The following is a 53,985-nucleotide window of genomic DNA, read 5'->3' on the forward strand; positions in this document are numbered from 1 at the left end:
GGGCTCATTGGTAATGCAATTCTGGCGGGTGGCGTTCTGCTGATGATTCAGCTGGTGTCGGCGGGTCATCGGGTCAGCGCTTTACGGGCAATTGGCGCCAGCGCGCCGGTCTTACCTAAGCTGTTTATCCTGATCTTTTTAACCACCATGCTGGTGCAGATGGGGATTATGCTGGTCGTAGTGCCGGGTGTGTTACTGGCTATTGTGCTCGCGTTTGCCCCCGTGATGGTCGTGCAGGATAAAATGGGCATTTTTACCGCGATGCGCAGCAGCATCAGGCTGGCATGGACGAACATGCGTCTGGTGGCTCCTGCCGTGATCGGCTGGCTGCTGGCTAAAACGCTCCTGCTCCTGTTTGCACCCAATTTTGCAGTCTTAACGCCTAATGTTGGCGCGGTGGTAGCGAATACGCTGAGCAACCTGATTTCTGCGGTACTGCTTGTCTATCTGTTCCGCCTGTATATGTTAATTCGTCAGTAACCCTGATGCCGGGTGCATGACCGGGCCCGGCTCAACACAGAAGATGGAATCACAGAATGAAGCAGTTTCTTGATTTTTTACCGCTGGTGGTCTTTTTCGCGTTTTACAAACTGTATGACATTTACGCTGCCACCACCGCGCTGATTATTGCGACAGCGGTTGTGCTGATCTACAGCTGGGTGCGTTACCGTAAAGTTGAGAAAATGGCGCTGGTGACGTTCGTGCTGGTGGCCGTATTCGGCGGTCTCACCCTGTTCTTCCACAATGATGAATTTATTAAGTGGAAAGTGACGGTGATCTACGCGCTGTTTGCGGGGGCGCTGCTCATCAGCCAGTGGGTGATGAAAAAACCGCTGATTCAGCGCATGCTCGGTAAAGAGCTGACGTTGCCTCAGGAAGTCTGGTCGCGCCTGAATATCGCGTGGGCGGTGTTCTTTATTCTTTGCGGTCTCGCCAATATCTATATCGCCTTCTGGCTGCCGCAGAATATCTGGGTCAACTTTAAGGTCTTCGGCCTGACGGCCCTGACGCTGATTTTCACTCTGTTAAGCGGCGTTTATATCTACCGCCACATGCCGCAGGACGACAAGCACTGATTGTTGACTGACCAGAACGTGTTCGACAGACGTTCTGGTCTATTCTCTCCGCTGTGAAATCATAGTAGCATCCCGCCTGAAGTCTTCCGTTACGAGTTAAAACAATGACAACAAATAACGCCCCTCAGGGCGAACTGGTTTTACGCACACTGGCAATGCCCGCTGACACCAATGCCAATGGCGATATTTTTGGCGGCTGGCTGATGTCGCAAATGGATATGGGCGGCGCAATTCTGGCGAAAGAGATTGCCCACGGACGCGTGGTGACCGTGCGGGTGGATGGGATGACCTTCCTGCGCCCGGTTGCGGTAGGAGATGTGGTCTGCTGTTACGCCCGCTGCGTAAAGCGCGGCAATACCTCCATCTCTATCAACATTGAAGTCTGGGTGAAGAAAGTCTCTTCTGAACCCATTGGACAGCGCTATAAAGCGACAGAAGCGCTGTTTATCTATGTTGCGGTAGATAGCGAGGGTAAACCTCGTCAGCTTCCGCCAGCCTGAATACGGGCAAAAAAAAAGCCTCCATCCGGAGGCTTTTTGTTATTCCATCTGCGCCCCGCCATTCAGGCGGAAAACAATGTTCACGATTAGCCCGCTACCCGGTTTACCGGCTTCGTAGCGCCATCTGCGCATTGCGGATTTGACTTCACGCTCAAACATGTTCGAAGGTTGTGCAGACAGTATCTCTACGTTATCTACGCGGCCATCCGCAGTGACGTCAAATTTCACCCGCACGCGGCCTTCAATGCGCAAGGCCTGTGCACGAGCAGGATACTGCGGCTGGTTACGGCTCAGCGCGCGCGGGCCCGCCGGTGCGGCAACCGTCGGTTTAGCTGCCGGCGCGTTGTTATTCATAACCGGACGCGAAGGCGCTGCATTCTCCACCGGCTGGGTCGTGCGCGGTTCAACAGGGCGTTCTTCACGTTTCGGACGCTCCTCGACCTTTTTCACCGGCTTTGGCTTCGGCTTGGGTTTCGGCTTCGGCTCAGGTTTGTGGATCACCACCGGTGCCTCCTTCGGTGGCTCCGGAACTGGCTCCGGTTCCGGTTCCGGCTCAGCAACCGGCTGTGGCGGTGGTGGCGCAACCTGCGGCGGTTCGAGATCCGCTGGCGATACCATGGTCACCGAAATCGGCTGCGCGGGTGCGGGCATTTCAATAACCTGATGAACCGAGGTGTAGAGCAAACCCGCCACGACGGCACCGTGAATCACGACGGACAGCAGCGTCGGCCAGGGAAAGCGGCGAGGTAAATCAAGGGTCATCGAAGTCATAATCATCAACATTAAAAAATCGAACCCTGATTTTAAATGCAAATAGCAATCATATTCAATAAGACACTTTGTTCTGGCGCAATTTAAGCGGCAAGGTGGTCAAAAAAGGGGCATCCAGATCAGGGTATTAACATTGTTTTTATCTTTACATTGCAGTCAATTGCCCTTTCACATAACGTAACTGACACTTTTAACGGTTAAGGAGCTTCACCGTGCTTTACGTGATTTACTCTGAAGATGTCGCTGATTCCCTCGAAAAACGCCTCTCTGTTCGCCCTGCCCATCTGGCTCGTTTGCAGCTGCTGCAGGATGAAGGCCGTTTGCTGACCGCGGGCCCAATGCCAGCAGTCGACAGCAATGACCCGGGCGCTGCCGGTTTTTCTGGCTCCACGGTTATTGCGGAGTTTGAGTCTCTTGAAACGGCGCAGGCCTGGGCTGACGCAGACCCTTATGTTGCAGCGGGTGTGTATGCGAAAGTAACAGTTCGGCCGTATAAGAAAGTGTTCTGATGTAAAAAAGGCTCCGGAAGGAGCCTTTTTTACATCAATGCAGCGACGCCAACCTTGCCGCAAATCCAACAAACAGCAGCCCTATCAGCCCGTTTCCCAGCTTTGCCAGTTTCTTTTTGGTTTTCAGATAACGCGTGACAAACGCGCCTGAGAAGATCAGGAAGCTCATATACATAAAGCTAATTAGCTCAAGCGTGGTTGCGAGGATCAGGAAAGACGTGCCGGTGCTCTGTGCATTCACGTCAATAAACTGCACGAAGAACGAGACGTAGAACAGGATCGCTTTGGGATTCGTCAGGCTTAACACCAGCGAGCGCTTCATGATCGTGCTGGCAGGTTCGGGACCGCTCTCCTGAGCATTTTTTTGGCGGTTCACCACTGACCAGAGCATTTTGCCGCCCAGCCACAGCAGATAGAAAGCCCCCAGATAACGCACGATATTAAACAGTACCGGCGTGGTCTGGATTAATGCCGCGACGCCCGCCCAGGCCAGAAACATCAGTACTGCATCACCGATAAACACACCGGTCGCGGCAAGATAACCTTTTTTAACGCCGTGCCCGATCCCGGTTTTCAGCACAAACAGGGTGTTCGGCCCGGGTACCAGCACGATAAAAAATGCGCCAACAACATACGTCCAGAAATTCAGTACGCCAAACTCCGCAAACACTTCTCCCTCCTTTTGCTAAACACAACAGGAACAACGCTGCAAATACGCTATTCCTAAAAAATCAGACGCTAAAAAATCAGCGGGCACCTTTACGGTGCCCTCATGGCTTCAGATATCCTGGACGGCGAACAGCAGCGCGTTGCGGTGCCGGGTCAGTCCACATTTTCTGATGGCGTGTATACGCATATTGCGGCGGGATTGTGCTTCCAGCCAACGAGCCTTGCGACGACTCACCTGTCGCAACATGCGCCAGCGCCCTACTTCTGTTCTACTGCGCTTCATGTCTACAACTCTTTCTGTTACAGAGGCGCCATTATAAACCCAACCCGACAGCAAACCAGCGCTTTTACCTGGCGTTTTTATTTGCCAGATGAATCCTGATGCGTACACTCATAACAATACGCTTTCAAAAGGATTTTTTTTACCTATGACAACCTTCTACACCGTGGTGAGTTGGCTGGTCATTCTGGGATACTGGCTGTTAATCGCGGGTGTGACGTTACGCATCCTGATGAAGCGCAGAGCCGTACCCTCTGCCATGGCCTGGCTTCTGATCATTTACATCCTCCCACTGGTGGGAATTATTGCTTATCTCTCCTTCGGTGAGCTTCATCTGGGTAAACGACGCGCCGAACGCGCGCGCGCCATGTGGCCTTCCACCGCGAAGTGGCTTAACGATCTCAAAGCCTGCAAGCATATCTTTGCCGAGGAGAACAGCAGCGTCGCCTCCTCGCTGTTCAAACTCTGCGAGCGCCGCCAGGGGATTGGCGGCGTTAAGGGCAATCAGCTCCAGCTACTGACATCATCCGATGATGTCATGCAGGCGTTAATCCGCGATATTCAGCTGGCTCGTCATAATATTGAGATGGTGTTTTATATCTGGCAGCCTGGCGGCATGGCTGACCAGGTAGCGGAATCCCTGATGGCGGCCGCACGCCGGGGCATTCACTGTCGCCTGATGCTTGACTCTGCGGGCAGCGTGGCATTTTTCCGTAGCCCCTGGGCGGGTATGATGCGCAATGCCGGTATTGAGGTGGTTGAGGCGCTGAAGGTTAATCTTCTGCGTGTGTTTCTGCGCAGGATGGACCTTCGCCAGCACCGTAAAATGGTCATGATCGATAACTATATTGCCTACACCGGCAGTATGAACATGGTTGACCCGCGCTTCTTTAAACAGGACTCCGGCGTTGGACAATGGGTTGATCTGATGGCACGCATGGAGGGGCCGATTGCCACCTCGATGGGGATTGTCTACTCCTGCGACTGGGAGATAGAAACCGGCAAGCGTATCCTTCCGCCACCGCCGGACGGCAATATTATGCCGTTTGAAGAGGCCAGCGGTCATACGATCCACACCATTGCTTCCGGGCCGGGCTTCCCGGAGGACTTGATTCATCAGGCGCTGCTCACCGCAACCTACTCCGCGCGTGAATGCCTGATCATGACCACGCCCTACTTTGTCCCCAGCGATGATCTGCTGCACGCCATTTGTACCGCAGCGCAGCGCGGCGTCGATGTCAGTATCATTCTGCCACGCAAAAATGACTCACTTCTGGTGGGCTGGGCCAGCCGCGCCTTCTTTAGCGAACTGCTGGCCGCCGGGGTTAAAATTTACCAGTTTGAAGGCGGGCTGCTGCACACCAAGAGCGTCCTTGTCGACGGCGAATTAAGCCTGGTGGGCACGGTTAACCTCGATATGCGCAGCCTGTGGCTAAACTTTGAAATCACCCTGGTGATTGACGACGCCGGCTTTGGCGGCGACCTGGCGGCGGTTCAGGATGATTATATCTCCCGCTCGCGGCTGCTGGATGCCAGACTGTGGGTAAAACGTCCGTTATGGCAGCGAATAGCTGAACGACTGTTTTACTTCTTTAGTCCGTTGCTGTAAAACGTGCCCAACGATGTTAAACAGGTAGTCATCATGGAAATGGATCTGAACAATCGCCTGACCGAAGACGAAACGCTCGAGCAGGCCTACGACATTTTTCTCGAACTGGCGGTTGATAACCTCGATCCTGCAGACGTGATCCTCTTTAATCTGCAGTTCGAAGAGCGTGGCGGCGCCGAATTGTTTGACCCGTCAGAAGACTGGGCTGAGCATGTGGACTTCGACCTGAATCCGGACTTCTTCGCCGAAGTGGTGATTGGCCTGGCTGATGAAGATGGCGGCGAAATTAACGATATTTTCGCCCGCGTCCTGCTGTGTCGCGAAAAGGACCACAAGCTGTGCCATATTCTCTGGCGCGAATAATAAAAAAGGCTGCAATGGCAGCCTTTTTTATTTAATCCGGTAACGCGCTTCCGCAGCGGTTACAAAACCGCGCGCTGTGTTCATGATCGCCCTGGTGGCAGTTCGGACATTTGCGCTGCAGCTTCCGGCTCTGAAAAGCGCTGCTCATGTGCGTGGTAATCAGCCCCGTTGGGATCGCAATTACCGAATACCCAATCAGAATCAGCACGGATGCCACTATCCGCCCCAGCGGCGTATGGGGCGTGATATCGCCATACCCCACGGTCGTCACTGTCACTATCGCCCAGTAAACGGAGGCATTGAGTGTCGTGAAGCCATATTTCGGCCCTTCTATCAAATACATCAGCGCGCCAAAAACAATCATGACGATGGCAATAAACGAATAGAAGAGAATAAGCTGATGGCGTGCGCTGACGATCGCGCTCCAGAATACGCGCAGCGACGGCATAAAGCGCAGTAATTTCAGAATTCGTAATACCCGAATAACGCGCATCGCTCGCCAGGCGAAAACATAGTTAAGGCTGATTTCCGGCCATAGCCACATCACGTAGAGCGGCAGGATCGTCGCTAAATCAATAAAGCCCCAGAAGCTGAATACGTATTTCGCCGGATTGGGCCAGCAGATCACCCGCAGAATATACTCAGCGGTAAAGACCAGGGTAATGATCAACTCCAGCCAGACAAACGCATGCCATTCCTCAAATGTCAGGTGATATTGCGTACCGACACCCGATTCAATAAAGATGACCACCACGCTGAGTAGCGCAAACAGCGCACAAAGACCTTCGAAACGGCGTCCCGATGCCGTTTGAGGATCGAATAAAAGATGATATAGCCGCCGACGGGCTGAGGTGAATAAACGCGACACAGTGACCTCGCAAAAAATAAGGGCTGACATCATGTCAGCCCTTGCGATTATAGCGGGTCTACTTTCAGGCAGGAAACCGCATGTCGGAAGCTGCCTTCCAGAACCGGCCGCGTTTTCGCGCATTCCGGTCCGGCTATCGGGCATCGTGTACGGAAAACGCACCCTGATGGCGGGTTGATCGGTGACGGTAATTCCCCTTCCAGAAGCTGAATCGTCTTATTCTTCTCCAGATCGGGATCGGGGATCGGCACCGCCGACATCAGCGCTTTGGTATAAGGGTGCAGCGGATTGTGGTACACCTCGTCATAGGTCCCCAGTTCCACGGCATGACCAAGGTACATCACCAGCACGCGGTCAGAGATGTGTTTTACCACCGCCAGGTCGTGAGCAATGAAGATCAGCGACAGCCCCATTTCGCGCTGTAGTTTCTGCAGCAGGTTCACCACCTGCGCCTGAATGGATACGTCCAGCGCGGAAACCGGTTCATCACAGATAATCAGTTTCGGCTCAAGAATAAGCGCACGCGCGATGCCAATACGCTGACACTGGCCGCCTGAAAATTCATGCGGGTAGCGGTTAATCAGGTTAGGCAGCAGCCCGACTTTCAGCATCATCGCCTTCACGCGGTCACGCACTTCCTGACGCGGCATCTTCGGATGATAGGTGCGCAGCGGCTCGGCAATAATTTCACCGATAGTCATACGTGGGTTTAATGACGCCAGCGGATCCTGGAAAATCATCTGGATGTCGCTACGCACGTCGCGCCACTCGTCGGGTTTCATGCCCAGCAGATCTTTACCCAGCCAGGCCACTTTGCCGCCGGTGGCTTTGACAAGACCAATAATGGCGCGCGCAAAGGTGGATTTACCGCAGCCGGATTCACCCACCACGCCCAGGGTTTCCCCCTCATACAGACGCAGGGTGACGCCATCTACCGCTTTCAGGGTCTTTGGCGGCTGCCAGAACCACTGTTTGCCGTCTTTGATATCGAAATGCACCTTTAGGTCAGCGATTTCGAGCAGTACGTTGCGTTTTTCATCTACTGCGTTCATACCAGCTCCTCCTGCGGCTTAAAGCAGGCGCGCAGACGGCCTGGGGCAAATGCTTCCAGTGGCGGCGCGCTGTTACAGATTTCCATCGCGTGCGGGCAGCGCGGCTGGAACGGACAGCCTTTCGGCAGACGCAGCAGGTTTGGCGGGTTGCCCGGAATGGTGAGCAGGGATTCCCCTTCCGCATCAAGACGCGGCACCGCATTCAGCAGACCAATCGAGTACGGGTGGGCAGGCTGATAGAACACGTCACGCGCTTTGCCGTATTCCATAGTACGGCCAGCATACATCACCAGCACTTTGTCACAGATGCCGGCCACCACGCCCAGGTCGTGGGTGATCATGATAATCGCCGTGTTGAACTCACGCTTCAGCTCGTTCAACAGGGTCATAATTTGCGCCTGCACGGTGACGTCCAGTGCGGTGGTCGGTTCATCGGCAATCAGCAGCTTTGGCCGGCACAGCAGCGCCATCGCAATCATCACGCGCTGACGCATACCGCCAGAAAACTCGTGCGGGAACATGCGCATGCGCTTACGCGCTTCCGGCATTTTCACCGCATCCAGCATTTTGACCGACTCTTCAAAGGCTTCCGCTTTGCCCAGGCCTTTATGCAGCATCAGGACTTCCATCAGCTGCTCGCCGACGCGCATATACGGGTTCAGCGAGGTCATCGGATCCTGGAAAATCATTGAGATCTGCTCGGCGCGCAGCTTGTTCAGCTCGTGCTCCGGCAGGTTGAGGATTTCACGACCGTTAAACTTCGCGGAACCACCAATCACACCGTTAGCGGCCAGCAGGCCCATTAACGCAAATGCCGTCTGGGATTTTCCGGAGCCGGATTCACCCACGATCCCCAACGTTTCCCCTTTGCTCAGGTTAAAGTTGAGATCGTTGACCGCAGTAACATCGCCGTCCGGGGTTTTAAAGGTCACGCGGAGGTCTTTCACATCCAGCAGAAGATTGCTCTGCTGCTGCGCCTGTGGCGCGGTGGCCGTTTCAATAATTGTCATGACGGCGCTCCTTAACGGTCTTTCGGGTCGAGGGCATCACGCAGGCCATCGCCGATAAAGTTAAAACAAAACAGGGTGACGACCAGGAAACCTGCCGGATAGAGCAGTAACCACGGTGATACTTCCATTGAGTTTGCCCCATCGCTTAGCAGCGCGCCCCAGCTGCTGAGTGGCTCCTGCGTGCCCAGCCCCAGGAAGCTGAGGAAGGATTCAAACAGGATCATGCTTGGCACCAGCAGTGAGGCATAAACCACTACCACCCCCAGCACGTTAGGCACGATATGGCGAACCACGATATTACTGGTTGATACGCCCCCGACCTGCGCCGCTTCGATAAACTCTTTGCGCTTGAGGCTCAGGGTCTGGCCGCGCACGATACGCGCCATATCCAGCCACGACACCATCCCGATGGCCACGAAGATCAACAGGATGTTCTGGCCGAAGAAGGTCACCAGCAAAATAACGAAGAACATAAACGGGAAGGAGTTCAGGATTTCCAGCAAACGCATCATCACTGAGTCTACTTTGCCGCCAAGGTAGCCGGAGAGCGCGCCGTAAAGCGTCCCCACGATCACCGCCACCAGCGCGGCGGCGATACCGACCATCAGGGAAATACGACCACCAATCGCCACGCGCACCAGCAAATCACGGCCGGATGAATCGGTACCGAAATAGTGGCCGGACTCCATATCCGGCGCGCTGGACATCATGCCCCAGTCTGTATCGAAATAGGTAAATTGCGACAGCATCGGCGCCAGGGTCACAAACAGCGCGATGATCACCAGCACAACCAGGCTGGCGACCGCGGCACGGTTGTGCATAAAGCGACGGCGCGCGTCCTGCCAGAGGCTACGACCTTCTACTTCCAGTTTTTCACTGAAGTTTTCCAGCGCCTCGCTGTTTTTCTTACTCAACATCATGGCGTGCTCCAGCGTTAGTAACGGATTTTCGGGTCGATAACGGCATACAGCACATCGACAACGGCATTAAAGAGAATGGTCAGCGCGCCCACGAGGATCGTGAGGCTCAGAACAAGCGAGTAGTCACGGTTAAGCGCCCCGTTAACGAACAGCTGACCAATACCCGGCAGGCCGTAGATTGTTTCGATAACCATTGAACCCGTAATGATGCCGACAAACGCTGGCCCCATATAGGAGAGCACAGGCAGCAGCGCTGGCTTGAGCGCGTGGCGGAAGATAATCCGGCGCATCGGCAGCCCTTTCGCGCGCGCGGTACGAATGAAGTTTGAGTGCAGCACTTCGATCATTGAACCACGGGTAATACGCGCAATACTGGCGATGTACGCCAGCGATAATGCCACCATGGGCAAAATCATAAACTTCAGTGCCCCGCCGTTCCAGCCGCCGCCGGGCAGCCATTTCAGCGTGATGGCAAATATCATCACCAGTAATGGCGCGACAACGAAGCTGGGTATGACTACCCCGGTCATTGCCACCCCCATTACGGCATAATCCCATTTGGTATTTTGTCTGAGCGCGGCGATAACGCCTGCGGTGACCCCGAGAACGACGGCCAGAATGAATGCTGCAGCACCCAGTTTTGCCGAGACCGGGAAGCTGGAGGCCACCAGATCGTTAACGGAATAGTCTTTATATTTAAATGACGGTCCAAAATCACCGTGCGCCAGCTGCTTCAGATAATTGAAGTATTGGGTGGTGATGGGATCGTTCAGGTGATACTTCGCTTCGATGTTGGCCATGACTTCTGGCGGCAACGTACGTTCACCGGTAAATGGACTTCCCGGTGCGAGACGCATCATAAAGAAGGAAATCGTAATTAGAATAAATAACGTTGGTATCGCTTCTAGACAGCGACGCAGGATAAATTTCAACATTGCCCGTACCTTCTGGCGTGTGCCTGATGAATGTTACAAAGTAGACACAGTGGGGCAAGCCAGGCCCGCCCCACGTATTGCCATTAATGCTTGATAATATAAAGATTCTTAACGGAAATATTATCCAACGGGTCTTTACCGGTGTAACCCCCTACCCACGGTTTCACCAGGCGGGCGTTAACGTAGTAGTAAACCGGTACAATTGCAGAGTCTTTATCGAGCTGTTCTTCTGATTTCGCGTACAGTTCTGCGCGTTGTGCATCGTCAGACACTTTCAGCGTTTCAGCGATGATTTTGTCGAACGCCGGGCTCTTATAGTGCGCCGTGTTGTTCGAGCTGTCGCTGAGCATGGTGTTCAGGAAGGATGTCGGTTCGTTATAGTCTGCACACCAGCCCGCACGCGCCACGTCGAAGGTCCCCTGATGACGCGTATCGAGGAAGGTTTTCCACTCCTGGTTTTCCAGCTTAACGTTCACGCCCAGGTTTTTCTTCCAGATAGACGCAACGGCAATCGCCAGTTTTTTATGCAGATCTGACGTGTTGTAAAGCAGGTTGAAAGTCAGAGGCTTGTCTGCGGTATATCCAGCTTCAGCCAGCAGTTTTTTCGCTTCTTCGTTACGTTTTTCCTGTGACCACTTGAACCACTCAGGCTCAACCAGTTTCATTCCATCGGTATAAGGAGGCGTATAGCTGTACGCCGGCAGATCGCCCTGGTTTTTCACTTTGTTCACGATGATATCGCGATCCAGTGCCAGCTTCAGCGCAGTACGAACGCGTACGTCGGTGAACGGTGCTTTCTGGTTGTTGATTTCGTAGTAATAGGTACACAGGTACGGATCGACGTGAACTTCTTTCGGGATCTCTTTTTTCAGCTTCTGGAACAGTTCAATCGGCATGTTGTTATAGGTCATGTCGATTTCACCGCTGCGGTAGCGGTTAACGTCGGTCACTTCAGAAGAAATTGGCAGGTAGGTAACCTGGTTAATCACGGTCTTCGCGTTATCCCAGTACTGCGGGTTACGCTCCAGCACCATGCGTTCGTTGACTACCCAGTCTTTCAGCTTATAGGCGCCGTTAGTCACGATATTGGCAGGCTGCGTCCATTTTTCACCAAATTTTTCCACGGCGGATTTTGGTACCGGAGAAACGGACGGGTGAACCAGCAGCTTATAGAAGTACGGAACAGGTTCGCTCAACGTCACTTCAAAGGTATTGGCATCGATCGCTTTCACGCCCAGGTCGGTGACCGGTTTTTTACCGGCGATGATGTCATCGATATTGGCGATATGGCCATACTGCAGATAGCTCGCATACGGAGAGGCGGTATTGGGATTCGCCAGGCGCTGCCAGCTATACACGAAATCTTCGGCGGTAACCGGTGTACCGTCGGACCATTTGGCATCTTTACGCAGATGGAAGGTCCAGACTTTGAAATCTTTGTTTTCCCACTTTTCTGCCACACCCGGTGCCGGGTGGCCGTCTACGTCAGTGACCAGCAGACCTTCGAACAGATCGCGGTTAACGTTTGACTCAGGAACACCTTCAATTTTGTGCGGGTCGAGAGACTGCACTTCCGCACCGTTGTTACGCACCAGCGTCTGCTTCTCAGCCAGTTGCACACCTGCAGGAACGTCCGCAGCCATTGCAGCGTTGCCCGCGATTAGCGCAGTTAAAATCCCCGCCGCTACCAGATTTTTTTTTGTGATGATGGACATTGTGTTGGTACTCCACTCATTATAATTACTGGCTTTCGCCAGCTGTCTAATCCCCTGTTGGGGCCCGTACAGCGCAGGAGTTTTTTTTGCTGCTGTCAGGTTCTTTTTTTACTTCTTGCTATCACCGACTTTTTTATTACTGACCGCTCGTATGGCCGTCTTGCGTCGATTCTTTACAGGCCTCCCCTGTTTGAGACCTGTGCCGGATATCTGAGAAGAGGACTATATGAAAATAATTCTCATCTGATTGTTTTATGCTGCAAAATAGTAGGCCGGAAAGTATCAAATGGCGTAATCACGCGCCAATACATTTTGCAAATTTGTTAAGCAATTCTCTTTTACAGTGAGTGCCTTCGCATTGGTGGCAGCCCTGCCAGACGTTGAATGCCATCAAAAATACATGACATTCAATAAGATAGAGAAAATCATCTCTACAAGCGCGTCGCTGCGCTATCATCGAGTGGTTTTGTACAATAATTTAACAATTGATTATTATTTAGCACATTCGTCTAACGGAATGTTGAAATTACTAATATCATTTCGGTTATCTCTCAGCAAGCCCCAGAGTATCATGTGAGTAAAATAACAGATCGTTCGAGGATTTTCTGTGCAGGTGGGTCGTAGAGGAATGCATAACTCTATGAAATATAAGAGATGAACATTATTAGTAGAATTTATTATGATATGTAAGCATTTCAACTTTAGTTATATGATTTGCTGATAATTACGTAAAAAAAACGGCGACGCAGCGCCGTTCTTTCATATGAAATATTAGTGTAATAAACCGGGGAAAATGCTTTTAATACCCGTGACGATAAACTCGATCCCTAATGCCATCAGCAACAGACCCATAATACGCGTAATAACGTTAATGCCGGTCTGTCCCAGCCAGCGCACCAGCCACGGCGCCATGCGGAACACTCCCCAGCAGCAGAGCGCGAAAACGGCAATGGCAACTGAAAAACCAATCAGGTGCATGAGACTATGGTAGCGCGTGCCCCAGACAATGGTTGAACTGATGGCACCCGGGCCCGCCATCAGAGGTAGCGCCAGCGGAACCACGCCGATACTTTCGCGGATAGCGGTTTCCGACTTCTCCTGCTTATTCTGTTTGTCCTCACCCAGCTTACCGCTGATCATCGACATGGCAATGGTCACCACCAGGATGCCGCCGGCAATGCGGAAGGAATCGATCGAGATGCCGAAGAGCTGAAGAATAGCGTCACCAAGAAACAGCGACGTGAGCAAAATGATCGCCACAGACAGGTTAGCGGTGAGATTGGTTTTGTTCCGGGCCGCCGCCGTCTGGTAACTGGTCATACTAATGAAGACAGGAATGATTCCCACCGGATTGACCAGGGCAAACAAACCAATAAAAAATTTGAAATACGTTGGAAAATCAAAGAGCGATTGGATCACGTTTTGCTCCGCTATTGCGCATGCCCGGGACTGATACGTTGTCATGAAAAATCGCGCTGAAGATACGCTTTTTACGAGCATACTTCACCAGAAATCTGTGCCAAAACGTTAGCATTTCAGAATGTTAAACATATGTTGATTCAATGATAGCGCCGCTTCCAATAGTTACTTAATTAATTAACAGTGGAAAAATATCCATGAAATAACCCTGCTGAAAGGTATCAGCTTGGTAGAAAATTGACGCAGATCATGATTTTCGTACTCAGAAGTGAGTAATCTTGATTACGCCCCCAGGGAGGTCACCTGACAAAAAGGGATGATGCTAAGGTAAGGCTCTTTTAGTAAATTAGTGTACCGGAGCATAAAGTAACTCTTTGTTTTACTTTATGTAACGCAAGTCGTATTGGCACTGACTATACTGTCTGACGTATCGAGCGCTGGTTTACTAAAAGAGTTTAAACATTATCAGGAGAGCATTATGGCTGTTACTAATATCGCTGAACTGAACGCCCTCGTCGAGCGCGTTAAAAAAGCCCAGCGTGAATATGCCAATTTCACCCAAGAACAGGTTGATAAAATCTTCCGCGCGGCCGCTCTGGCTGCTGCAGATGCTCGAATCCCTCTCGCTAAAATGGCCGTTGCCGAATCTGGCATGGGTATCGTTGAAGATAAAGTGATCAAAAACCACTTTGCTTCAGAGTATATCTACAACGCCTATAAAGATGAGAAAACCTGTGGCGTTCTGTCTGAAGACGACACCTTCGGGACTATCACCATCGCCGAACCTATCGGCATCATTTGCGGTATTGTTCCAACCACTAACCCGACTTCAACGGCTATCTTCAAATCACTGATCAGTCTGAAAACCCGTAACGCAATCATCTTCTCTCCACATCCACGTGCGAAAGACGCGACAAATAAAGCCGCAGACATCGTTCTGCAGGCAGCAATTGCTGCGGGCGCGCCAAAAGATCTGATTGGCTGGATCGACCAACCTTCTGTTGAACTGTCCAACGCGCTGATGCATCACCCGGACATTAACCTGATTCTGGCGACGGGTGGTCCTGGTATGGTTAAAGCAGCATACAGCTCCGGTAAACCAGCAATCGGTGTAGGCGCAGGTAACACCCCAGTTGTTATCGATGAAACCGCTGACATCAAACGTGCAGTTGCGTCTGTACTGATGTCTAAAACCTTCGATAACGGCGTTATCTGTGCATCTGAACAGTCTGTAGTCGTTGTTGATTCCGTGTACGACGCAGTACGCGAACGTTTCGCCAGCCACGGCGGCTACCTGCTGCAGGGTAAAGAGCTGAAAGCGGTTCAGGACATCATCCTGAAAAATGGCGCGCTCAACGCCGCTATCGTGGGTCAGCCAGCCTATAAGATCGCTGAACTCGCAGGCTTTACCGTTCCGGCAACCACCAAAATCCTGATCGGTGAAGTTAAAGTTGTCGACGAAAGCGAGCCGTTTGCTCACGAAAAACTGTCTCCAACGCTTGCGATGTACCGTGCGAAAGATTTCGAAGACGCGGTAGAGAAAGCTGAGAAACTGGTTGCCATGGGCGGTATCGGTCATACCTCATGTCTGTATACCGACCAGGATAACCAGCCTGAGCGTGTTGCCCACTTCGGCCAGATGATGAAAACTGCCCGTATCCTGATTAACACCCCTGCTTCTCAGGGTGGTATCGGCGACCTGTATAACTTCAAACTCGCACCTTCCCTGACTCTGGGTTGTGGTTCCTGGGGTGGTAACTCCATCTCTGAAAACGTTGGTCCTAAGCACCTGATCAACAAGAAAACCGTTGCTAAGCGAGCTGAAAACATGTTGTGGCACAAACTTCCGAAATCTATCTACTTCCGCCGTGGCTCTCTGCCAATCGCGCTGGATGAAGTGATTACTGATGGCCACAAACGTGCGCTCATCGTGACTGACCGTTTCCTGTTCAACAACGGCTACGCTGACCAGATCACCTCTGTGCTGAAAGCGGCTGGCGTTGAAACTGAAGTGTTCTTTGAAGTTGAAGCTGACCCTACCCTGAGCGTTGTGCGCAAAGGTGCTGAGCTGGCTAACTCCTTCAAACCAGATGTGATTATCGCACTGGGTGGTGGTTCCCCAATGGACGCCGCGAAAATCATGTGGGTGATGTACGAACATCCGGAAACTCACTTCGAAGAGCTGGCGCTGCGCTTTATGGATATCCGTAAACGTATCTACAAGTTCCCGAAAATGGGCGTGAAAGCGAAGATGATCGCGGTCACCACCACTTCCGGTACCGGTTCTGAAGTGACGCCATTCGCGGTAGTAACGGATGATGCAACCGGTCAGAAATACCCACTGGCTGACTACGCGCTGACCCCAGATATGGCTATCGTTGATGCCAACCTGGTCATGGAAATGCCGAAATCACTGTGTGCGTTCGGTGGTCTGGATGCGGTGACTCACGCGCTGGAAGCCTACGTTTCTGTGCTGGCGTCTGAGTTCTCTGACGGTCAGGCTCTGCAGGCTCTGAAACTGCTGAAAGAAAACCTGCCAGCGTCCTACAACGAAGGTTCTAAAAACCCTGTAGCACGTGAACGCGTCCACAGTGCAGCAACCATCGCCGGTATCGCGTTTGCTAACGCCTTCCTGGGTGTTTGCCACTCTATGGCGCACAAGCTGGGTTCTCAGTTCCACATTCCTCACGGTCTGGCGAACGCCCTGTTGATCAGCAACGTTATCCGCTATAACGCTAACGACAACCCAACCAAGCAGACTGCTTTCAGCCAGTACGACCGTCCGCAGGCACGTCGTCGTTATGCTGAAATCGCAGATCACCTTGGTCTGAGTGCACCGGGCGACCGTACTGCTGCGAAGATTGAGAAACTGCTGGCATGGCTGGAAAGCCTGAAAGCTGAACTGGGTATTCCTAAGTCTATCCGTGAAGCAGGCGTTCAGGAAGCTGACTTCCTTGCTCACGTAGACAAGCTGTCTGAAGATGCATTCGATGACCAGTGTACAGGTGCTAACCCACGCTACCCACTGATCTCCGAGCTGAAACAGATTCTGCTGGATACCTACTACGGTCGTGAGTTCAAAGAAGGTGACGTTGCGGCTGTTAAAACAGAAGCTCCGGTCATTAAAGCTGATAAGAAAGCGAAGAAAAGCGCTTAACTGACAGCCTGATGAAAAAACCCGCCTGAATGGCGGGTTTTTTTATGTCTGAATAACAGCAGATACTATTTTCGGTTATCGTGCTGAATCGCCGTCAGCGAGCCTACGGACAACGCTTCCTTATAATGCTTACGGCAGACCGACACATAGCGCTCATTACCGCCTATCACCACCTGCTCACCATCCGCGTAAGGTTTTCCGGCCTGGTCGAGACGCAGCACCATGCTGGCTTTGCGGCCGCAGAAGCAGATAGTCTTCAGTTCAACCAGTTTATCCGACCAGGCGAGCAAATACTGGCTCCCGGCAAACAGCTCCCCGCGGAAATCCGTACGCAGGCCATAGCAAAGGACGGGGATATCAAGCTCGTCGACCACTTCTGAGAGCGCATGAACCTGTTCTCGCGTCAGAAACTGACTCTCATCAACCAGAACGCAATGAATGGGCTCTGAAATATGCGCAGCCCGGATGTCCTCCAGCAGGTCTGTTTGCGGGTTAAACAGCCTGGCGGGCGATGACAGGCCTATTCTGGAACTCACCTTCCCTGCACCGAAGCGATCGTCGATTTCAGCCGTATATACAACGGTACGCATCCCCCGCTCATGGTAATTGTAGGAGGACTGCAGCAGTGCGGTGGATTTCCCTGCATTCATTGCCGAATAGTAGAAATAAAGTTGTGCCATTGGCCGTAAAACCCTAATCAATGTGTAATATTCCCGATGAGTCATTGTACCATATTTTGTCTGGTCATCAGTGACTGGCCGCACAGACGATGCCGCACAGCGCGAGGCAACACGCCCTCTTTTAGCGAAAATAATCCGTTAAAACAGAGAGTAAAGGCAGCTCCGCTGGGGAATATGTTATATGGTTAGCCAAACATAACACTTCTTTTTATAGTGGAATCCGCGTTCATTAAAATTCACTATTTATTAACTATTCCAGCCTTAACGCTGCTGCCTGGAACTAATACAAAAGGCTGATATTTATCCGCCGCAACTATAATTCCTGCGGTAAATGTCACAAAAAAAAGATGCAAGCGGCCGGGTTAAGCAGGTTTACGTGATAACAAGCGAGACTGGCGTCGAGGAAATTTAAGTTAGCGTAATTAATAATAGCGGCTTTATTTAGTATTTTTTGAATTCCTTACATTGCTGGCTATTGCACAACTGAATTTATGGCTCTATTATTAGGTCAACAAACCACCCCCCATTATAAGTTTGAGATTACTACAATGAGCGAAGCACTTAAAATTCTGAACAACATCCGTACTCTTCGTGCGCAGGCAAGAGAATGTACCCTTGAAACGCTCGAAGAAATGCTGGAAAAATTAGAAGTTGTAGTTAATGAACGCCGCGAAGAAGAAAGCGCTGCTGCTGCTGAAATCGAAGAGCGTACGCGTAAACTGCAGCAATATCGTGAAATGCTGATTGCTGATGGTATCGATCCTAATGAATTGCTGAACAGCATGGCTGCAGCTAAAACTGGTACCAAAGCAAAACGCGCTGCCCGTCCTGCTAAATATAGCTACGTTGATGAGAACGGCGAAACTAAAACCTGGACTGGCCAGGGCCGCACTCCTGCTGTAATCAAGAAAGCTATGGATGAGCAAGGTAAACAGCTGGATGACTTCCTGATCAAGGATTAATCTCGTCGAATTCAGAAAAATCCCGCTTCATGCGGGATTTTTTTTAACCACAATTTATCGCAAACATCCTCTTACACTCCGTCATAAAGCGTTATTCGGCTATTTAGCTTTGCTTACAATCAGGCTTCTACTGGCGTCTTACGGGCATAAAAAAACCGGTGGGCAGTGCCACACCGGTTTCAGACATTTACACCCAGGGTTATTTCTTAATACCCATACTCTCTTTGAGCCAGGCTTTAAATTCTTCACCCAGCGTGTTGTGGCGAATGCCATATTCAACGAATGCCTGCATATAACCGAGCTTATTACCACAGTCATGGCTCTTACCTTTCATATGGTAAGCCTCAACGGTCTCTTTCTCGATCAGCATATCAATGGCATCCGTCAGCTGGATTTCATCACCCGCTCCTGGAGGCGTTTTCGCCAGCAGAGGCCAGATTTCAGCGCTCAGGACATAGCGACCCACTACCGCCAGATTAGACGGCGCCACGGCAGCTTTAGGCTTCTCTACAACGCCAACCATTGGCACACTTTCGCCTGGCTCAAGGTTCACGCCTTTGCAGTCAACCACACCGTAAGCCGTCACGTCTTCAACAGGTTCAACCATGATCTGGCTGCAGCCCGTTTCGTCGAAGCGATGGATCATCTCAGCCAGGTTATCCTGGGAAAGATCGGATTCATATTCATCCAGAATAACGTCAGGCAGAATGACCGCGACAGGCTCATCACCTACAACAGGATGTGCGCACATAACCGCGTGGCCCAGACCTTTCGCCAGCCCCTGACGAACCTGCATAATAGTGACGTGTGGAGGGCAAATAGACTGAACTTCTTCTAACAGCTGACGCTTAACACGTTTTTCCAGCATGGCTTCGAGTTCAAAACTTGTATCGAAGTGGTTTTCGATAGAGTTTTTTGATGAATGCGTAACCAGCACAATTTCAGTAATACCAGCCGCGATACATTCGTTAACGACATACTGGATTAATGGCTTATCAACCAGAGGCAGCATCTCTTTAGGGATCGCCTTAGTTGCTGGTAACATCCTGGTCCCCAATCCCGCTACCGGGATGACGGCCTTTCTGACTTTCGAATTTAGGGCAGCCATTCAAATTCTCCTGAGCTGTTCAAGTTTTGAACTTTTATGCAATAAATAACGCGTTGAGTATATCAGCCTCGCCCCGCAGTCCGGGTCTGAAAAGAACGCGTTGCCGATCAATTAGGACAAATACGCATGAATCTGGGCAGCGATAGTAGCATTCCCGAGAAAACACAGGTAAAGCAATCTTAAAATTAAGATCCAATTGCTTATTCCGTGGACAACATTAAGCGTAGCCGTCCTCCGGCGCCCCAAATTTGGCACTGCCAGGAGGAACAGCGATGGCTAATTTGATTAAGATACGCCGTTCCCAGTGTCCCAAGCGGCACGCCGTTACTTACCTGAATATGATGTTCACCGGTATTCAGTGACGCGTTGAGACCTGCTGAAACGAGGATAAGATTCTTTAAGCCACTATGGTAATAACCGACCAGCAGTGGAAACTGTCCGGGCAAATTAGCCTGGCGAAAAAGCTGGTTTACCTGTTTGAGTAAACTGCCTAACTCAGGAAGCCGTTGCCCCTGATGCGATAACTGTTCCTGCAATAAACCATTAAATAGCGCACGAAGTAACAACGCGGCTAATACGCCATTATCCCCTGCTCGTGTAACATCCAGAGAATAAAATGCGAGGTCAGAATCAGACAGCGGCGCGATATCCAGCACCAGTCCTGGCTGGTCAGCCGCCACCAGCTGACGATAATTTACGCGGCAATGTGAAATAGTTTGCTGCACGGGCGGCTGAAGTTCTTGCAACAGTTTCGCCGCGGCAGGAGGATTACTCACCAGAGCATCCCAGTCCTGAAAAAGACGTTCCTCTTCCTCAACCCGGGAATTAAACATATTTGGATAAAGACAGGCTAATACCGTTTCACGCAGCCGGTTGAGATCCTTTACGGGTTTAAGCAGGATATCCTGAACGCCCAGCCGCAAAGCTTTAGCAATATCCGCCATATTCTCTGTCGCCGAGATCACCAGAATGGGCATCTGGTCGCCCTCATTGCGAAGATGCTCAACCAGCTTGAGTCCATTCATTCGCGGCATCGCGATGTCACAAATCATCAGGTCGGGCGTGATGCGGGTCATTTTTTCCAGCGCGTCGATGCCATCTTCAGCCAGAGAAGTGTTTGCTCCCAGTGAGGATAACCACGAATCCAGTAGCGATCGGAAAACGGGCTCGTCTTCAACAATCAAAATGTGTTTTCCGGCCAATGGCTGCGTCATGGTTCCTCCCCTGGCTGATAGTTACTAAATAGTGGCATGCTATCGGCACTATCGCCTGTCAGATTTTGCTGAAGTAGTCAAAAAAAGGTGCTTAACGTGCTGTTCGCACAAAAGGCAGCAACTCGTCTATTTTCTTTTCGACGGCTAGCGAGCCCGCTGCGATGGCGGCCTCAGCCCGATGGAAATCAAGGGTAGAGATTTGCGGACAATATGGCTGAATAAGAATATCCGGAGGGTCGCCTGCCATACGGTTACGTTTTAGGCGATTCTCAAGAACCTGAATTGAGGTGGTCATAATTTCCATCGCCGTCGGTGCGGCTATCGAGCGTCGTGCGGCGAGGCGGCCAATTCTTCCGCGCAAACGTTCATGCCAGGCAAGCTTCCCGGCTTCGACATCTTCGTTCTGGAGGTTGACCGGCATAAGGTCTTGCTGCATCAGGTGAGCGTCGTGCTGTAAATCAACGGCGATAACGATGTCGGCTCCCATGGCACGCGTCAGAGAGATGGGGACCGGGTTAACAACGCCACCATCGACAAGCCAGTAACCGTTATGGGGTACAGGAGCCATTAGCCCAGGGATACTGCACGAAGCACGCACGGCAAGGTGAATATCCCCTTCGGTCAGCCAGAGTTCACGGCCAGTGCTGAGATTGGTTGCGACGGCGCCGAATGGCATCTGACAATCAGTGAAGTCGTCGAGAGGCATAACCTGGCGGAACTGGTTAAAGACGCGTTCACCGCGCAACAGCCCACCGCGCTGCCAGGAGAGATCCATCAGACGCAGCACGTCCCAATAGCTGAAGGAGCGCACCCAGGTTTCGAGTTCCGGGAGCTTGCCGCACGCGAAGGCGGAGCCGACAAGCGATCCTATTGAACATCCTGCAACGATATCAACGTTAACGCCCATCTTGTTTAAGGCATTAATCACGCCGATATGAGACCAACCGCGGGCTGCACCTGAACCCAACGCCAGTCCAATTTTAACCTTTCTCATTAGCCCTGTTTTACTTCCCCTGGATTCCTGACATAGCGTCAACGCAACTGCTCAGTTAACATAGTGCTACCCGAAGCGTTTTACGCCCTTATTTTTGTTTCAGGAAGAGAATTGTGTCTCAACTCTGCCCTTGTGGTAGCGCTCTGGAGTATAGCCTATGTTGCCAGCGATATCTTTCTGGCGATCAGGTTGCACCGGGCCCGTCACACCTCATGCGTTCACGGTATACTGCTTTTGTGATCAAAGACGCAGACTACCTGATAAAAACCTGGCACCCGTCCTGCCACGCCGCTGATTTCAGACAGGAGATCGAAGCCGGGTTCGCCAACACCCACTGGCTTGGACTTACCGTCTTTGAATCGTCCCCCGGCAGCTACGACGACGAAGGCTTTGTCAGTTTTGTTGCCCGTTTCACCGAGAACAATAAGCCCGGCGCCATTATCGAGCGTTCCCGGTTCTTAAAGGAAAGCGGGCAGTGGTATTATATTGACGGTACGCGCCCACAGTTTGGTCGTAACGATCCCTGCCCTTGTGGTTCAGGTAAAAAATTTAAAAAGTGTTGCGGGCAGTAACGCCTGACAACCCAGACTTCGCAAATACAAACAGGATTTCCCGGCGATGCAATCATTACAACGTAAAGTTCTGCGCACTATCTGTCCCGATCAAAAAGGGCTTATCGCACGAATTACCAACATTTGTTACAAGCATGAACTGAATATCGTGCAGAACAACGAGTTCGTTGACCACCGCACCGGACGCTTCTTCATGCGTACCGAGCTGGAAGGTATTTTCAACGACACCACCCTGCTCGCCGATCTGGACAGCGCGCTGCCGGAGGGCTCCGTGCGTGAGCTGAATCCCGCGGGCCGCCGTCGCATTGTGATTCTGGTGACGAAAGAGGCTCACTGCCTGGGCGATTTGCTGATGAAAGCCAACTACGGTGGCCTTGATGTGGAAATTGCTGCCGTAATCGGCAATCATGAGACCCTGCGCACGCTGGTGGAACGTTTTGATATTCCGTTCGAACTGGTGAGCCATGAAGGCCATACCCGTGAAGAACACGACAACCTGATGGCTGCTGCCATTGAAGCGCATAACCCGGACTACGTGGTGCTGGCAAAATACATGCGCGTGCTAACGCCTTCCTTCGTGGCCCGCTTCCCGAACAAGATTATCAACATCCACCACTCGTTCCTGCCAGCCTTTATTGGCGCGCGTCCTTATCACCAGGCGTACGAACGCGGCGTGAAGATCATCGGCGCCACCGCGCACTACGTGAATGACAATCTGGACGAAGGCCCAATCATCATGCAGGACGTGATTCACGTGGATCACACCTATACGGCAGAAGATATGATGCGCGCCGGACGTGACGTTGAGAAGAATGTACTGAGCCGCGCGCTGTATCAGGTGCTGGCGCAGCGTGTCTTTGTCTACGGTAACAGAACCATCATTCTTTAATCTTTCGGAAAATGAATTGATTAGCTTTGCGCCTTTACGGATAAAAAGCAGGCAAACAACTTCATTTCCCTAAAGGAATGCTTTACAGGGGCGTCTCATTTGATATGATGCGCCCCGCTTCCAGCAGGAAGCAGGTAAGTCAAAAAGCATTACCCCGTGGTGGGGTTCCCGAGCGGCCAAAGGGAGCAGACTGTAAATCTGCCGTCATCGACTTCGAAGGTTCGAATCCTTCCCCCACCACCATCTCTCAGCATGACCTCAAAATTTGAATTACCCCTGGTGGGGTTCCCGAGCGGCCAAAGGGAGCAGACTGTAAATCTGCCGTCATCGACTTCGAAGGTTCGAATCCTTCCCCCACCACCATCACTTCCAAAATCATAACAAAATCGAACCTAGTCCGCCTTCGTAGGCCGGGTAAGGCGCAGCCGCCACCGGGCGACAGACCACTACATCGGTGGCAAACGACGCTTCACCGGCGAACTCTTCACAATCGACGTATTACACTGGGCATGTTCCGCCAGCCCGTCCAGCAGCGCATCCAGTTGTTCTATCGATCGCACCACCAGCCTAATCACAAAGCAGTCTTCTCCAGTCACCTTGTCACTCTCAATACACTCCGGCATCGCCTGAATGTATTTATCTACCTTATGTAACAAGCCCGGCAAAGGCCGCACGCGCACCAGAGCCTGCAGCGTATACCCCAGCGCCGCGAGATTCACCCGTGCACCATACCCCTGAATTACACCGCGCTCTTCCAGCCTTTTCAGGCGTTCTGCCGTGCTGGGGGAAGTCAGGCCGATGCGGCCACTGAGCACCTTCAAAGACATGCGCGCATCCTCGACCAGGCAGGCTAAAATTTGCCGATCGATATCATCAATAAGGTATTCCACTCGTTTCACCTAATTTAAAAAAGCAGTTAACACTTTCAACCTTATCTCACCCCTGTAAAACCCGACAGCGATTTTCGACAATAGCGTTATTAATCGGGAGGTGAATGATGCGTGATTTACATAAAGGCGTCTGGCAGATGGGCCTGGCGATGTTAATTTCAGGTTCTATCGGCGCGTTCGTTTTGCTCAGCGGCCTGCCGGTGACGGAAGTGGTGTTCTGGCGCTGTCTTATCGGGGCAATGGCGCTTTTTATTTTTATCAGGGTAAGTCAAAAGCCCTTTAGTCCCCTCACCCGCTCCACGCTGCTGCTGGCCATTCTCGGCGGCGTGGCGCTCGTGGTGAACTGGCTGCTGCTCTTCGCGGCCTATGAACGGATCTCTATCGGGCTTTCTACCGTGGTCTATAACACCCAGCCGTTTATGCTGGTCCTGATGGGGATGTTTTTAGGTGAACGCGTCAGCATGGTGAAATGGGGCTGGCTGTTCCTCGCCTTTGGTGGCGTGGTGGTATTGCTCTCCAGCGAGCTAACCGGCGCGCATGGCAGTGAATGGCTCACCGGAATCGGTCTGGCGCTGTCAGCGGCTTTCTTCTACGCGCTGACGGCAATCATTGCGCGCAAACTGAAAACAATCGCACCGCAGCATATCGCCTTTATCCAGGTGCTGACGGGTATCGTGATGCTTCTGCCGTTTGCCAGCCTGCCGTCATTTTCTGGTGATTTTCCCTGGCCGATCCTGCTGACGCTCGGCATCGTCCATACCGGCATTATGTACCAGCTGCTGTATAGCGCGATCCAGAAGCTGCCTACCCCCATTACCGGCTCCCTGTCGTTTATCTATCCGGTGGTGGCGATTGTTGTCGATAATGTGGTGTTCGGACATTCGCTGAACCTGACGCAACTGGCGGGCGGCGCGTTGATCCTGTTTGCAGCAGCGGGCAATAACCTGGGCTGGGGCGAAAAAAAACCCCGCGAATGCGGGGTGAGTATTAAAACGACGAATTAGCGACGGGCGCGTACAATCTGGTATTTGCGCGTCAGGTACTCCACCGGCGCGCTCCAGATGTGCACCAGACGGGAGAACGGGAACAGCACAAACAGCGTCATGCCCAGCACCAGGTGAACGCGGAAGATAAACGCCACGCCGTCCAGGTGCTCAGACGCGCCACCGTGGAAGGTGACCACGGACTGCGCCCAGCCGACCAGCTTCATCATCTCGCTGCCGTCCATATGCTGCGCCGAGAACGGAATGGTCAGCAGACCGAGCGCACACTGCACCATCAGCAGGGAGAGGACCAGGATATCCGCTGCGGTGGTGGTAGCACGCACGCGCGGGCTGAACAGACGACGTTTCAGCAGCAGCAGTCCCCCCACCAGGGTCATCACCCCGCAGGCACCGCCGGCGATCATCGCCATCTTCTGCTTCACTTCAATCGGCAGCCACGCTTCGTACATCCAGTGCGGCGTCAGCATCCCGAGGAAGTGACCGGCAAAAATCCCCAGAATCCCGATGTGGAACAGGTTAGACGCGACGTGCATCCCTTTGCGGTCCAGCATCTGGCTGGAGGCGGCACGCCAGGTGTACTGGCCGTAGTCGTAACGCAGCCAGCTTCCCACCAGGAACACGGTGCCCGCGATATACGGGTAAATGTCAAAGAAGAACATATTCAGGAAGTGCATTAGTGCCGTCCTCCGTTAGAGATATTCAAATATTGCGGGGCAACCGCGCCGGCAAAACGACGCTGGTGAGCGGAGATTTCAGACTCGCCGCAGTTCTGGTCAGCAAAAAATTTCACCTGCTCTTCTTCCCAGACCGCGTCCAGCGCTTGTGGGGTGTCGTCGCGGGCTTCGTCCGCGATTTTCTCCGCCACTTTTTCACTGTCAACCGAGGCGTTCGCCAGCTTCACCAGCAGATCGAAAAGCACCGCATAGCGGCTCTCGCGCTGCTGAAGACGCGCACTGAGCAGCGCCAGAATAGGCGCGATGTCCTGCAGACCACCCAGCGCCTCTTCTTTTGGCAGCTGCGCCAGGTACTCCAGATACAGCGGCAGATGATCCGGCAGCTCGCGGCTGTCCAGCTGCAGACCGTGCTGTTCGTACTGAGCCATCAAATCCACCATCGCCTGACCGCGGTCGCGCGATTCCCCGTGAACGTGTTCAAATAGCAGCAGCGACGTCGCGCGGCCACGATCAAACAGCTGGCTGTAGTCCGCCTGGGCATCGAGCAGATCGCGCGCCAGCAGATCCCGGAGGAAAACGCCCAGCGCCTGGGCATCCTCTTTATCCAGGTTTTCAGATGACGCGAGTGCATCAAAGAGTTCCTGTTGATGCTGCGCAAGCGCAGCATCCGGGTACTCGAGCAGACGCGAAACAATGACGAGTTCAATCATTGGTGCGGCTCCGTTTTGCTGGTCACATCCATGGCGTCGATGCGGCGGCTGTTGAACAGGTTGAATTTGCTGTCGGACCCGTGGCAACCGTCGCCAAAGGTAAAGCCACATCCGCTTTTTTCCGGGAAGGCTTCGCGGGCCAGTTCACGGTGGCTGCTCGGCACCACGAAACGGTCTTCGTAGTTAGCAATCGCCAGATATCGGTACATCTCCTGCGCCTGCGCTTCGGTCAGGCCGACCTCTTCCAGCGCGCGGGTATCGTTCACGCCGTCAACGGTTTCCGCACGTTTGAAGTGACGCATCGCCAGCATGCGTTTCAGCGCGAGCAGTACCGGCTGGGTATCCCCGGCGGTGAGCAGGTTGGCCAGATACTGAACCGGGATGCGCAGGCTTTCCACGTCCGGCAGAATGCCGTTGCTGCCCAGCTCGCCCGCGTCCGCCGCAGACTGAATCGGAGATAGCGGCGGTACGTACCAGACCATCGGCAGCGTGCGATATTCCGGGTGCAGCGGCAGGGCCAGCTTCCAGTCCATCGCCATTTTGTACACCGGAGACTGCTGCGCCGCGTCAATCACGCTCTGCGAAATACCGTCTTTCAGCGCCTGCTCAATCACCTTCGGATCGTTTGGATCGAGGAACACGTCCAGCTGACGCTGATACAGATCTTTCTCGTTCTCGGTGCTTGCGGCATTTTCAATCGCGTCCGCGTCATACAGCAGCACGCCAAGGTAGCGGATACGGCCTACGCAGCTCTCTGAGCAGACGGTCGGCATCCCGGCTTCGATACGCGGATAGCAGAAGATGCACTTCTCAGACTTACCGCTCTTCCAGTTGAAGTAGATTTTTTTGTACGGGCAGCCGGTGATGCACATACGCCAGCCGCGGCACTTGTCCTGGTCGATCAGCACAATGCCATCTTCTTCACGCTTGTAGATGGCGCCGCTTGGGCAGGTCGCCACGCACGCCGGGTTAAGGCAGTGTTCGCACAGGCGCGGCAGGTACATCATGAAGGTGTTTTCGAACTGGCCGTACATCGCCTTCTGCATGTTCTCGAAGTTCTGGTCTTTGGCGCGTTTTTCGAACTCGCCGCCCAGAATCTCTTCCCAGTTTGGACCGCTGGTAATTTTGTCCATGCGCTGACCGGTGATCAGCGAGCGAGGACGGGCGATCGGCTGGTGCTTGCTTTCCGGCGCGTTGTGCAGGTTCTGGTAGTCGTAATCAAACGGCTCGTAATAATCCTCAATGCCCGGCAGATGCGGGTTAGCAAAGATTTTACCGAGCAGCATTGCACGGTTACCCATGCGCGGTTGCAGTTTGCCGTTGATTTTACGGATCCAGCCGCCCTTCCACTTCTCCTGGTTTTCCCAGTCGGTCGGGAAGCCGGTGCCCGGCTTACTTTCCACGTTGTTAAACCAGGCGTACTCCATACCTTCACGGCTGGTCCAGACGTTTTTACAGGTGACCGAGCAGGTATGACAGCCGATGCATTTATCCAGATTCAGCACCATGCCGACTTGTGAACGAATTTTCATTTTACGCTCTCCTGTACCTGGTCATTACCTTCGCCGTCTAACCAGTTAATATTCTTCATCTTACGTACCACCACGAACTCATCGCGGTTCGATCCTACGGTGCCGTAGTAGTTAAAGCCGTAGGCCAGCTGCGCATAGCCACCGATCATGTGGGTTGGCTTCGGCGTAATACGGGTCACGGAGTTGTGAATACCGCCGCGCTGCTCGGTAATCTCTGACCCCGGCAGGTTCACGATACGTTCCTGCGCGTGGTACATCATGGTCATCCCGGCCGGTACGCGCTGGCTCACTACCGCACGCGCCGTCAGGGCACCGTTGCTGTTGAACACTTCGATCCAGTCGTTATCTTCGATCCCCAGATCTTTGGCGTCCGTTTCGCTCATCCAGACAATCGGACCGCCGCGCGACAGCGTCAGCATCAGCAGGTTGTCGCTGTAGGTGGAGTGAATACCCCACTTCTGGTGCGGCGTCAGGAAGTTCAGCGCCTTCTCCGGGTTACCGTTCGATTTCGCGCCCATCACCGCTTTCACGGAGCGGGTGTCGATTGGCGGACGGTAAACCAGCAGGCTTTCCCCGAAGTCGCGCATCCACTGGTGATCCTGATAGAGCGACTGACGACCAGACAGGGTGCGCCATGGGATCAGCTCGTGAACGTTGGTATAACCGGCGTTGTAAGACACATGCTCATCTTCGAGGCCTGACCAGGTCGGGCTGGAGATAATCTTGCGCGGCTGGGCCTGAATATCGCGGAAGCGGATTTTCTCTTCCTCTTTATTCGTCGCCAGGTGCGTATGGTCACGACCAGTAAATTCACTCAGCGCCGCCCAGGCTTTCACGGCAACGTGGCCGTTGGTTTCCGGAGCCAGGGTCAGGATCATCTCTGCTGCATCAATCGCCGTGTTCAGCATTGGCTGGCCTTTGGCCGGGCCGTCCGCCTTGGTGTAGTTGAGCTTACGCAGCAGATCCATTTCGCTCTGGGTGTTCCACGCGATCCCTTTTCCGCCGTTACCAATTTTCTCCATCAGCGGGCCGATAGAGGTAAAGCGCTCATAGGTCGCCGGGTAGTCACGTTCAACCGGAATAATGTGCGGGGCGGTGACGCCCGGGATCAGGTCGCACTCGCCTTTTTTCCAGTCCTTCACGTCCAGCGGTTGCGCCAGTTCGGCGGCAGAGTCGTGCTGGATTGGCAGCGTCACCACGTCGGTCTCTTTGCCCAGGTGACCTACGCAAACTTCAGAGAATTTCTTCGCGATGTCTTTGTAGATATCCCAGTCGCTTTTTGATTCCCACGCCGGGTCAACGGCCGCAGAGAGCGGATGAATAAACGGATGCATGTCCGAGGTATTCATGTCGTCTTTTTCGTACCAGGTAGCGGTTGGCAGCACGATGTCGGAGTACAGGCAGGTGCTGGACAGACGGAAGTCGAGCGTCACCACCAGATCCAGCTTGCCGTCGAGACCGTTGTCTTTCCATTCCACCTCTTCTGGCTTCACGCCGCCCTGCTTGCCGAGATCTTTACCCTGAATACCGTTTTCGGTACCGAGCAGGTATTTCAGCATGTACTCGTGGCCTTTACCGGACGAGCCCAGCAGGTTGGAGCGCCAGATGAACAGGTTACGCGGATGGTTTTTACCGTTCTCAGGCTGTTCTGCCGCGAAGCGGATTGAGCCATCCTTCAGGGATTTCACGGTGTAATCCACCGGCGACATCCCCGCTTTCTTCGCCGCTTCCGCAATGCGCAGCGGGTTAGTGCCCAGCTGCGGCGCAGACGGCAGCCAGCCCATGCGTTCAGCACGCACGTTGAAGTCAATCAGGTGACCGCTGTAGCGGGATTTATCCGCCATCGGCGACAGCAGCTCCTGCGCGGTGACCGTCTCGTAGCGCCACTGGCTGGAGTGGTTATAGAAGTACGAGGTGCTGTTCATGTGACGAGCCGGACGCTGCCAGTCGAGGGCAAACGCAAGCGGCTGCCAGCCGGTCTGCGGACGCAGTTTTTCCTGGCCCACGTAGTGCGCCCAGCCGCCGCCGCTCTGACCGACGCAGCCGCAGAAGATCAGCATGTTGATCAGACCGCGATAGTTCATATCGAGGTGATACCAGTGGTTCAGACCGGCACCGACGATGATCATGGAGCGACCGTGGGTTTTGTCGGCGTTTTCCGCAAATTCGCGAGCGATACGGGTGATCTGCGCGCGCGGCACACCGGTGATCTGCTCCGCCCAGGCCGGGGTGTAGGCCTTCACGTCGTCATAGCTGGTTGCGCAGTTTTCGTCGTTCAGCCCGCGCTCCAGGCCGTAGTTCGCCATGGTCAGGTCATAAACGGTTGTGACCAGCGCGGTAGAACCGTCGGCCAGCTGCAGGCGCTTAACCGGCAGTTTGTGCATCAGAACGTTTTTCAGTTCAACCTTGTTGAAGTGCTCTGAACCTTCGCCACCAAAGTACGGGAAGCCGACCTCAGCGATCTCGTCCTGGCTGCCCAGCATGCTGAGACGCAGCTCCGTCTCTTCACCGGTGGTGCCGTTACGCTGCTCCAGGTTCCATTTGCCTTTTTCGCCCCAGCGGAAGCCGATTGAGCCATTAGGTGCCACCAGCTCGCCGTTGCTGTTATAGGCAACGGTTTTCCACTCAGGGTTGTTTTCCTGGCCCAGGGCATCCACCAGATCGGCGGCGCGCAGCGTGCGACCAGCGGCATAGTAACCCTCACGCTCCTCGAGCATCACCAGCATCGGCATGTCGGTGTAGCGACGCACGTAGTCAGTAAAGTACTGGCTTGGTTTGTCGAGGTGGAATTCGCGCAGCATGACGTGGCCCATCGCCATCGCCATCGCGGCATCGGTACCCTGTTTCGGCGCCAGCCACAGGTCGCACAGCTTGGCGATTTCCGCGTAGTCCGGAGTGATCGCAACGGTTTTGGTCCCTTTGTAGCGGACTTCGGTAAAGAAGTGCGCGTCCGGGGTACGGGTCTGAGGAACGTTAGAGCCCCAGGCGATGATGTAGCTGGAGTTGTACCAGTCGGCGGATTCCGGCACGTCGGTCTGCTCGCCCCAGGTCTGCGGAGACGCAGGCGGCAGGTCGCAGTACCAGTCGTAGAAGCTCAGGCAGGTACCGCCGATAAGAGACAGGTAACGCGCCCCGGAGGCGTAAGAAACCATCGACATCGCCGGGATGGGCGAGAAGCCCGCCACGCGGTCAGGACCGTAGGTTTTGACGGTGTAGACGTTGGAGGCGGCAATCAGCTCGTTCACCTCTTTCCATGAGGAGCGAACGAAACCACCGCGACCGCGAGCCTGCTTGAAGCTTTTTGCTTTGTCGGCATCTTCAATAATGGACGCCCAGGCATCAACCGGATCGCTGTGCTGGACTTTCGCTTCACGCCACATCTTCATCAGGCGTTTACGCATCAGCGGGTATTTCAGACGGTTGGCGCTGTAGAGATACCAGGAGTAGCTGGCGCCACGCGGGCAGCCGCGCGGTTCGTGGTTCGGCATATCCGGACGGGTGCGCGGATAGTCAGTCTGCTGCATTTCCCAGGTCACCAGACCGTTTTTAACGAAAATCTTCCAGCTACATGAGCCAGTGCAGTTCACGCCGTGGGTAGAACGGACGACTTTGTCATGCTGCCAGCGCTGACGGTAACCGTCTTCCCAGTCCCGGTTGGTATCCAGAACCTGGCCGTGCCCATCGGCAAAAGTTTCACCCTTCTGTTTGAAGTAGCGAAACCGGTCCAAAAATTTGCTCATCGGGTATCTCCTGTGTGGAGCCTGTGGCTCTCTAAATCGACATTGCTGATTTGCAGCGAAGGTAACGCCCTGAAAGAGGAGGAGAATTGATAACGATCAAGACGAAGAGGGACTTTAAAAGGAAGGGTTAGACCAAATACCACCAAAGCGGTATATTTTTAATATGACTAACCAGATGATTTATAAAGAGATTTATGATTCATCGTACAATAACCCCGGCAAAATTTAACATCTCAGGTATTAAGGGGTAGACCCACCTGTAAAGCGATGGCGATCGCAGTGTTACCTGCAGGCGTCTGCTGTGAAAAGCATCAGTATGTTGTAACTATTATGCGGGTTAAAAAAAACGCGGCCCGAAGGCCGCGTAAACGGATAATCATACTTACTTATTTTTCTTGGTATTACGGCCATATACCAGCCACGTAATCACAACGCAGGCGATATAGAAGACGAGGAAGACTTTCATGGCGCCAGCCGGAGAGCCGGTCAGGTCAAGCGAGATACCAAACGCTTTCGGGATAAAGAAGCCGCCAATTGCACCAATGGCAGAGATAAAGCCCAGGGCCGCAGCCGTATCCGTCGCCGCTTCACGCATGGCCTGTTCTTCGCTTCCGCCCTGCGCTTTAACGCGATCCATCGTCAGCTTGCGGAAGATCACGGAGATCATCTGGAAGGTGGAAGCACTCCCCAGCCCGGCCGTCAGGAACAGCACCATAAACACGCCGAAGAAGGCGATGAAGTTACCGCCCTGCCCGTCAGCAGGTAGCGTCAGGAACAGCAGCGCGCAGAAGACCGCCATCACAACGAAGTTCACCAGCGTTACGCGGGTACCGCCCAGACGATCCGACACCATGCCGCCCAGTGAACGGGCCAGCGCGCCAATAAACGGACCGAAGAAGGCGAATTGCAGGATCTGTACGTCGGGGAACTGGGTTTTCGACAGCATGGCGAAGCCCGCAGAGAAGCCGATGAACGAACCGAAGGTGGCCAGATAAAGCAGTGCCATCACCCAGAGGTGACCACGCTTCAGCACCGGAAGCTGTTCGCTCAGGGATGCCTTCGACGCGGTCAGATCGTTCATAAAGAACCAGGCCGCGAGGGTGAAGGCCACCAGGAACGGAACCCAAATCCAGGCCGCGTTCTGCAAATAGAGGGAAGAACCATCCGCCTGCTCAACGCCACCGCCGCCAAAGGCCGCAAATATAGAAACAGAGATCGCCAGCGGCGCAATCAGCTGCATCACGCTTACGCCCATGTTACCCAGGCCGCCGTTAATACCCAACGCGCCGCCCTGCTTCGCTTTCGGGAAAAAGAAGCTGATGTTTGCCATGCTTGAGGCGAAGTTAGCGCCAGCGAAACCGCACAGCAGGGAGATAATCACGAACACGCTGAACGGCGTGGAGGTATCCTGCACCGCAAAACCCAGCCATACGCAAGGGATGATCATGATACCCGTACTGAACGCCGTCCAGCGACGGCCACCGAATACCGGGACCATAAACGCATAAGGCACGCGCAGCAATGCGCCCGAAAGCGACGGCAGTGCGGTCAGCATAAACAGCTGATCGGTGGTAAACGTAAACCCTACTTTTGGCAGGTTTACCGCCACTGCACTAAACAACATCCATACGCAAAACGCTAATAACAAACACGGAACGGAAATCCACAGATTTCGGCTTGCTACACGATGGCCGCGCTGTTGCCAGAACGCCGGATCCTCTGGACGCCATTCAGTAATAACGGCACCATTATCCCTTTCGGGAGCGGATGAGTGACTCATAGACACCTCTGATTCTCGAATGATGCTGCAAACATTAGGGTTTTAGAGCGGCGGTAAGTTGATATAAATCAAAGGAAAAGTGGAAGGATTTGCGGCCCGAAAAAAGCTCTCATCCTTAGTGAGTAGGATATATCGGTAAAAAAGACGTGGTTTTTCACGGTGCTGTAGATTCCCTGCTCCGTCCTCCCCCTCCCCCTTACTCCTTTGGCAATTTAGGAGTAATCCTTTATTGGTATGGGTATACTCCAGGGTATGCACCAGAATAGCGCCATTCCTGCAAGCAGGCCACGTCAGGAGCCCGGCAACTCTATGTTAAAAAGATGTTTATCACCGCTGACTCTCGTGAATCAGGTTGCCCTGATTGTTTTGCTGTCCACCGCCCTCGGCGTGACCGGCATGGCGATTTCTGGCTGGCTGGTACAAGGGGTACAGGGTAATGCGCATGCCATCAATGAGGCAGGCTCGCTACGCATGCAGAGTTACCGTCTGCTGGCGTCGGTCCCCCTGACGCAGGACGATCGGCCATTAATTGATGAGATGGAGCGCACGGCCTTCAGCCCTGAACTGGAAAACGCCGCCATTCGAGCCGGTCAGGAATCCCAGCTTAAAGCGCTTCAGGGCTACTGGCACACCCAGCTGGAGCCCGGTCTGAAACAGGCGCGCACCACGGAGACCGTTGCGCGGGACGTGGCGGGTTTTGTCTCCCGCATCGATTCGCTGGTCTCCGCTTTCGACCAAACCACCGAATTACGCATCGACCGGGTGGTGATGGTACATCGCGCTATGGCCCTCTTTATGGGTCTGCTGCTGATCTTCACCATCGTCTGGCTCCGGGCCCGGCTGTTGAATCCCTGGAAACAGCTGCTGGCAATGGCGCGCGCCGTCACGAACAGAGATTTTACCCAGCGTACGCACATCAGCGGGCGCAACGAGATGGCCATGCTTGGTCAGGCACTGAATACCATGTCGGCTGAGCTGTCTGAAAGCTACGCGGTGCTGGAGCAGCGCGTGCAGGAAAAAACGGCAGGACTGGAGCAGAAAAACGAAATCCTCTCCTTCCTGTGGCAGGCTAACCGTCGGCTGCACATGCAGGTGCCGCTATGCGAACGCCTCTCGCCGGTGCTCAACGGCCTGCAAAATCTGACCCTGCTGCACGATCTGGAGCTGCGGGTTTACGATGTGGAAGATGAAGAGAACCACCAGGAATTCACCTGTCAGTCGGACATGTCCTGCGATGACAAAGGCTGTCACCTTTGCCCGCGCGGCCTGCCGCCGCTGACGTCTGGCGGCACCACGCTGAAATGGCGCCTGACGGACAGCCATACCCAGTACGGCATTCTGCTGGCCACCCTGCCTACGGGTCGTCACCTGAGCCACGACCAGCAGCAGCTGGTGGATACGCTGGTTGAACAGCTAACGGCCACGCTGGCGCTCGACAGGCATCAGGAAAAACAGCAGCAGCTGATCGTAATGGAAGAGCGCGCGACCATCGCCCGCGAGCTTCACGACTCTATCGCTCAGTCGCTCTCCTGTATGAAAATGCAGGTGAGCTGCCTGCAGATGCAGGATGCGGAAATGCCGGAAAGCAACAAACAGCTGCTGAGCCAGATCCGCAACGAGCTGAACACCTCCTGGGTACAGCTGCGCGAACTGCTGACCACCTTCCGCCTGCAGCTGACCGAGCCGGGCCTGCGCCCGGCGCTGGAATCCAGCTGCCACGAATTTAGCGCCCGTCTGGGGTTCCCGGTGAAGCTGGATTACCAGCTGCCGCCGCGGTTTGTTCCCTCTCATCAGGCGATTCATCTGCTGCAGATCGCCCGCGAAGCGCTGAGCAACGTGCTTAAACACGCTGAAGCGACGGCGGTTACGGTCACCGTTAGCCAGCACGACAATCAGGTCAGACTGACGGTTCACGACAACGGCCGCGGCGTGCCGGAAAATGCCGAACGCACTAACCACTATGGTTTAATTATCATGCGAGACCGCGCCCAAAGCCTGCGCGGTGATTGCCAGGTTCGCCGGAGAGAGACGGGTGGCACGGAAGTTGTGGTCACCTTTATTCCCGAAAAACCGCTTACAACTGCTCAAGGAGAAACCCATGACTAATCAGGAACCGGCATCCATCCTGTTGATCGACGACCATCCGATGCTGCGTACTGGCGTAAAACAGCTGGTCAGCATGGCACCCGACATTACCGTCGTTGGCGAGGCCAGCAACGGTGAACAGGGCATTGAGCTTGCCGAATCCCTCGATCCGGATCTGATCCTGCTCGATCTCAACATGCCCGGCATGAACGGTCTGGAAACCCTCGACAAGCTGCGCGAGAAATCCCTTTCCGGTCGCGTGGTGGTGTTTAGCGTCTCCAACCACGAAGAGGACGTCGTCACGGCGCTGAAGCGCGGCGCGGATGGGTATCTGCTGAAAGATATGGAGCCGGAAGACTTGCTTAAGGCGCTGCAGCAGGCTGCCGCAGGCGAGATGGTGCTGAGCGAAGCCCTGACGCCGGTGCTGGCCGCCAGCCTGCGCGCCAATCGCGCCACCTCTGACCGTGACGTCAGTCAGTTAACCCCGCGCGAACGCGATATTCTTAAGCTGATTGCCCAGGGCCTGCCGAACAAAATGATCGCCCGCCGTCTGGATATCACCGAAAGTACGGTCAAAGTGCACGTGAAGCATATGCTGAAGAAAATGAAGTTAAAATCCCGCGTGGAAGCCGCGGTGTGGGTCCATCAGGAACGTATTTTTTAAGCCTCATTCATCCGGCAGCAGCTTCCAGCGCGGGTCGTCGTCAGGTAATGCGACCAGCGGCTGCGCCACGCTAAGCGTGATCTCATTGGACGAGACGCGCTGGCCCTTCGCATCTTCCACCACCGCCGAGAGGTGCCAGCGGTTTGTCGCCCCTTCAGCGTCATTCCAGGCAGGCATAATTACGCTCCAGCCGTCGGTACTGTCACTTTTCCCTGGTGACGTCAGGCTCAATGCCTGGGTATCACCCTGCCAGTGGATCTGACGGATACCGTGGGTGCTGCGAACCTGCAGTTTCAGCATGACGGTCTCACCCCCTTTCAGATCCCACGGCGGGGTCGCCAGCCAGACGGACAGCGTTTTACGCTGGCGGAACTCCATGATCGGCAGACCACTGCGCTCCGGCGAGTCATAGCGGCTTCCGCGCAGGGAGCGCGTGGCCGCGACCTCCCCGGCGGAGAGCTGCTTAACCAGCGGTACGCCGAAGCGATAGTTGAGCTTCAGCCCCAGGTTATTCTGGCTCTCGCCGCTTTCGCCCTGCTTATGTCCGGCGGTCAGCGTCACCAGCGGTACGGGGGTATAGTTAAGCCCGAGATTGACCGCCACCGGGTTGTGATACCCGGTTCCGCTGTTGAAGAGGTCGACGTTATCACCAAAATATTGCTCAAAGCTAACGCTGGTATTCAGGTGATGAAACCACGGCAGCCAGGCTTTGGCGGTAACGTCATATCCCCGCGCCATGCGCTGCTCCTGGACGTCAGAGCGCTCGCGCCAGCCGGCAAAAGGCTGATAGTAGTTGGCTGACAGGCGCAGATTTTCCCCCCACACCTCGGCGCCCAGTCCGGCACGCTGCAGGTTTTCGTCCAGCAGGTTGTCGTAAAAGGTGTTGTAGCCCAGCAGCCATTTTCCGGCGACCCAGCGCTGGCCGATTCCGGCATTACTGACCAGGCCATCCGTCTGCTGCGTCAGCCCCAGCTGGCTCCAGCTCAGGTAACGGTTGTTATCGTTCCAGGGGATAAACCAGCTCCCGCTGCTGCCGTTGAATTTCCCGTCGTTATCCACCAGCAAATTGACGCTGGCATTCCCCCAGGGCGACAGCCAGGATTCGATCTGCTGGTTCACTTCGCCGCTCACCGCGTCGCGCACCTGACCAAAGGCAAACTGCCGCGCCTGCTCGCCCGTGGTCAGGCCATTGTCGGTCATACTGGCCTCACCAAAGGCTTTCGCCATTTCCGCCAGATGCTTTTCGCCCTCGCCGGTGGGCGCTGCCATTCCGAGATCTGGCAAATTATCCCCGTTATTATCAAAGGGGTTTTGTGCCTGCTGGATAAAGGAATGCGGCGCACCGTGGACGGCTCCGGCAGTAACAAGGGAGAGTAAAACAAGCGTTCGGAAAGGGGGAGAAACAGTCATCAATGTCGTAAGAATTACCCGGTGCTTACGTAAGAACACCCGTTACCTTAACGCTATTTCTCCCTATTTGCAGCTTTAAGGGGAATTTTCCGGAATTTCCTGAAACATTGTTTTGAGCTCAGGCACGCACGAACCGCAGTTCGTTCCGCAGCGTAACCGCGCGCCCAGCATGGTTACGGAATCACACCCTCCTGCAATCGCCTCCCGTATCGCGTTTTCGCCAACGCTGAAACAGCTGCAGATAATGCGCCCCGGATCGACAGTCTCCCCCACGCCCTCCCCGTTCAGCAATGCGTGGCGGGCTGCAGGCTGCACGGGCGGCGACTGAAAAGCGGCTTCAATCACCGGGTGCGTCAGCACCGGCAGCGCGGTGCCTTCCCAGAAGCCGAGCATCAGCTCGCCGTTATGCCAGGCCAGCACGCTGCTGCGTTCTCCGGTTTGCGCAACCTGCAGCTGCCAGCCCCGGCCGCTGGCATAATCCATGACCCACGACAGCAGCGGCTTATCACCCGCCACCGTCAGGCGAGCAGCTTTACGCCACCAATAAACCGAGGATGGCATTTCCGGCCATTCCCGGGCATAGAGTTCCCCCTGCCAGGCGGGCTGCCAGGGCATGATTCTGACGGCGGTTTGTTTACTCTCCGGCTGGCCCGAAGCCGGATCGACGCGCCCTTCCACCAGCGTATTGACCTTTCCCTGGCGGGCAAACTCAGCGTTCCAGTGCATCGGGGCAAACGCCTCGCCTTCCCGTATTCCGTCGTTGATGCGTACTCTGGCAACCATCACGCCGCGCGGGGAGCTGATGCGCGCCAGTTGGCCGTCGCAGAGGGAAAACCGGATGGCGTCTGCGGCGCAGACCTCAACAAACGGCTCCGCGATATGCTGCATCAGCCGGGGCACGTATCCCGTACGGGTCATGGTGTGCCACTGGTCGCGGATACGGCCAGTGTTAAGGATCACCGGGTATAGCGCGCCAGCCGCCGCGCCGTGCGGCAGCGGATCGACAGGCACTACGTTTCGGCGCGGAAAATTCCCCGTCGGCCACTGGTACGGTTCAAGCCGGTCCCACGCTACACGGGTTAGTCCAGCCAGTTCATGCAGGTTCAATGCCCGCGCGCCGTCATTTTCAAAGGCCGTCAGCGCCGCATGTTCGCCAAAAATCTCGTGCGGATGTTGCCAGGCAAAGGCCTCACCGTAACCCAGCCGTTTCGCAACCTGAGCCACGATCCACCAGTCCGGCTTTGTCTCGCCCGGCGCGGGCAAAAACGCGCGCTGGCGCGAAATGCGCCGCTCGGAATTGGTCACCGTGCCGTCTTTTTCTCCCCAACCCCGCGCCGGAAAACGGATATGGGCGAACCGGCTGGTGTCGGTATCGTTCATCACCTCAGAGACAATCACCAGTGGACAGGCCGCCAGCGCCTGGCACACCGCGTGGCTGTCCGGCAGCGATACGGCAGGGTTAGTGCCCATAATCCACACCGCCTTCACCTCGCCGCGGGCGATGGCGTCAAACAGCTCCACCGCCATCAGCCCCGGCGTCTGCGCCAGCCGTTCCGTTCCCCAGAAACGCGCCACCCGTGAGAGATCGTCCGGCTCGAAGCTCATATGCGCCGCCAGCTGGTTCGCCAGCCCGCCCACTTCCCGGCCGCCCATGGCGTTTGGCTGTCCGGTCAGCGAAAACGGGCCGCAGCCCGGACGGTTGAACTTCCCGCTGGCAAGATGAACGTTAATGATGGCGTTACACTTGTCGCTGCCGCTGGAGGACTGGTTGATCCCCATCGTATAGAGCGTAATGGCGCGAGGCACGGTGACAAACCAGTCGTAAAAGGTACCAATATCCTCTGATGGAAGATCGCAAAACGCCGCCACGCGGGCAATCGGCCACTCATCGGCGCCCTGGATCAGATTGAGCAACCCCACGAACAGCCCGGCGTCGCTGCCGGGCCTGAGCGCCAGGTGGAGATCGGCGATATCGCAGGTAGCGGTGCTGCGCGGATCAATCACCACCACCTTCATTTGCGGATTATTGTGCTTTGCCTGCACCAGCCGCTGATACAGCACCGGATGCGTCCAGGCCGCGTTCGATCCCACCAGCACCACCAGGTCGCTGTTTTCCACGTCCTCGTAGCTGCACGGCACCACATCTTCGCCGAAGGCGCGCTTGTAGCCCACCACCGCCGAGGACATGCAGAGCCGCGAATTGGTATCGATGTTCGCCGCGCCGATAAACCCTTTCATCAGCTTGTTGGCGGCATAATAATCCTCGGTCAACAGCTGGCCGGAGGCGTAAAACGCCACCGCCTGCGGCCCCCATGTGTCAATAATCCCCCGCAGCCTCTCACCCGCCGCGTTCAGCGCCTGCGACCAGTCCACCTCCAGGCCGTCAACAACGGGGTGCAGCAATCGCCCCTGTAACCCCGTCGTTTCGCCCAGGGCCGATCCTTTCACGCACAGGCGACCAAAATTCGCTGGATGGGTTTCGTCCCCCCGAATGCTGACCGCTTCACCTTCCACGCTGGCGACTACGCCGCAGCCAACCCCGCAGTAGGGGCACGTTGTCCGGGTTTCCGTCATGAGGCCTCCGCACGCATCACCAGCTCTTCGTTGCCGACCCACACCTTGCCGTTTTCAATTTTGACCGGCCAGGCGCGCACTGCGGGCTCCCCGCTTTCGGCCTGACGCCCGTCGCGCAGTCGAATGCGCTGCTTGTAGAGCGGAGAGATAACGACCGGCTCGCCCGCCGCATCGCCGAGGATGCCGCGTGAAAGTACGTTCGCGCTGCTGCCCGGCTCCAGATCGTCGAGGGCGTAGACGGTTTTGCCAAAGCGGAACAGCGCGATCGGTTTGCGGCCAAGACGCGCGCCAATGCCCGCCTGCTCGGGGATATCCTCTATGCCGCAAATTTCCTGCCAGCGCTTGCTTTCATCCGACGGCGCGACGTTCACCGCGGTGCGGAACAGCGCCAGGCGGTTGGGATCGTTGAGCGTGGTTTGCCATTCGCACTGGTACGTCTCTACCACCCGGGCCATCTCCTGCTCCAGCTCGTGGGCAATGCCCAGGCTGTCGTTGAGGATCACCTCGCGCAGATAGTCGAGTCCGCCTTCCAGGTTGTCCATCCAGGTGCTGGTGCGCTGCAGGCGATCCGCCGTGCGAATGTAAAACATCAGGAAACGGTCAACGGTGCGGATCAGCGTCTCATCATCCAGATCGCTGGCGAAAAGGTCCGCATGGCGCGGCTTCATTCCGCCGTTGCCGCACAGATAGAGGTTCCAGCCTTTGTCGGTGGCAATCACCCCCACGTCTTTGCTCTGTGCCTCCGCGCACTCGCGGGTGCAGCCGGAAACGGCCATTTTGATTTTGTGCGGGGCGCGCAGGCCCTTGTAGCGGTGTTCCAGCCTGACCGCGAGGCCGGTGGAATCCTGCACGCCGTAGCGGCACCAGGTCGACCCGACGCAGGATTTCACCGTGCGCAGGGATTTCCCGTAGGCATGTCCGGTCTCAAACCCGGCCTCTACCAGCGCCTGCCAGATTTCCGGCAACTGTTCGAGCGTGGCGCCAAACAGGTCAATACGCTGCCCGCCGGTGATTTTGCTGTACAGACTATAGCGTTTCGCAATCTGCCCGATGGCGATCAGCCCGTCAGCCGTCACTTCCCCTGCAGGCATACGCGGCACGATAGAATACGTCCCGTCCTTTTGAATATTGGCGAAGTAACGGTCGTTAGTGTCCTGCAACGGCAGATGCGCCGGTTTCAGCAGATACTCGTTCCAGCAGGAAGCGAGCACTGACCCCACCAGCGGCTTACAGATTTCGCATCCGTGCCCCTGGCCGTATCGGCTGATAAGCTGGTCAAAGTTGCGGATATGGTTGACGCGCACCAGGTGGTAAATTTCCTGCCGCGAGTACGGGAAGTGCTCGCAGATATCCTTTTTCACCTCCACGCCCTGCTCGGCAAGCTGGTACTCCATGACCTGCTTCACCAGCGCGCTGCAGCCCCCGCAACCGGTCGCCGCTTTGGTGCACTGCTTAATGGCGCCGATATCCGCTGCGCCCGCGCTCACCGCCTGGCAGATATCCCCTTTGCTGACGTTATGACACGAACAGATCTGCGCGCTTTCCGGCAGCGCCGCCACGCCCAGCGTTTTCGGCGCGCTGCCTGACAACGCGGGTAATATCAGCGTTTCCGGCTCTTTCGGCAGGCTGATGCCGTTAAGCATCATCTGCACCAGCGTAGCGTATTCGCTGGCGTCACCCACCAGCACGCCGCCCAGCAGCGTTTTGCCGTCGTGGCTGACCACAATTTTTTTGTAGATTTGCTGCGGTCCGTGCGTCCACTGATAGCTCAGCGCGCCCGGCGTGCGGCCGTGGGCATCGCCGAACGAGGCTACGTCGACGCCGAGCAGCTTAAGTTTGGTACTCATATCCGCGCCGGTGAAGGTTTTATCTTCGCCCGCCAGCGCGGCGGCGGCCACGCGCGCCATCTGGTAGCCCGGGGCCACCAGGCCAAAGATTTTCCCCTCCCACAGCGCGCATTCGCCGATGGCAAGCACGTCCGGATCGGAGGTCCGGCAGCCGTCGTCAATGCAGATCCCGCCGCGCTCGCCGACAGCCAGCCCGCTGCTGCGCGCCAGCGCGTCCTGCGGACGAATACCGGCAGAAAAGACCACCATGTCCGTTTCGAGCTGTTCCCCGTCGGCAAAACGCAGCACCAGTCCGTCGTCCGTCGTGGCGATCTCCGTCGTCGCTTTACTGGTGTGAACGCCGACGCCCAGCGCCTCGATTTTTTTGCGCAGCATCGCCGCGCCGTCGTTGTCGAGCTGCACCGCCATCAGATTCGGCGCAAACTCCACCACGTAAGTTTCCAGCCCGAGCTGTTTCAGGGCATTCGCCGCCTCCAGTCCCAGCAGGCCACCGCCAATCACCACGCCGCGACGCGAGCCTGCCGCATGCGCCGCAATGTTGTCCAGATCGTCAAGGGTGCGATAAACAAAGCAGCCCGGCAGATCGTTGCCCGATACCGGCGGCACGAACGGGTATGAGCCAGTCGCCAGTACCAGCTTGTCCCAGTGAGTCTCATGCCCGCTGGCGGTGCGCACCACGCGCGCATCGCGGTCAATAGCGACGATCTGCTGCGAGAGGCGCAGCTCAATACCGTTATCGGCAAAGAACTCCCCCTCCACCAGCGAGAGCGACGCCGCGCTGCGGCCGCCAAAATATTCCGACAGATGTACGCGGTCATAGGCGGCATAGCGCTCCTCGCCAAAGACAACAATCTGATACTGCTGATGCAGATTGCGGTTAACGCAGTCTTCGAGGAAATGATGGCCGACCATACCGTGCCCAACCACCACCAGAGTAGGTTTTGTCATAGCGTTCTGTCCTGCAACCTGCGGTTGCGTAGTGAAACGATCGAACAGCCAGTCCGCGTGCGCGGGCGCAGCCGTTGCCAGTAAATCGGTAAATGTCGCCGCGCTGCGGCAGTCGCCCATCAGCAGCACGCCAGCCAGCGCCCCCTGCTGGATCAGTAAACGTCGATAGTGACGGCTCAGCGGATCCCATGAACTCCAGACCACATCGCCCTCCTGCGCCGCCACGCGACCGAGGCTGAACAGCTCCACGCCGGTCACCTTGAGGCGCACGCCGTTGTCGGTCAGGGTAAACGGCGCAGTGACGTTCCCGGCCAGCCGCGCGGCGAGGATATCCGCCTGCGCCAGGCAAGGGGCAACCAGGCCAAACGTCTGGCCGTCAATTTCGCAGCACTCGCCAATGGCGTAGACGTCCGGTACGGAGGTCTGCATCTGCTGATCCACCACGATGCCGCGCGCACAGCGAATGCCGCAGGCCTGCGCCAGCGCAACGTTCGGCTGCACGCCGGTTGCCAGCACCACGCGCGCGGCGGCGATGCTGTGCCCGTTGAGTAGCGTCACGTTCTTGCCGTTAATCGCCGCGATGCCAGAGGCGAGCTCACAGCTAACGCCCCGCGCCGCCAGCGTATCTTCCAGCAGCATTCCCGCCTGTTGGTCAAGCTGCTGTTCCATCAACCACGGACCGCGATGAACAATTGTGACGTTGTCACCTTTACGCGCCAGCGCTGCCGCCGTCTCAACGCCGAGCACACCGCCCCCCAGCACCACCGCCGGACCAGTGATGGCCTGAATGGCGCGGATATCCTCCAGGGTACGGAAGGTGAATACGTGCGGCGCATCGCCGCCGGAAATTGGCGGAACAAAGGGCGTTGACCCGGTAGCAAACACCAGCGCATCCCAGACCAGCGTGCGGGCGGTGGTTTGCACTTCCCGCGCGTTCACGTCCACGGCAATCGCCTTTTCGCCCCGCAGCACCGTCACGCCGCGCGCCTGGTACCATTCGTCATTCTGAAGGCTGATGCCCGCAGCCGTTTTTTCACCGCCCAGCACCGGCGAGAGCTGGATGCGGTTATAGGCATGTTCCGGCTCGTCACCGATGACGGTGATAGCGAAACGACCGGAAGCACGCCCGGTGAGCGACGCAATCAGCCGGGTAGCCGCCATGCCATTACCGATAATGACCAGTCGCATCAAAGCCCCCTCGCTACGCCGCTTTCGGCTGTTTTTCGTAGAGGAAATGGAGGATCTGCTGGCGCATGTGGTGATAGCGGCTGTCGTCCGCCAGCTGCACCCGGTTGCGCGAGCGCGGCAGGTCAATGCGCAGGATTTCTCCCACGGTGGCCGCCGGGCCGTTGGTCATCATCAGCACACGATCGGAGAGCAGCACCGCCTCGTCCACGTCGTGGGTAATGAGCACGATGGTGGTGTTCAGCGCCTGCTGGATCTGCATCACCGAGTCCTGAAGATGGGCGCGCGTCAGCGCATCCAGCGCGCCGAAGGGTTCATCCATCAGCAGCACTTTCGGCTTCATCGCCAGCGCGCGGGCAATCCCGACGCGCTGCTTCATGCCACCGGAGATCTCACCCGGACGTTTATGCAGCGCGTGACCCATCTGCACGCGGTCGAGGTTGTGCGCGATCCACTCTTTGCGCTCGGCCTTGCTCATGGTGTGACGGAACACCTGATCCACCGCCAGCGCCACGTTGTCGAAGCAGGTCAGCCACGGCAGCAGCGAATGGTTCTGGAACACTACTGCGCGCTCCGGTCCCGGCCCGGCGATTTCACGGTTGTCGCAAATAAGCCCGCCTTCCGTCGGCAGCGTAATCCCGGCGATGAGGTTGAGCAGCGTCGATTTGCCGCAGCCGGAATGGCCAATCAGGCTGACGGTTTCGCCCTCGTGAATATCAAAAGAGACGTTTTGTAGCGCCAGAAACTCGCCGCTGGCGGTGGAAAAACGCTGGCTCACGGCCTGGACCTGAATTAATGGTTTCATGTTCGCTCCTTATTTTTCCTGCCAGCTAAAGCGACGGGCAATCAGCATCAGCCCCTGCTCCAGAAGCAGCCCGACCACGCCAATGATGACGATGGCGATGAGAATGTTTTCGACGTTGAGGTTGTTCCACTCGTTCCAGATCCAGAAGCCGATGCCCAGGCCTCCGGTGAGCATCTCGGCGGCGACAATCACCAGCCAGGCGATGCCGATGGAGAGGCGTACCCCGGTTAACACCGCAGGCAGTACTGCCGGGAAAAGAATGCGGCGCATGACGGTCCACTCGGAAAGCTGCAACACCCTGGCGACGTTAAGGTAGTCCTGCGGAATGCGGCGAACGCCTTCGGCGGTGTTGATCACCATCGGCCAGATGGAACAGATAAAAATGGTCCAGCTCGACGCGGGCTCCGCTTTCTGGAACAGCAGCAGGCCGATGGGCAGCCAGGCCAGCGGGCTGACCGGGCGCAGAAGCGCAATCAGCGGGTTAAACATGCGCGCGAAAAAGGTAAAGCGGCCAATCAAAAAGCCCAGCGGAATACCCGCCAGCGCCGCGAGGCCAAAGCCGATGGCGACGCGCTGCAGTGAAGCAAGCACGTTCCAGCCAATGCCCATATCGTTAGGTCCGTCGCGATAAAACGGATCGGCGAACAGGGTCATAGCGGAATCGAGCGTGCTGAGCGGCGTCGGGAAACCTTTGCTGTTTATCGCCGCCAGCTGCCAGAGCACCACCAGCAGCCCGAGACCGAGCAGCGCCGGGATAACGCGCTGGAAAAAGTCGTTCATCCGGCGCGCAAAGGCGGGCGGGCGGCGGCGAACCTGTACCGGAGGCAGGACAATCACTTCCCCGGTCTCTGACGTCTCTTGTGGTTTCGTGTTTTGCAGATGCGGCATAATCAGGCCCCTTTACGGTGAATGGCGAAACGGCTGGCGTACCCTTCCGGATCGGTACCGTTCCAGACGGTACCGTCCATCAGCGTGCTGCTGCGGTACGGTGATGACGGTGTGGACATGCCGCCGACGGCGGTGGCGGCATCCTGCCAGACCGCGGTCTGGTTAATGCGCTGCGCGATGCCCGCGTAGTCCGGCGCGGCTTTAAGCAAGCCCCAGCGGCGGAACTGGGTTAAGAACCACATACCGTCGGAGAGATACGGGTAGCTCACGGCCCCCCCGTTGAAGAAGCTGATCGGGTGCGCGTCCTGCCAGCGCTGGCCCAGGCCGTTGTCGTACTCGCCGAGCATGCGTCCGGTGAGATACTGTTCCTTGCAGTTGAGCCAGGCGCGGCGCGAGAGGATCTGCGCGGTTTCACGCTTGTTCTCAGGGGACGCCTCAATCCAGCGCGCGGCCTCCATCACGGCGCTCACCAGCGCCCGGGCGGTGTGCGGATTTTTCTCCACCCAGTCACGGCGCGTGCCGAGGATTTTTTCCGGGTGATCGGCCCAGATGGACTGCGACGTGGCGGCGGTAAAGCCGATACGGTCGTTAATCGCCCGCGCGTTCCACGGTTCGCCGACGCAAAAGCCGACCATGTTGCCAATGCGCATGTTCATCACCATCTGCGGCGGCGGCACCACCACCGTGCGCACGTCGTCAAAGGGGTTAATGCCCGCGCTGGCCAGCCAGTAGTAAAGCCACATGGCGTGCGTGCCCGTCGGGAAGGTATGCGCGAAGGTGTAAGTTCCCGGCGCGTGCTGCCCAATCAGCGTTTTCAGCCCGTCTAGATCGCGAACGCCCTTCTCTGCCAGGTCGCTGGAGAGTGTTATGGCCTGCCCGTTCTGGTTGAGAGTCATCAGGTTCGCCATCTGCTGCGGTTTGCCCGCGATGCCCAGCTCCAGCCCGTACAGCAGGCCGTAAAGAATGTGTGCGACGTCCAGCTCTCCCGCCACCAGTTTGTCGCGCACCGCCGCCCAGCTCGCCTCTTTGGTGGGGACAAGGGTGATACCGTATTTCTTATCAAAGCCTTTCAGGGCTGCGATAACCACCGGGGCACAGTCGGTCAGCGGGATAAACCCGATGCGTACCGTCTCCTGTTCCGGTTTATCCGAGCCCGCCGCCCATGCGGCCTCCATGACACCCGGTAACAGCATTGCGCCACTCGCCAACATGCTGGCCTGCAAAAACCGCCGTCTCGACAAATCCGCCATAACCGCTCCTGAAAAAAAGCCAAAAAAAAGCGTCCGCCGTGCCGAAGCACCGCTGGACGCCTTTATCCCGAAGACGGGTGCACCGCCGTTGGCGCACCGTCAAAAATGGTTAATTGATTAATGCAAAGTCAATGCCAGGTTTTAAGACCTTGTTTTCGGGGCGATAGCCCGCGTTCACTGCCCTTCACGCACCTCAATCAGGCACTAAATGCCCACTGATTGTGCAGCTACTCCTTAGGTGTTATCTGCCAAACACTCTTTACCGTAAGCAAGGCGCGGGCGATATCGACCATACGCTGGTTCTTGTCCATCGCCATTTTACGCAGCGTCGTCCAGGCCTGCTCTTCGCTCATATGCTGATGGGTCATCAGCACGCTTTTGGCTTTATCAATGGTTTTACGCTCCTCGAGCGTATCGCGCAGCGACGCAAGCTGACGGGAAAGCTGCTCTATCTCGCGCGCCTGCTGACGCACCAGGGTCAGCAGGGGTTTATCCGGGTAATGCGCCAGCGGATCGTCCTGCTCATCCACAGAACGCGGGTATGCCTCGTCGCGCTGAATGCGCTCGGCTACCGCAACCATCAGGTCGGCGATGATTGTCTCTTCCAGCGCGCGCAGATGCTCCAGCCGCGCCGTTTGCAGCGCAAACCAGGCCAGCGCGGTATGACCATTGTCTGCGGCTGGCTGGCGGGTACAGGCCACGCGCCGGAGTTGCTCTGTCTCGCGATCGGGCTGGCAGTTGAGGGAAAAGGTCGCCTGCAGGTTAGCCTCGCTGTGGGAGAGAAAGATCTCAAAGCAGGCCTGCTGACCGTCAATGCGGTCAACCAGCCGCTGGCGGGTAACATCATCGAAAAAGCCCTGCGTGAAGCCAATCGCCCCCAGCGCCCGCTCTTGTCCCGCCAGCTCTTTGCCCTGCATCAGGCTATAAAGGGCGACAAAACGGCCTGCGATTTGCGGATCGTCAATGCTGTCATTAAGCTGCGGCACGATACTGATCAGGTGGCGGAGCATGCGGGAGTAGTGCTCCATTGCCTGCGGCGCCGTCAGCGTTTGCTGGCTTACACCGTCGCGCAGGGCGGGAAGCGTCTCCAGCGTGAGCAGCGCGCTGCCGATACGTTCGCAAACGGCGCTTCCCGGAATGGGGGACTGATTTCCAAGAACGTCATAAAGCGCAGCGAGGTTTTCGTCCACCAGCGCCCGGCTGGCTTTGCATTCAGGCGCGTAGAGCTTACCCTGTGAACAGAGCCAGACGTTGGATGCCCCGCGTTCGCACTGTAGCATATGCACCAGTTGGCTGATGCCACGCACCAGCGCGCCAAGCTGCGCCAGCCTGCTGAGCTGCTCCCGGCGCATCAGTCTTGCGCGCTGGAGCCATTCGGTTGCACCTGGCGAAATGCCGGTCATTAATGTCATGCTCACTCCCCCGGACAGCGAAACTCTGGGGAATAAAGCAATATTCGTGCCTTAAAAGAACAGGAGTCAACATGCAGAAAATTGTGATCGTCGCCAACGGTGCGGCCTACGGCAGTGAATCCCTTTTTAACAGCCTGCGCCTGGCGATCGCGCTGCGCGAAAAAGAGAGCGACCTGGCTTTGCGGATATTTTTAATGTCCGACGCCGTGACCGCCGGGCTGAAGGGTCAAAAACCGGCGGAAGGCTACAACATTCAGCAGATGCTGGAGATCCTGACCGCGCAGGACGTGCCGGTAAACTCTGTAAGACCTGCACCGACGGACGCGGCATCACCGCGCTGCCGCTGATTGATGGCGTGGAAATCGGGACGCTGGTCGAGCTGGCGGAGTGGACCCTGACCGCCGATAAAGTATTAACTTTTTAATAATAAACCCGTAAAAATATTATTTTCTTATGGACGCGGTTTCAGCATCAAGTTTACCTGCGGGGTTGCCGATAGGCATGGAAACAACACAGCAGGTATTTCACTTATGTTCAGATCGATTCGCGCACGCATCATCGCCGCGACGACAGGCTGCCTCGTCGTCGCCCTTCTCCTTAACACCGTTATAAACTTCCAGGTCACGCGTCAGGATAATCAACAGTCACAGCGCGATATCCTGACCAGCACCAGCGCCAGCCACAACATGGCGATTGCTGACTGGGTGAAAAGCAAAATGACGGTGATTACCTCCGCACAGACCGTTGCGCTGGCTGACGATCCGGTTTCGGTGTTTAAGCAGCTTGCCCAGGCGGGCGGCTTTACCAACGTCTACGTGGGCTATGCCAGCAAGACGGCGAAATTCTCCGATCCGACGGGCGTCCCGGCGGATTACGACCCGACCATCCGTCCCTGGTATCAGCAGGTGGTCAGCACCGATGGGCCGGTGGTGACGGCACCCTACGTTGACGCCGGAACCGGGAAGCTGGTAGTGACCTTTGCCGTGCCGGTGAAGGAGAATGGCAGCCTGAAAGCGGTGGTGGCAGGCGATGTCGCCATGGATAGTGTGGTGGCAAACGTGCGCGGGATCCATCCGACTCCGGCCAGCAGCGGGTTGCTCCTGAACAGTGACGGCAGCGTGATTGCCGCTAACGATCCGGCTCTTACGCTGAAGCCGTTTGCTGAGACGATCAAAGGCATTGATTTTGCTGCGCTGAAAAGCGGCAATCCGGTCGATGGCATGCTGAATGACGTTGAAAAAACCTTCATCGCCACGGCCGTACCGGGCACGAACTGGTTCCTGGTGGTCGCCCTCGATAATAGCGACGCCACTTCCGGCATGCGTTCTCTGCTGAAAGCCTCTGCTGTTTCGCTGGTGATCCTGGCGCTCCTGAGCGGCGCTCTTGTTCACATCCTGATCGCCCGCCTGCTGAAGCGTCTGTCCGACATTCGCGACGCGATGCACAACATTGCCAACGGCACCAACGATCTGTCCCAGCGCCTGCCGGATAACGGCGATGACGAAGTGGCGCAGATTGCGCAGGCGTTTAACGCCTTCAGCGATAAGCTCTCGGTGGTGATGGTCCAGCTCCGCGACGCCAGCGCCTCGGTGAAAAACGCCGCGCAGGAGATTGCGGCAGGCAACCAGGATCTCTCCGGACGTACCGAGCAGGCGGCGTCCAGCCTGCGCGAAACCGCCAGCGCCGTGGAAGAGATCACCGCCTCCGTCACCCAGTCGAATGAATCGGCAGCTGAAGCCAACGACCAGGCGAGCAAGGCCTCCGCGGCAGCAGCGCGCGGCGGTGAAGTGGTTTCTCAGGCCATCAGCACCATGCAGTCTATAGAAGTAGCGTCCGCTAAGATTGGTGATATTACCAGCGTGATTGACGGCATTGCCTTCCAGACCAACATTCTGGCGCTGAACGCCTCGGTTGAGGCGGCGCGTGCCGGTGAGCAGGGGCGCGGGTTTGCCGTGGTCGCGGGCGAAGTACGTAACCTGGCGAGCCGCAGCGCCCAGGCGGCGAAAGAGATCAAATCACTGATTGATTCCACCACCGACAGCGTGGCAACCGGCTCCCGTTACGTACATCTGGCCGGGGAAAGCATGGATGAGATCCGCTCCAGTATCGGCAGCGTCTCTGGCATCATGCGCGAAATTTCCATTGCTACCAGCGAGCAGATGAAAGGCATTCACGAGATCAATCACGCGGTGACGCATCTCGACCGCATGGTGCAGCAGAACGCCGAACTGGTGGTACAGTCCGCCGCAGCGGCCAGCGCGTTGCAGAGCCAGGCGGGCGACCTTGCTGAAACCGCCGGTCATTTCCGCATTTAATTTTCTCCCGGCGCGGGTTTACCGGCTAAAACCCGCGCCAGCTGAATGCTTTCAGGCATTTTGTCATTTTTGTTTAAACGTTATGCCATTTTTTGATCAAAATCATCATCCCATGTCCCCCACTTTGGTGTTATGCAATGAGTAATTTGTGAACAATATCACGCTCGGGATGGGCAAAATCGACGGGGTAAACAAATGGCACTGGTGAAAACAAGTTTGAAACTGTTTGGCGGGGATACGGTGGTGGTGCGTTGCTCAGAGCGCTGTCGCATTCATCTCATGAGTTCAAAAGCGCAAAAGCAATCGCAGGCAGATATTTTGACGGTGCAGGATGACAAGGCGTGGCTGACCGTGCCATATACCGGCACGTGGGATGTGCTGATCGACAGCCACAGTCAGTCGCTGGAGCATTCTGTCAGCTACGTGGCAGCGTAAGATTACACGCCCGGCCAGCCGGGCGAATTCTCAGGCAAAACCCGGTCGCAGCGTGCCGTTAAGCGGGTTCCCTTCCAGCAGCGCCTTCACCTTCACCACCAGCTCATTCAGACAATCGTCCTTCATGCCGAGGCGGGTCAGCTCCTGATCGAGAGAGAAAAGGTACTGCGCGTTGGTGCCCAGCGGCCCGCTGGCGGCGGCAATTAACGGGGCAATCACCTGCGTGCGGGTATCGGCTTCATACAATGGATGGCGCGGATCCATAATAAACACCAGCGCGTTAACGGTGCGTCCGTCGTCAAGCTCCAGCTTGCACCAGCTCGGCATATAGCAGCCGGTGATCATCTCGCGTTTCCAGAGCAGTGTTAGCTCCTCTTCAAGCGTGGCATCCGGGAGGCGATACGCCACGCCCGTGGTGCGTCCGCCCTCTTTCAGTGCAAGCATGCGTCCTGGCTGACACGCGCTGCCGCGTCCTGCCGTCAGGCGCAGGCAAAATGCGCGGTGCCAGCCGGGCAGCGTTCCCGTTGCCGATTCAACAAATTCGAGAGCCGGGTTCCACATCAGTGAACCATAGCCAAAAATCCATACCGGGCCATCATCCGGGCGGCAGGCAAGCGTGGCAGCGAGCGACGCCGCACGTTGTTCAGCTGACCAGAGAAGCGATTCCTCAATAGCACCAAATGCCGTCTTACAATCTGCCTTCATTAAGAAATCACGCGTTAACACTTTACACCTCCGCCACTGCATGCTTCCTTGCGACATCTGTAATTCGCCTTCCCGGCATTATGTGCTGGTCATTTTGCCAGCAGTCAAATTACGATAAGCAATTAGCGGACCAGTTGCAATACAACGGCAGTTCAACCGCCTGAAAAGTCAAAATGAAGGCAGCGAATTATTTCATGGCTATTTCTTTTTATGCCATTTATCGTCGTCTCCTTTCTCATATTCATGTTTTACGGCGGCCCAGGCGACTTTGTGCGCCGTCTCTTCACGGCTGGCATCATCCCGGCGATCGTCTTTATCTTTGTACTGATCCCAGGCGCTGTTAAATGCCTCTTTGTAGATATCCTGCGCGTGTTCAGGCAGGACGTTTTTCACGTTATCGGGTAATTCGCGTTTCGTTTTATAGGGCATCGCTAACCTCTCTTTTGGTTAAAAAGATAAGTGTGGACGACGATGCGCAAGGCTGCCACCCGGCGATAAACAATGAACATGAATGATTCTTAATATATTGTTATTTAATATTTATTTACTGAAAACAGTATATTATAAGCATCAAATAAGAAAATCATGACAAAGGGTAAAATTAAGTAAAAAATAAAGGGTATTTAACAGATTTCTGTTAATTTAATGCCCTTAAAATCTATCTATAATTACAAGCACCTGCATTGATGGAGAAGCACATGACAGCAACACACGAGGCGGTAAAGACCCGCCACAAGGAGACGTCTCTCATTTTCCCGGTTCTGGCACTGGCTGTACTGCTCTTCTGGGGAAGCAGTCAGTCACTGCCAGTGGTAGTGGGTATTAATATTCTTGCCCTTGTGGGCATTTTAACCAGCGCGTTTAGCGTCGTTCGCCATGCGGACGTCCTGGCCCACCGTCTGGGCGAGCCTTACGGTTCGTTAATTCTCAGTCTTTCCGTTGTTATTCTTGAAGTCAGCCTGATTTCCGCGCTCATGGCAACCGGAGATGCCGCTCCGACGCTGATGCGCGATACGCTCTACTCCATCATTATGATTGTGACGGGCGGCCTGGTGGGCTTCTCCCTGTTACTGGGCGGACGCAAATTTGCGACCCAGTACATGAATCTTTTTGGCATTAAACAGTATCTGATCGCCCTTTTCCCGCTGGCAATCATCGTACTGGTCTTCCCGATGGCGCTGCCGGGCGCGAACTTTTCCACCGGACAGGCGCTGCTGGTCGCGCTGATTTCCGCAGCCATGTATGGCGTGTTCCTGCTCATTCAGACCAAAACGCACCAGAGCCTGTTTGTTTACGAACATGAAGATGACAGTGACGACGATGACCCGCACCACGGCAAGCCGTCGGCGCACAGCAGCGCGTGGCACACGGTTTGGCTGATCGTGCATCTGATTGCGGTTATCGCGGTCACCAAAATGAACGCCAGCCCGCTGGAGACGCTGTTGACCGAGATGAACGCCCCGGTGGCCTTTACCGGTTTCCTGGTGGCGCTGCTGATTCTGTCCCCTGAAGGGTTGGGCGCGCTGAAAGCGGTATTGAATAATCAGGTGCAGCGCGCAATGAACCTGTTTTTCGGCTCCGTACTGGCGACGATTTCACTCACCGTGCCGGTGGTGACGCTGATTGCCTTTATGACCGGAAATGAATTGCAGTTTGCGCTGGGCGCGCCGGAGATGATTGTCATGGTGGCGTCGCTGCTGCTGTGCCAGATTTCGTTCTCCACTGGCCGCACCAATGTGCTGAACGGCGCGGCGCATATGGCGTTGTTTATTGCGTATTTGATGACGATATTTGCGTAAGATTGATCCGGTGCGGCCTGATGCCCTCTCCCAGTGGGAGGGAGAACAAAAAACCCGCCGA

45 protein-coding genes, 2 tRNA genes and 1 pseudogene (1 of these 48 cut by a window edge) are annotated in these 53,985 nt (G+C 55.6%); 19 read left to right on the top strand and 29 right to left on the bottom strand.

Translation table 11 applies throughout. The features are described 5' to 3' along the window. The 3 genes from ACWKXT_RS05290 to yciA form a co-directional block, all read left to right on the top strand. Window positions 1–480, top strand: the 3' portion of a protein-coding gene (locus ACWKXT_RS05290; RefSeq protein WP_454526621.1) for a YciC family protein. 264 nt of this gene lie to the left of the window's left edge; 480 of the gene's 744 nt are visible here — the last part of the coding sequence; the start codon falls outside the window, past its left edge; it ends in the stop codon at window positions 478–480. Between the two features lie 56 nt (window positions 481–536). Further along, window positions 537–1,076 (top strand): septation protein A, encoded by a 540-nt coding sequence (locus tag ACWKXT_RS05295; protein WP_061097985.1) that lies wholly within the window; start codon window positions 537–539, stop codon window positions 1,074–1,076. 104 nt (window positions 1,077–1,180) lie between these two features. Further along, window positions 1,181–1,576, top strand: coding sequence for an acyl-CoA thioester hydrolase YciA (gene yciA / locus ACWKXT_RS05300; protein ID WP_028013420.1), 396 nt, complete (start codon window positions 1,181–1,183; stop codon window positions 1,574–1,576). 39 nt (window positions 1,577–1,615) lie between these two features. Here the strand turns inward: yciA and tonB are convergent, their stop codons facing one another. Beyond that, complete coding sequence (gene tonB, locus ACWKXT_RS05305; RefSeq protein ID WP_454531911.1) at window positions 1,616–2,338, bottom strand: TonB system transport protein TonB; 723 nt, start codon at window positions 2,336–2,338, stop codon at window positions 1,616–1,618. Between the two features lie 221 nt (window positions 2,339–2,559). On the opposite strand from tonB, the gene ACWKXT_RS05310 reads away from it, so the two are divergent. Further along, window positions 2,560–2,856: a YciI family protein gene (locus tag ACWKXT_RS05310; protein ID WP_454526565.1), complete on the top strand. Its 297-nt coding sequence runs from the start codon at window positions 2,560–2,562 to the stop codon at window positions 2,854–2,856. A 34-nt stretch (window positions 2,857–2,890) separates the two neighbouring features. On the opposite strand, the gene leuE is transcribed toward ACWKXT_RS05310, so the two are convergent. Both leuE and ACWKXT_RS05320 read right to left on the bottom strand, forming a co-directional pair. Beyond that, entirely contained in the window at window positions 2,891–3,526 is a 636-nt protein-coding gene (leuE, locus tag ACWKXT_RS05315; protein WP_454531869.1) for a leucine efflux protein LeuE, read from the bottom strand. 108 nt (window positions 3,527–3,634) lie between these two features. After that, window positions 3,635–3,808, bottom strand: coding sequence for a YciY family protein (locus ACWKXT_RS05320; RefSeq protein ID WP_086379783.1), 174 nt, complete (start codon window positions 3,806–3,808; stop codon window positions 3,635–3,637). A 145-nt stretch (window positions 3,809–3,953) separates the two neighbouring features. On the opposite strand from ACWKXT_RS05320, the gene cls reads away from it, so the two are divergent. Both cls and ACWKXT_RS05330 read left to right on the top strand, forming a co-directional pair. After that, on the top strand, window positions 3,954–5,414 hold the full coding sequence (gene cls / locus ACWKXT_RS05325) for a cardiolipin synthase (protein ID WP_454531870.1): 1,461 nt from the start codon (window positions 3,954–3,956) through the stop codon (window positions 5,412–5,414). A 33-nt stretch (window positions 5,415–5,447) separates the two neighbouring features. Beyond that, window positions 5,448–5,777 carry an HI1450 family dsDNA-mimic protein gene (locus tag ACWKXT_RS05330; RefSeq protein ID WP_006810881.1) on the top strand — a complete coding sequence of 110 codons (330 nt, stop codon included), beginning with the start codon at window positions 5,448–5,450 and terminating at the stop codon, window positions 5,775–5,777. A gap of 31 nt (window positions 5,778–5,808) precedes the next feature. Here ACWKXT_RS05330 and ACWKXT_RS05335 read toward each other — a convergent pair whose 3' ends face one another. From ACWKXT_RS05335 to ACWKXT_RS05365, 7 genes are all read right to left on the bottom strand, one after another. After that, on the bottom strand, window positions 5,809–6,678 hold the full coding sequence (locus tag ACWKXT_RS05335) for an ion transporter (protein WP_454531871.1): 870 nt from the start codon (window positions 6,676–6,678) through the stop codon (window positions 5,809–5,811). A gap of 14 nt (window positions 6,679–6,692) precedes the next feature. Then, window positions 6,693–7,697: a murein tripeptide/oligopeptide ABC transporter ATP-binding protein OppF gene (gene oppF, locus ACWKXT_RS05340; RefSeq protein ID WP_454526562.1), complete on the bottom strand. Its 1,005-nt coding sequence runs from the start codon at window positions 7,695–7,697 to the stop codon at window positions 6,693–6,695. Continuing rightward, window positions 7,694–8,707 carry an oligopeptide ABC transporter ATP-binding protein OppD gene (gene oppD, locus ACWKXT_RS05345; RefSeq protein ID WP_454526561.1) on the bottom strand — a complete coding sequence of 338 codons (1,014 nt, stop codon included), beginning with the start codon at window positions 8,705–8,707 and terminating at the stop codon, window positions 7,694–7,696. Before oppD ends, oppF begins: the two co-directional genes overlap by 4 nt. A gap of 11 nt (window positions 8,708–8,718) precedes the next feature. Next, entirely contained in the window at window positions 8,719–9,627 is a 909-nt protein-coding gene (gene oppC, locus ACWKXT_RS05350) for an oligopeptide ABC transporter permease OppC (RefSeq protein ID WP_028013428.1), read from the bottom strand. 14 nt (window positions 9,628–9,641) lie between these two features. Next, the gene (oppB, locus tag ACWKXT_RS05355) at window positions 9,642–10,562 is read right to left on the bottom strand and encodes an oligopeptide ABC transporter permease OppB (protein WP_028013429.1); all 921 of its coding nucleotides are present in this window, start codon (window positions 10,560–10,562) and stop codon (window positions 9,642–9,644) included. Window positions 10,563–10,645: 83 nt separating this feature from the next. Next, window positions 10,646–12,277, bottom strand: a complete 1,632-nt coding sequence (gene oppA / locus ACWKXT_RS05360) for an oligopeptide ABC transporter substrate-binding protein OppA (protein ID WP_028013430.1) — start codon at window positions 12,275–12,277, stop codon at window positions 10,646–10,648. 771 nt (window positions 12,278–13,048) lie between these two features. Then, window positions 13,049–13,696, bottom strand: a complete 648-nt coding sequence (locus ACWKXT_RS05365; protein ID WP_080329348.1) for a YchE family NAAT transporter — start codon at window positions 13,694–13,696, stop codon at window positions 13,049–13,051. A 478-nt stretch (window positions 13,697–14,174) separates the two neighbouring features. Here ACWKXT_RS05365 and adhE point away from each other — a divergent pair, with 478 nt between their 5' ends. Continuing rightward, window positions 14,175–16,853, top strand: coding sequence for a bifunctional acetaldehyde-CoA/alcohol dehydrogenase (adhE, locus tag ACWKXT_RS05370; RefSeq protein ID WP_028013432.1), 2,679 nt, complete (start codon window positions 14,175–14,177; stop codon window positions 16,851–16,853). Window positions 16,854–16,918: 65 nt separating this feature from the next. Here the strand turns inward: adhE and tdk are convergent, their stop codons facing one another. Then, window positions 16,919–17,533 (bottom strand): thymidine kinase, encoded by a 615-nt coding sequence (tdk, locus tag ACWKXT_RS05375; RefSeq protein ID WP_454531872.1) that lies wholly within the window; start codon window positions 17,531–17,533, stop codon window positions 16,919–16,921. Window positions 17,534–18,081: 548 nt separating this feature from the next. Here tdk and hns point away from each other — a divergent pair. Beyond that, window positions 18,082–18,495 (top strand): histone-like nucleoid-structuring protein H-NS, encoded by a 414-nt coding sequence (hns, locus tag ACWKXT_RS05380; protein ID WP_008502781.1) that lies wholly within the window; start codon window positions 18,082–18,084, stop codon window positions 18,493–18,495. A gap of 199 nt (window positions 18,496–18,694) precedes the next feature. Here the strand turns inward: hns and galU are convergent, their stop codons facing one another. From galU to rssA, 3 genes are all read right to left on the bottom strand, one after another. Next, window positions 18,695–19,603 carry a UTP--glucose-1-phosphate uridylyltransferase GalU gene (galU, locus tag ACWKXT_RS05385; protein ID WP_080329350.1) on the bottom strand — a complete coding sequence of 303 codons (909 nt, stop codon included), beginning with the start codon at window positions 19,601–19,603 and terminating at the stop codon, window positions 18,695–18,697. A gap of 200 nt (window positions 19,604–19,803) precedes the next feature. Next, a complete protein-coding gene (rssB, locus tag ACWKXT_RS05390; RefSeq protein ID WP_080329351.1) occupies window positions 19,804–20,817 on the bottom strand; it encodes a two-component system response regulator RssB in 1,014 nt (337 codons plus the stop codon). 91 nt (window positions 20,818–20,908) lie between these two features. Continuing rightward, window positions 20,909–21,811, bottom strand: coding sequence for a patatin-like phospholipase RssA (gene rssA, locus ACWKXT_RS05395; protein ID WP_454531873.1), 903 nt, complete (start codon window positions 21,809–21,811; stop codon window positions 20,909–20,911). Window positions 21,812–21,924: 113 nt separating this feature from the next. Here rssA and ACWKXT_RS05400 point away from each other — a divergent pair, with 113 nt between their 5' ends. The 4 genes from ACWKXT_RS05400 (at window position 21,925) to ACWKXT_RS05415 (ending at window position 23,635) form a co-directional block, all read left to right on the top strand. After that, window positions 21,925–22,383, top strand: coding sequence for a YchJ family protein (locus tag ACWKXT_RS05400; RefSeq protein WP_454526558.1), 459 nt, complete (start codon window positions 21,925–21,927; stop codon window positions 22,381–22,383). Window positions 22,384–22,429: 46 nt separating this feature from the next. Next, a complete protein-coding gene (gene purU / locus ACWKXT_RS05405) occupies window positions 22,430–23,272 on the top strand; it encodes a formyltetrahydrofolate deformylase (RefSeq protein WP_003856715.1) in 843 nt (280 codons plus the stop codon). Window positions 23,273–23,430: 158 nt separating this feature from the next. Continuing rightward, window positions 23,431–23,515: transfer RNA gene (locus tag ACWKXT_RS05410), tRNA-Tyr, on the top strand. A 35-nt stretch (window positions 23,516–23,550) separates the two neighbouring features. Continuing rightward, window positions 23,551–23,635: transfer RNA gene (locus tag ACWKXT_RS05415), tRNA-Tyr, on the top strand. A gap of 83 nt (window positions 23,636–23,718) precedes the next feature. On the opposite strand, the gene ACWKXT_RS05420 is transcribed toward ACWKXT_RS05415, so the two are convergent. Continuing rightward, the gene (locus ACWKXT_RS05420) at window positions 23,719–24,162 is read right to left on the bottom strand and encodes an Lrp/AsnC family transcriptional regulator (RefSeq protein WP_041909598.1); all 444 of its coding nucleotides are present in this window, start codon (window positions 24,160–24,162) and stop codon (window positions 23,719–23,721) included. A 107-nt stretch (window positions 24,163–24,269) separates the two neighbouring features. Here ACWKXT_RS05420 and ACWKXT_RS05425 point away from each other — a divergent pair, with 107 nt between their 5' ends. Beyond that, window positions 24,270–25,166 carry a DMT family transporter gene (locus tag ACWKXT_RS05425; RefSeq protein ID WP_454531912.1) on the top strand — a complete coding sequence of 299 codons (897 nt, stop codon included), beginning with the start codon at window positions 24,270–24,272 and terminating at the stop codon, window positions 25,164–25,166. On the opposite strand, the gene narI is transcribed toward ACWKXT_RS05425, so the two are convergent. The 5 genes from narI to ACWKXT_RS05450 all read right to left on the bottom strand — a co-directional run bounded on the left by narI (window position 25,163) and on the right by ACWKXT_RS05450 (window position 33,602). Further along, entirely contained in the window at window positions 25,163–25,840 is a 678-nt protein-coding gene (gene narI, locus ACWKXT_RS05430) for a respiratory nitrate reductase subunit gamma (RefSeq protein ID WP_454531874.1), read from the bottom strand. The two genes, ACWKXT_RS05425 and narI, sit on opposite strands and share 4 nt — an antisense overlap. After that, entirely contained in the window at window positions 25,840–26,550 is a 711-nt protein-coding gene (narJ, locus tag ACWKXT_RS05435; protein WP_454531875.1) for a nitrate reductase molybdenum cofactor assembly chaperone, read from the bottom strand. The genes narI and narJ overlap by 1 nt, the downstream gene beginning before the upstream one ends. Continuing rightward, window positions 26,547–28,082, bottom strand: coding sequence for a nitrate reductase subunit beta (narH, locus tag ACWKXT_RS05440; RefSeq protein WP_422711457.1), 1,536 nt, complete (start codon window positions 28,080–28,082; stop codon window positions 26,547–26,549). Before narH ends, narJ begins: the two co-directional genes overlap by 4 nt. Then, a complete protein-coding gene (locus ACWKXT_RS05445; RefSeq protein WP_454529581.1) occupies window positions 28,079–31,822 on the bottom strand; it encodes a nitrate reductase subunit alpha in 3,744 nt (1,247 codons plus the stop codon). The genes narH and ACWKXT_RS05445 overlap by 4 nt, the downstream gene beginning before the upstream one ends. Window positions 31,823–32,204: 382 nt before the next feature. Then, window positions 32,205–33,602 carry a NarK family nitrate/nitrite MFS transporter gene (locus ACWKXT_RS05450; protein WP_454531876.1) on the bottom strand — a complete coding sequence of 466 codons (1,398 nt, stop codon included), beginning with the start codon at window positions 33,600–33,602 and terminating at the stop codon, window positions 32,205–32,207. 309 nt (window positions 33,603–33,911) lie between these two features. Here ACWKXT_RS05450 and narX point away from each other — a divergent pair, with 309 nt between their 5' ends. Together narX and narL are read left to right on the top strand one after the other, a co-directional pair. Then, window positions 33,912–35,708, top strand: coding sequence for a nitrate/nitrite two-component system sensor histidine kinase NarX (gene narX / locus ACWKXT_RS05455; RefSeq protein WP_454531877.1), 1,797 nt, complete (start codon window positions 33,912–33,914; stop codon window positions 35,706–35,708). After that, the gene (gene narL, locus ACWKXT_RS05460; protein ID WP_003856701.1) at window positions 35,701–36,351 is read left to right on the top strand and encodes a two-component system response regulator NarL; all 651 of its coding nucleotides are present in this window, start codon (window positions 35,701–35,703) and stop codon (window positions 36,349–36,351) included. The genes narX and narL overlap by 8 nt, the downstream gene beginning before the upstream one ends. A 3-nt stretch (window positions 36,352–36,354) precedes the next feature. On the opposite strand, the gene ACWKXT_RS05465 is transcribed toward narL, so the two are convergent. The 7 genes from ACWKXT_RS05465 to nasR form a co-directional block, all read right to left on the bottom strand. Further along, on the bottom strand, window positions 36,355–37,761 hold the full coding sequence (locus tag ACWKXT_RS05465; RefSeq protein WP_454531878.1) for a YchO/YchP family invasin: 1,407 nt from the start codon (window positions 37,759–37,761) through the stop codon (window positions 36,355–36,357). 75 nt (window positions 37,762–37,836) lie between these two features. After that, window positions 37,837–40,335, bottom strand: coding sequence for a nitrate reductase (locus ACWKXT_RS05470; RefSeq protein ID WP_454531879.1), 2,499 nt, complete (start codon window positions 40,333–40,335; stop codon window positions 37,837–37,839). Beyond that, window positions 40,332–44,318: a nitrite reductase large subunit NirB gene (nirB, locus tag ACWKXT_RS05475; RefSeq protein ID WP_454531880.1), complete on the bottom strand. Its 3,987-nt coding sequence runs from the start codon at window positions 44,316–44,318 to the stop codon at window positions 40,332–40,334. The genes ACWKXT_RS05470 and nirB overlap by 4 nt, the downstream gene beginning before the upstream one ends. A gap of 13 nt (window positions 44,319–44,331) precedes the next feature. After that, on the bottom strand, window positions 44,332–45,120 hold the full coding sequence (locus ACWKXT_RS05480) for an ABC transporter ATP-binding protein (RefSeq protein WP_454531881.1): 789 nt from the start codon (window positions 45,118–45,120) through the stop codon (window positions 44,332–44,334). A 9-nt stretch (window positions 45,121–45,129) separates the two neighbouring features. Then, window positions 45,130–46,008 (bottom strand): nitrate ABC transporter permease, encoded by an 879-nt coding sequence (gene ntrB / locus ACWKXT_RS05485; protein WP_454529588.1) that lies wholly within the window; start codon window positions 46,006–46,008, stop codon window positions 45,130–45,132. A 2-nt stretch (window positions 46,009–46,010) separates the two neighbouring features. Further along, window positions 46,011–47,258, bottom strand: coding sequence for a CmpA/NrtA family ABC transporter substrate-binding protein (locus ACWKXT_RS05490; protein WP_454531882.1), 1,248 nt, complete (start codon window positions 47,256–47,258; stop codon window positions 46,011–46,013). Between the two features lie 227 nt (window positions 47,259–47,485). Beyond that, window positions 47,486–48,670, bottom strand: coding sequence for a nitrate regulatory protein NasR (gene nasR / locus ACWKXT_RS05495; RefSeq protein ID WP_454531883.1), 1,185 nt, complete (start codon window positions 48,668–48,670; stop codon window positions 47,486–47,488). A gap of 71 nt (window positions 48,671–48,741) precedes the next feature. Here nasR and ACWKXT_RS05500 point away from each other — a divergent pair. The 3 genes and pseudogenes from ACWKXT_RS05500 (at window position 48,742) to ACWKXT_RS05510 (ending at window position 51,420) form a co-directional block, all read left to right on the top strand. Then, window positions 48,742–49,094: pseudogene (locus ACWKXT_RS05500) on the top strand (DsrE/DsrF/TusD sulfur relay family protein). 106 nt (window positions 49,095–49,200) lie between these two features. Continuing rightward, complete coding sequence (locus tag ACWKXT_RS05505) at window positions 49,201–50,985, top strand: methyl-accepting chemotaxis protein (RefSeq protein ID WP_454531884.1); 1,785 nt, start codon at window positions 49,201–49,203, stop codon at window positions 50,983–50,985. Between the two features lie 195 nt (window positions 50,986–51,180). Continuing rightward, entirely contained in the window at window positions 51,181–51,420 is a 240-nt protein-coding gene (locus ACWKXT_RS05510; protein WP_010432930.1) for a DUF1883 domain-containing protein, read from the top strand. 30 nt (window positions 51,421–51,450) lie between these two features. On the opposite strand, the gene ACWKXT_RS05515 is transcribed toward ACWKXT_RS05510, so the two are convergent. Together ACWKXT_RS05515 and chaB are read right to left on the bottom strand one after the other, a co-directional pair. Next, complete coding sequence (locus tag ACWKXT_RS05515) at window positions 51,451–52,146, bottom strand: gamma-glutamylcyclotransferase (RefSeq protein WP_023344362.1); 696 nt, start codon at window positions 52,144–52,146, stop codon at window positions 51,451–51,453. Between the two features lie 177 nt (window positions 52,147–52,323). Beyond that, window positions 52,324–52,554, bottom strand: coding sequence for a putative cation transport regulator ChaB (gene chaB / locus ACWKXT_RS05520; protein ID WP_454531885.1), 231 nt, complete (start codon window positions 52,552–52,554; stop codon window positions 52,324–52,326). Between the two features lie 269 nt (window positions 52,555–52,823). Here chaB and chaA point away from each other — a divergent pair, with 269 nt between their 5' ends. After that, complete coding sequence (gene chaA, locus ACWKXT_RS05525; protein WP_454529592.1) at window positions 52,824–53,924, top strand: sodium-potassium/proton antiporter ChaA; 1,101 nt, start codon at window positions 52,824–52,826, stop codon at window positions 53,922–53,924. Window positions 53,925–53,985 lie beyond the last annotated feature (61 nt).

This window comes from Enterobacter sp. UPMP701 (assembly GCF_053709515.1).

Coding starts and splice junctions, on each gene's coding strand:
- ACWKXT_RS05295 (WP_061097985.1), top strand. CDS start 537: ATGAAGCAGTTTCTTGATTTTTTACCGCTGGTGGTCTTTTTCGCGTTT.
- yciA (WP_028013420.1), top strand. CDS start 1,181: ATGACAACAAATAACGCCCCTCAGGGCGAACTGGTTTTACGCACACTG.
- tonB (WP_454531911.1), bottom strand. CDS start 2,338: ATGACCCTTGATTTACCTCGCCGCTTTCCCTGGCCGACGCTGCTGTCC.
- ACWKXT_RS05320 (WP_086379783.1), bottom strand. CDS start 3,808: ATGAAGCGCAGTAGAACAGAAGTAGGGCGCTGGCGCATGTTGCGACAG.
- cls (WP_454531870.1), top strand. CDS start 3,954: ATGACAACCTTCTACACCGTGGTGAGTTGGCTGGTCATTCTGGGATAC.
- ACWKXT_RS05330 (WP_006810881.1), top strand. CDS start 5,448: ATGGAAATGGATCTGAACAATCGCCTGACCGAAGACGAAACGCTCGAG.
- ACWKXT_RS05335 (WP_454531871.1), bottom strand. CDS start 6,678: ATGATGTCAGCCCTTATTTTTTGCGAGGTCACTGTGTCGCGTTTATTC.
- oppF (WP_454526562.1), bottom strand. CDS start 7,697: ATGAACGCAGTAGATGAAAAACGCAACGTACTGCTCGAAATCGCTGAC.
- oppD (WP_454526561.1), bottom strand. CDS start 8,707: ATGACAATTATTGAAACGGCCACCGCGCCACAGGCGCAGCAGCAGAGC.
- oppC (WP_028013428.1), bottom strand. CDS start 9,627: ATGATGTTGAGTAAGAAAAACAGCGAGGCGCTGGAAAACTTCAGTGAA.
- oppB (WP_028013429.1), bottom strand. CDS start 10,562: ATGTTGAAATTTATCCTGCGTCGCTGTCTAGAAGCGATACCAACGTTA.
- oppA (WP_028013430.1), bottom strand. CDS start 12,277: ATGTCCATCATCACAAAAAAAAATCTGGTAGCGGCGGGGATTTTAACT.
- adhE (WP_028013432.1), top strand. CDS start 14,175: ATGGCTGTTACTAATATCGCTGAACTGAACGCCCTCGTCGAGCGCGTT.
- tdk (WP_454531872.1), bottom strand. CDS start 17,533: ATGGCACAACTTTATTTCTACTATTCGGCAATGAATGCAGGGAAATCC.
- hns (WP_008502781.1), top strand. CDS start 18,082: ATGAGCGAAGCACTTAAAATTCTGAACAACATCCGTACTCTTCGTGCG.
- galU (WP_080329350.1), bottom strand. CDS start 19,603: ATGGCTGCCCTAAATTCGAAAGTCAGAAAGGCCGTCATCCCGGTAGCG.
- rssB (WP_080329351.1), bottom strand. CDS start 20,817: ATGACGCAGCCATTGGCCGGAAAACACATTTTGATTGTTGAAGACGAG.
- rssA (WP_454531873.1), bottom strand. CDS start 21,811: ATGAGAAAGGTTAAAATTGGACTGGCGTTGGGTTCAGGTGCAGCCCGC.
- purU (WP_003856715.1), top strand. CDS start 22,430: ATGCAATCATTACAACGTAAAGTTCTGCGCACTATCTGTCCCGATCAA.
- ACWKXT_RS05425 (WP_454531912.1), top strand. CDS start 24,270: ATGCGTGATTTACATAAAGGCGTCTGGCAGATGGGCCTGGCGATGTTA.
- narI (WP_454531874.1), bottom strand. CDS start 25,840: ATGCACTTCCTGAATATGTTCTTCTTTGACATTTACCCGTATATCGCG.
- narJ (WP_454531875.1), bottom strand. CDS start 26,550: ATGATTGAACTCGTCATTGTTTCGCGTCTGCTCGAGTACCCGGATGCT.
- narH (WP_422711457.1), bottom strand. CDS start 28,082: ATGAAAATTCGTTCACAAGTCGGCATGGTGCTGAATCTGGATAAATGC.
- ACWKXT_RS05445 (WP_454529581.1), bottom strand. CDS start 31,822: ATGAGCAAATTTTTGGACCGGTTTCGCTACTTCAAACAGAAGGGTGAA.
- ACWKXT_RS05450 (WP_454531876.1), bottom strand. CDS start 33,602: ATGAGTCACTCATCCGCTCCCGAAAGGGATAATGGTGCCGTTATTACT.
- narX (WP_454531877.1), top strand. CDS start 33,912: ATGTTAAAAAGATGTTTATCACCGCTGACTCTCGTGAATCAGGTTGCC.
- narL (WP_003856701.1), top strand. CDS start 35,701: ATGACTAATCAGGAACCGGCATCCATCCTGTTGATCGACGACCATCCG.
- ACWKXT_RS05465 (WP_454531878.1), bottom strand. CDS start 37,761: ATGACTGTTTCTCCCCCTTTCCGAACGCTTGTTTTACTCTCCCTTGTT.
- ACWKXT_RS05470 (WP_454531879.1), bottom strand. CDS start 40,335: ATGACGGAAACCCGGACAACGTGCCCCTACTGCGGGGTTGGCTGCGGC.
- nirB (WP_454531880.1), bottom strand. CDS start 44,318: ATGCGACTGGTCATTATCGGTAATGGCATGGCGGCTACCCGGCTGATT.
- ACWKXT_RS05480 (WP_454531881.1), bottom strand. CDS start 45,120: ATGAAACCATTAATTCAGGTCCAGGCCGTGAGCCAGCGTTTTTCCACC.
- ntrB (WP_454529588.1), bottom strand. CDS start 46,008: ATGCCGCATCTGCAAAACACGAAACCACAAGAGACGTCAGAGACCGGG.
- ACWKXT_RS05490 (WP_454531882.1), bottom strand. CDS start 47,258: ATGGCGGATTTGTCGAGACGGCGGTTTTTGCAGGCCAGCATGTTGGCG.
- nasR (WP_454531883.1), bottom strand. CDS start 48,670: ATGACATTAATGACCGGCATTTCGCCAGGTGCAACCGAATGGCTCCAG.
- ACWKXT_RS05505 (WP_454531884.1), top strand. CDS start 49,201: ATGTTCAGATCGATTCGCGCACGCATCATCGCCGCGACGACAGGCTGC.
- ACWKXT_RS05510 (WP_010432930.1), top strand. CDS start 51,181: ATGGCACTGGTGAAAACAAGTTTGAAACTGTTTGGCGGGGATACGGTG.
- chaB (WP_454531885.1), bottom strand. CDS start 52,554: ATGCCCTATAAAACGAAACGCGAATTACCCGATAACGTGAAAAACGTC.
- chaA (WP_454529592.1), top strand. CDS start 52,824: ATGACAGCAACACACGAGGCGGTAAAGACCCGCCACAAGGAGACGTCT.